Below are 57,671 nucleotides of genomic sequence, written 5' to 3'. Positions count from 1 at the left end.
CCATAAAAAATAGCCAATATAAAAGTACCAATCATTAACCAAACAGATGGATAATGAACGACAGAGAACAAAATTGCTGTAATAAAAATAATCGTAGCTTTTTTAATTCTTAACTTCTTTAAGCTATTTAGATTACCTGCAACAATTCCTATAGTTAAAAATTGTTGTACACTTCCCCATATTGGATATGTAAATAGAAGTGGTAAAATATGCCATGTTAAATTTATAGTACCTTGAATATATCCTATGATAAAAAAAGTTAAAACAGATACTACAGCAAAAGGTAACATAAGTTTAATTGCAGGTTTAAAATTATCAGTTCTAAATCCCCAATCTTTAAGAACCATCTTATCTTTTCTGTAGCGATAAATCACGTATATAGACCATGATATAATGGTTACAATAACATAAGTCAACCTGAAATTAAGGAAGTCTACACATATAAATTTGCAAATGGCTGTAATGAAAACTGCAATAATTTCACAAATCCTAATTCTGTCTGTTGTTGGTCTCGTGAGTTTTATATTATAAAACTCTACTAAAAAATTTGTAAGTCTTTGTTTCATGATAATATAAATTTAAAACCTCGCAATATGAATTATTACGAGGTTTTGGGTTACTAACTAACCTATCATCAAAACTAATCTTCGTTTTCTTTAGTTTCTAATTCAGTATTTATATAAGCTACATCACGTGTGTTTTTTTGAACAGCAATTGCCGCAAACAAACTTAATGTAAATGACATTGCATAAAACCCTTTTTCACTTAGCTCTAAAGTGGCATTCCAAAGCCCAATGGCTAATAATACAATTGACGCTATAGATGTAAACCAACTGATTCCAAAATACATCTCTGTGACCTGTATGCCTTCTAATTTATCTCGTACTGCTTTTTGAACTGAAATAACTGAAAATAAGCCAAATAATAAAATGGTAAAATAATAGCCCTTTTCATTGAGTTCCATGTTTGCATTCCAAAGACCAACGCAATATGCAACCATACCAATAAGTACCGCAGACCAAGATGCACCAATAAATGCAGGTGTTGGCTTGTGATTATATACCTTTTTTAAGTTTTTCTTTGCTTTTACTTTTTCTTCGTCTTTTAATGAGACTGTTGTTTGATAATTCATAATGTTTTGTTTTAATGATTATATCGCAAATCTCGAACTAATTAAAAGATACAGAAAACCAAAATAAAACATAACCTGACGATATATTTTAATATATTTATTAAAAATTACATATTTTAAAAGAATTTTAGTATATATTAATGACGATTAAATGATAGAATTAAAATCTATAATTGATACCTTTTCTTATGAAGATCAACAAAAATTTGTTAATTATCTTCAACAAAAGAACAAACGAAAAGACACCAAAAACATTCAATTATTTAAACTCTTATCAAATATTGATTCCGACTCAAAAACAATTTGCCAACAGATATATAAGGTAGATCACAGCAATGCATACCATGCTTTGCGTAAACGTTTATTTCAATCGTTGATAGATTTTACTGCGAATAAAAACCTAGAAGATGAGAACTCTATAGATATGCAGATTGTAAAATATATCTTAGCCGCCAGAACGTTTCTCCTTCAAAACAACTTCAATATTGCTTATAAAATTTTAAACAAAGCAGAACGATTGGCAGATGAGCATTTACTATTCCCAATGCTTAACGAAATCTATCATACACAAATACAGTACGCACCAAGTTTCACTAAAATAGATTTAGACGCTATAATTCTTAAACAAAAAGAAAATCAAAAAAAGCATCAATTAGAAGACCAGCTTAACATTGTTTACGCTAAACTAAAATCAGTTTTAAACAACATAGCACATCAAGGAAATGTTATAAACTTTGAATTAGAACTCGAAACCATCCTTAAAGAACACAGCATTAAAATTGATACTTCACTTTCATTTAAATCCTTATATCAAATTTTAGCTATAGCTCATATATCTGCATTAGTCACAACAAAATATTATTCTATTGAAAATTTTGTTCTAAAAAGTTACAGCTTGTTAAAGCAAAAAAAAGAAACCGATAAACAACTTTTCTATCAAATACATACAGTTTACATCATCGCGAACACCTTGTTTAGAAATAAAAGGTTTGAATCTTCATTATTATATATAAAGGAGATGGAACAGCTTATGCTACTAAAAAAGCGCACGTATTTCAAATCTTTTATTTTAAAGAAAACATTGGTAGAAGCCCTTAACCTCAATTACAACAATAATCAAGACAAAGCCATTTCTTTAGTAGAAAGCATAATGTATAAAAAACATGACGATTTAGAATCTCTTTTAGACTTGCGATTATCCTGTTTTATGTTTCACTTTCAGAAGGCCAATTTTACAAAAGCTAAATCAATTTCTTCTAAGTTTTACCATACTGATAAATGGTATATTGAAAAAGCTAATATGGATTGGGTAATAAAAAAAAATGTGGCTGAAGTATTACTTTATATAGAATTAAGCGAGGATGAGTTGTTTTTTTCAAGATTAAAAAGCTTTAAAAGACGCTATTCTAACTACTTAAAAAAGATAGGTCAAATTAGAATTCTAACTTTTTTAAAATTTGCCGAACAATACTATGTAAATCCTAAAAGCGTAACATCTATTGAATTTAAAACAACTCTTGAAAACTCCTTTAAATGGGTTGCTATCGCTAAAGAAGATATTTTTGTTATTAGTTTTTACGCATGGTTAAAAAGCAAAGTTGAAGAAGAAAATCTATACAGAACCACATTGCAATTACTTAAGGCAAAATGTTAAATTTCTTGTTAAATCTCAATTATTAATTAAACGAATTAAAAATAGTTAGGTCTAAACAGATATAACATAAAAATAAAACAACATGAAAAAATTAGTAATTATTGCCATAGCATTAGTAACCTTAAATGGATTTGCTCAAGAAAAGGGCGACAAAAAAATGAGAAAAGGAAATAGATCTGAAATGCGAAAAGACATGACGCCTAAAGACATTGCAGATTTAAAATCTAAACGATTAACATTAAAATTAGATTTAACAGACGTTCAACAAAAAAAAGTACAAAAGCTTTTCTTAGAAGAAGCAGAAACTAGACAAAAATTTAAAGATAGTCGTAAACTAAAAGAAGGAGAGAAAAGAGAAAGGCCTTCTCAAGAAGAATTTGTAAAAATGCAAAATCTAAGATTAGATCAGCAAATACAAATGAAACGTAACATGAAATCAATCTTATCTGAAGAACAATATGCTAAGTTTGAAAAAATGAAGCCTAGAAAACATAAAAAAAGAGGTGAAAAAGGAAAAAGAGGCGAAAATAAGCGCAGAGAAAAGAGATAAACCCATATTATTACATTAAAAAGTATCGCTTAGTCGATACTTTTTTATTTTATTGAATAAAATTGTTACTTTAGTGACCAATTTAATTAAATAGTCCATAATGAAAAAAGTAATTACTCTATGTTTATTCGCATTTGCACTGTTATTAGGTAGCCAAACTATGGTTGCGCAAAACAGCAAATTAGAATTAATGAAAGAAATAAACGCTGCAGCTAATAAAAAAACTGAAGCGTTAAGAAAATACGTAAAACTAAATAACGAGCAACGCGACGAAATTTACGAAGCATTAAAAGTCTACGGACAAAATAGAGCTAATGTTGCAGACAAGCCAATCAATGAAGAAGATGATGCTAAAATTGAACAGCAATTAAATGATAAAGTTCAAGCAATTTTATCTGAAGAACAATTTGAACGATACAAAACGTTTGTAGCAGAAAATGAATAAATCAAAAAAAGCCTCGCAATTGCGAGGCTTTTTTTTTATAATGTTTTTGCAACCTGCTCAACAGCAGCAATAGTTTCATTTAAATCTTCGTAAGTTAAAGCGTCAGTTATAAACCAAGTTTCAAAAGCACTTGGAGCAATATATATTCCTAGACTTAACATACCGTGAAAAAACTTTTTAAAGGTATCATTATTACCTTTTGCAGCAGAATCAAAATCAACTACTGCCTCATCAGAAAAATGAACCGATATCATAGAACCAATTCTATTTATCGTAAAGATCACATTATTTTTATTTAATGCTTCCTCAATACCATTATGCAGATATTTAGTCTTTTCTTCTAACCTATTCATTAAACCTTTATCAGCATCTATTTCCTTTAACATTGCCAAACCAGCAGCCATTGCCAACGGATTTCCGCTTAAAGTCCCTGCTTGATAAACAGGTCCAATAGGAGCTAAATAATTCATTATTTCATTTCTAGATGCGAACGCACCAACTGGTAATCCTCCACCAACAACTTTACCAAAACAAACAATATCGGCCTTAACACCTTTTAGCTCTTGCACACCTCCTTTTGCAAGCCTAAACCCTGTCATTACCTCATCAAAAATCAACAAAATGTTATTGTCATCACACAGCTTTCTTAAACCTTCTAAAAAGCCATCAACTGGAGGAATACAACCCATATTACCAGCTACAGGTTCAATTATAATCGCTGCAATTGAGTCTTTATTTGCATTTATTAATTCCTTTACATTTTCTATGTCATTATAAGTTGCTAGTAAAGTGTCTTTAGCTGTGCCTTCAGTTACACCTGGACTATTGGGAGTACCAAAAGTAATAGCGCCACTACCAGCTGCAATTAAAAAGGAATCACTATGTCCATGATAGCAGCCAGCAAACTTTATAATTTTGTCTTTTTTAGTATAACCTCTTGCCAATCGAATAGCACTCATACAGGCCTCAGTACCTGAGTTTACAAATCGAATTTTATCTATATTTGGAACCATCGAAACTGCCAATTCTGCAATTTTTGTCTCTATTTCCGTTGGCATACCGAATGAAGTCCCTTGCTTTGCCTTGTCTATAACGGCATCCACAACAGGCGGAAACGCATGACCTAACAGCATTGGTCCCCAAGAATTTATATAATCTATAAAGCGATTGCCATCCTCGTCAAATACATATGCACCTTTAGCTGATTTAGCAAAGATCGGAGTTCCTCCAACCGCATTAAACGCTCTTACCGGTGAATTTACACCTCCTGGAATTACAGATTGAGCTTCTTTAAATAAAGCACTGCTTCTTTGATATAACATAAATTAATTTGGAATAATTAGTTGCTGACCAACTTTAAGGTCATTTGATTTTAGATTGTTCTGAGATTTAATTGCATCAACAGTCGTATTATATTTTCTAGAAAGCGAATACAAGGTATCACCTTGAGAAACTATATGCTTTTTAAAAACCTCTTTCTTCTTTCTACCTTCAATTATTGTTGTTGACTTTCTTTTTTTCTTAGATTTTGAAGCCCCTAATACTTCTGCGTCATATTTATATAATTGATAACGCTCAATTAAACTAATTAACTTTTGAGGATATTTCCTATCCGTGGCATAACCTGCAGCCCTCAAACCTTTTGCCCAACCTTTATAATCATCCGGTTTTAATTTAAAAAGACTTGCATAACGTTTCCTGCCTGTTAAAAATTTAGAATGATCATCATAAGACATTTCTACTTTTTTGTATTTTCTGAAACATTCTTGGGATCGATCATCGTCATGATAGATTTTTGCGCCTTTCCACCCATGACATTTTATTCCGAAGTGATTATTAGCCTTAACTGCCAAACGACCTTTACCTACACCAGATTCTAAAACACCTTGAGCTAGGGTTATGCTCGCCGGTATTTTATGATTTCTCATATTATCTTTTGCTATCTCAGAATAACGATCTAAATAAACCTCAACAGAATTACGTGCGCCCTTATCTTTTACAATAGGTTCCTCCTTAACATCTTCATTTTGTTTTTTTGCTGACTTATCTTTAACTACAACTGTTTTTTGCGGCTTAGTCGTTTTCTTTTTTGTTACAATACCTTTTTTAGGACCACAACTCATAGCGGTCAAAACAATTAATAATATTAAAGTTTTAAATTTCATTACTTATACTTCTATTAAAGGCTGATTTTTAAGTTTCAATTTCTCGTTTACACCAATTATGCCTTGCAATCCACCGGTGTGGACCACTAAAATTTTTGATCCATCAGGAAAATATCCTTTTTCAATTAAATCAAATATACCAAACATCATTTTACCCGTGTAAATTGGGTCTAACGGAATATTATAATCCCTCTTAAATGTATTTATAAACGAAATTAATTCTGGCTTTATTTTACCATAACCACCAAAATGATAATCAGTTATTAACCCCCAATTATCTTGATTTGCAAAATTACGAATATCTTGATTTAAAAAACCACCTTTTAACGCAGGAAAACCTAATATTTTCTGATTCGCATTTGACGAATTAATAATCCCTGAAATTGTACCTCCTGTTCCAACAGCGCAACAAACATAATTAGCCCTAAAATCTTCATTCTTTAAAATTTCCTCACAACCTTTTATTGCTAAATTGTTGGTACCTCCTTCCGGAATTAAATAAAATTCGCCAAACTCATTAATGAGCGTATTAACAAATGAGTCTTTTGTTTTCCGCCTATATTCCTCCCTAGTTACAAATTTAAGCTTCATACCTAAAGATTTAGCCAAAGTTAATGTTGGGTTTAAATTTTCTTTATAAACTAGTTCTTCTCCTCGAATAACACCAATGGTATTTAAGTTATTAAGTTTTCCAGCATAAGCTAAGGCCGCAATATGATTAGAAAACGCACCACCAAAAGTCAATAAAGTATTTTTCTCAAGCGCTTTGGCTTGAGAAACATTGTACTTCAGTTTTCTATATTTATTACCCGAAATAATAGGATGAATTAAATCTTCTCGTTTGACAATAATTTCAATTGAATAATTATCTATAAAAATTTTTTGATTTTGAATACTAACTTTCTCCATTGTAAACAAAGATAAGTAACACATTTTAATTATAAACACACAATATAAGTAAGAAAAAATGTACAAAATACCGTTTATCGGTGTTTTTAATCGTTTTAACGGTAAAAAATTATTTTTTCTGTGATTTTTTTACTACACTTGACGAATTATTTGAACAATTAATCCAAATTAATATTAAGATTAAGCTAATTAGTGATGATTATCGTTGACTAATATTAGTCTAAAACCCTACTTATTATGAAGAATACTTTACATTCTCTTTCCATTAAACAAATCAAAAAAACTAATGGACTTAATAAAAGATCAAGTATCATTTTAATGATAGGTCTACTCCTATTAACCAGTAATTTTGCACACGCCCAATTACCAATAACGTATGACTCAAACGCTGACTTCCAGACTTGGACAAACAATGGAAATAGATCAGGTCGTTTTAATAATAGTAGTTGGTCTTGTTCAGATAGTTACTCCCTATACACTAGAGGTAACAACACCAGTAGAAATATAAATACCTCTCCCGAAATTAACTTAGAAAGTTACAGTGAGGTCACAATAACTTTTTGTCATAAAGCAGTTAATATGGAAAATGGAGAAGGCTTTAGACTTCAGTTCTACAATGGATTTAGCTGGTCTACCGTAGACACGTTTACTCTTGGCACAGATTTCAATGTTCAAGGCTCTAATAGTGAACACACCCTTTCTGCAACACTAACAGATGCCGTATACTCTTTTTCAAATAACTCAAGATTTCGACTATATGGTACAGCTAATAATGACAGTGAATATAATTTTTTTGATGACATAACTATTACTGGAATAGCTGGTACACCTCCTAATGACCTATGTTCTAATGCAATTATGCTAACTTCAGACACCAGTTGCAACCCTATTACGGGCACAACTATTAATGGAACTCAGTCATTACCTGGATGTACTGGCACGGCTAATGATGACGTCTGGTATTCTTTCGTAGCCACAGGACCTGAACATACTATAACTGTAGAAAGGTTATCAATTTTAGACATCGTATTTGAGGTCTTTACTGGTGGATGCAATGGAACTTCTTTAGCCTGCGAAAACAGCACTAGTACGACAGGTGATGAAACTACAACATTGTTAGGTTTAACTACCGGTAGCACATACCACATTAGAGTATATAGTAGATCAAGTAGTACAGGTCATGATGGTACTTTTAACATATGTATTACAGAACCAACAATTCCACCGCCACCAAATGACGATTGCTCAAATGCCATTTCTTTGAACCCAGAAATAACATGTAATCCTGTTACAGGTACCACTATTGGTGGTACGGAGTCACTATCAGGATGTTCAGGTACAGCAAATGATGATGTTTGGTATTCTTTTGTTGCCGAAAGACCAGAACACACCATTATTGTAGATAGATTATCTATACTCGATATTGTTTTTGAAGTTTTTGTTGGAGGATGTAATGGATCTTCATTGATTTGCGAAAACAGCACTGGAATAACCGAATCAGAAACTACAACATTAGTTGGTTTAAATGTGGGTACCACATATCTCATTAGAGTCTACAGTAGATCTAGTAGTACAGGACATAATGGAACTTTTTCAATATGTGTATTACTGCCTTGCGAAGCAACTAATGTCTTAGGAACTTCGAGTTTAGCTTGCCCATCTGTAGATGCTGGAGGGTTAGGTTCTTCCGGTTCAGATGTTAACATCAATTGCTCTATTGGTAGCACAACTTTAGAAGCCAACTACCTTCAGTTAGGAGAAACTTCAAACTATAACGTAAATACCATTGATTACAATCCTCCATATCAGTTCGGGTGTTTAGAAAACCCTGTGAGTGTTAATGTCGATGATGTTTGGTCTCCAGTTGTAAATTTACCATTCGACTTTTGTTTTTATGATAACACCTACAATTCATGCGTTATTGGTTCTAATGGCGTGATATCTTTTAACGATGGATTAGCTGGCACATCATCGGGATGGAGTTTTACAGAAAACATACCAACATTCAATAATACATCAGGTCGCTACTATGGAGCATCAATCTTCGGAGTACATCATGATGTAGATCCAAGTGCTGGTGGCGAGATTGGTTATCAACTCATAACATTAGATACTGGCTGTAGAGCACTAGTTGCTGCGTGGAACGATGTGCCAATGTATGCTGACAACTCTTTGAAATACACAGGAATGATTGTTCTTTATGAAGACACTAATATAATTGAGGTATACATTGAAGAAAAGGTAGCACTTAACAGTTGGAACAACGGTAACGCATCTGTTGCAATTCAAGCAAACTCTGTGACTGGATTAGCCGCTCCAAATAGAAATTCATCTGATACCAATTGGTCTGTAACAAATGAGGCATGGAGATTTACACCATCTGGAAATTCTATCACTACACTAAAATGGTATGAAAACTCAATATCTGCAGCCAATGAAATTATTGATCCAAATAATGATGGTATAATAGTTGTTGAACCAACGGAAACCACAACTTATTTCGCAGAAGTAACATATGATTTGTGTAGTGGTGCAACCTTAGTAGAGTTAGATCCAACAACTGTAACTGTTGAAGGGAAAAAGACCTGGAATGGCTCACAAAGTACAGCCTGGGAAAACCCAAACAATTGGACACCCGTTGGCGTACCTATAATTACAAATTGTATTACAATCCCAGATACAGCCAACGACCCAATTATGTTAAGCTCTACCGACGGCTTTGGATACAATTTGGCCATAGAAGATAATGCATTATTAACCCAGCAAACCAATGCGTCACTAACAATTGAAGATGTCATTCAAATTGACCCAAATGGAGATTTAGAACTCACTGACGGCTCAAGTATTATACAAATAACAGATGTAAATGTTAATAAAAATACTGGAACAGCAAGAGTACAACGTAAGGTTGATGGACTAAATAATTATGATTATGTTTATTGGTCTTCTCCCGTAGACGTTTTTGATATTGAAGATATTTCTCCTGGCACGTCAAATAGTCTTATTTTCGAATGGATTCCGACTGTAGCTAATGGGACAGCTGGAAATCACGGAAACTGGACAAACACAAGTGAAGATATGGAGTTGGGAAAAGGCTATATTGTACGTGGACTTTCAGGCACATCAATTACCAACACAGCAGAATTTAATGGCACACTAAATAACGGTAAAATATCTTACCCAATATATAGAGGAACTTATACAGGTGCCAATTATGCAGGTACAGCTAACACAGCAACATCAGAAGATGATAACTGGAATTTACTAGGTAACCCATATCCATCTGCTATTTCTCTAAAAGATTTTGTAGACGCTAATCCTGCTATCGATGGCACACTTTATTTTTGGCAACATTCAACACCAGTTAGCAGCTCTATTGACACTCCTTTTTATGAAGGTTATGCATATAATTATTCAGATACGGATTATTTAGCAGCCAATAGCCTAGGATCTACACCTCCTGGTTTCAACGATTACATCGCATCTGGTCAAGGTTTCTTTGCACTAATGTTAGATTCAGCACCTACAAACAGTAATGTTACTTTTAGCAATACTATGAGAGGTAATTATGCCAACGATGGTTTTTATAGAAGTGCAGACACCCAAGAAAAGCATAGAATTTGGTTAGATTTAGTTAGAGAAGACAATACAGCACTATCGACTTTAGTTGGCTATATCACTGATGCAACAGATGGCATTGACAGATTATACGATGGCTACTCCATCAACAAAGGTGGTGATCAATTCTACTCACTAGTAGCAGATGAAAAACTAGCGATACAAGCTAAAGGCATACCGTTTGTTGACACAGATACCATTCCATTAGGATTTAAAACTTCTAATGCTGGCTCGTTAACAATTTCAATAAACCAATTAGACGGAATGTTCGTAAACTCTGATGAGAATATTTACTTAGAAGATACACAATTAAATGTTATTCATGATTTAAGAGCAAACCCATATAGCTTTACAACAACAGAAGGGGAAATAAATGATAGATTTATCCTGAGATTTACAAATCAAGCCTTGAGCATAAAGGATGAAGAAATCATTTCTGATTTAGATATTAGATCAATAAATGATTATATCAAAGTCACATCAAACTTAAACTCTATTATATCATTTGAATTATTTGACCTTACCGGAAGATTGATTCATCAGAATCTTAAAATTGACAACACAAATTATAGCCTACCAACTAACAACTTAAGCACTGGGCCTTACTTTGTGAAAATTTCATTACAAAATGGAGCCGCTGTTTCTAAAAAGATAGTTATTCAATAAAATAGTTTACAAAACTGTAAAAAGACTTTGATTTTAAATAATCAAGGTCTTTTTCATTTGCATATGCTTCTCGTTCAAACGAAATATTTTTATAGGCCAAATCCCAATTTCGGTATGTAACCAATTTAATCAAAAATTCAATGACATAAATAATAAAAAAAGGAACAATCAATAATTCAATTTGTTGCTTCAGATGTATTTTCTCATGGTTTAAAAGTGTCTTGCTCCCTCTTAACCCTTCAAATTTTAACAACACAAAAGGAAAAATAGTTATCCCAACATAACCTCTCGGTACCAGATATTTTGATATAATAATCACACCTATTATCCTTTCAAAAATCACACCAAATTACATTATCTTTGTTTAATATGAAGAATTATGTCCCAATTGAAGATGGAGACTACTATCTCACACCAGAAGGCTATCGTTGCTTTACAGAACAATATCACTTAAAACGTGGTTATTGTTGTGCAAGTGGCTGCAGACATTGTCCTTATGGATTCAATAAAAATACTTTAAAAAAAAAGTAATGCAAACATCTACATTATCATTTAAAGATCAGATTTTAGAAGGTATCCCAGAAACATTACCTATCGAAAAACCTTACGACACAAGCATAAACCACGCTCCAAAGCGTAAGTCCGTTTTATCCGAAGAGGAAGAAGAATTAGCACTAAGAAATGCATTGCGCTATTTCGATAAAAAACATCATAAGGTCTTAATTAAAGAGTTTCAAAATGAATTAAAAACATACGGAAGGATATACATGTACAGATTTAGACCTGATTACAAAATGTATGCACGACCAATTGACGAGTATCCTGCCAAATCTAAACAAGCTGCCGCTATCATACTTATGATTCAGAATAATTTAGATTACGCTGTAGCCCAACATCCTCATGAGCTTATTACCTATGGCGGAAATGGAGCTGTTTTCTCAAACTGGGCGCAATACAGGTTAACTGTAAAGTACCTTGCAGAAATGAATGACAATCAAACTCTTGTCATGTACTCAGGTCATCCAATGGGACTATTTCCTTCACACAAAGAAGCTCCTCGTGTAGTTGTTACTAATGGTATGATGATCCCTAATTACTCTAAGCCCGATGATTGGGAAAAATTCAATGCACTCGGCGTTACTCAATATGGCCAAATGACTGCTGGCAGCTATATGTACATTGGACCACAGGGAATTGTTCACGGAACAACTATAACTGTTTTAAACGGGTTTAGAAAAATAAAAAAAGAACCTAAAGGGAGTCTATTTGTAACTTCAGGATTAGGCGGCATGTCTGGTGCACAACCTAAAGCTGGAAATATTGCTGGTTGTATTACGGTGTGCGCAGAAGTAAATCCAAAAATAGCACAAGTAAGGTTAGACCAAGGATGGATCGATGAAAAAATCACAGACTTAAATGAACTCGTTAACAGAGTTATTAAAGCAAAAACAGAAAAAGAGACGATCTCGTTAGCTTATCTAGGAAATATTGTAGATGTATGGGAAAAATTTGATGAAGCTAATGTTCTAATAGACTTAGGTAGTGACCAAACATCACTGCACAATCCATGGGCTGGTGGTTACTACCCTGTAGGTATTTCTTTTGAAGATGCCAATCAAATGATGGCATCCAATCCAGAACTATTTAAGCAAAAAGTTCAAGAAACACTTCGTCGTCACGCAAAAGCAATTAACAAGCATACGGCTAAAGGAACATATTTCTTCGATTATGGTAATGCATTTTTGCTAGAGGCCTCTAGAGCTGGCGCAGATATCATGTCTGATAGTCCTACTATTGGTCGCGAATTTAAATACCCAAGCTACGTGCAAGATATAATGGGACCAATGTGTTTTGATTATGGTTTTGGTCCTTTTAGATGGGTTTGCACATCTGGTAACCCTCTAGATCTAGCTAAAACGGATAAGATTGCATGTGAAGTTTTAGAAAGCATAATGAAAAATTCTCCAAAAGAGATTCAACAGCAAATGGCCGATAATATTCAATGGATTAAGGGCGCACAAGACAACAATTTAGTCGTTGGCTCTCAAGCTCGAATTCTATATGCAGATGCAGAAGGTCGCGCTAAAATTGCAGAAGCTTTTAATAAAGCCATACAAAAAGGAGATATAGGATATATTATTCTTGGTAGAGATCATCACGATGTTTCTGGTACAGATTCTCCGTATAGAGAAACTAGCAATATATATGATGGTTCACGTTTTACCGCAGATATGGCAATTCAAAACGTCATTGGAGATAGTTTTAGAGGTGCAACCTGGGTAAGCATCCATAATGGTGGTGGAGTTGGTTGGGGTGAAGTTGTAAACGGAGGTTTTGGTATGGTTCTTGATGGAAGTAAAGAAGCATCTAAAAGACTAAAACAAATGTTATTTTGGGACGTTAATAATGGAATCGCTAGACGTAGTTGGGCCAGAAATGACGGTGCTATTTTCGCTATAAAACGGGCAATGGCAAAAGAACCAAATCTAAAAATTACATTGCCAAATAGTGTTGATGATGCTATATTCAATGAAGTATAACACTTAAATAAAATGACCATGAAAAAACTACTCAAATTCACTCCTATTTTACTTTTATTAGTAATTCTATCTTCTTGTAGCTCAGTAAAAGTTGCCGCTGACTATGATAGAGAATCTAATTTTGACGATTACAAAACGTTTGCTTTCTTTAAACCTGGTATTGACAAAGCAGAAATAAATGACATTGATAAGCGCAGGATTTTAAGAGCTATTGAAGCTGAATTATTAGCAAAAGGCTATACAAAATCTGAAAATCCAGATATGCTAGTCAGTATATTTACTAAATCTAATCAACGTGTTGACGTTTACAACAATGCTTGGGGCAATGGTGCTTGGGGTTGGGGCGGTTATGGTGGTTGGGGCTGGCGCTCTGGCTGGAATAACAATCAAGTTTCAGTTTCAACTCAAGGTGTATTATTTATTGACATTTTAAATTCTAAAAAGAAGGAGTTAATATGGCAAGGCTCAGGAACAGGAAATCTTGAAGTGAAAAACACAGATAAAAAAGACGCTCGAATTAAAGAATTTGTATCTGAGATGTTCATGCTATTTCCACCCGAAGTAAAATAATGAAATTTAATTTTAGCATTAAAGCACTAGTATAAAGCTAGTGCTTTTTTTGTTTCAAATCATATTTGATTAGGCATTAAAACTAAAACGTATATCTTTGCCGCCTTTTAGAAGAATAAATTATGAAACTCGGGTCGAAAACAATGAAAAACTTTACTCAAAACCCTAAGAATGATATTCTTTCAGGTATCACAGTGTCATTAGCAATGATCCCAGAAGTTGTTGCTTTTGCATTCGTAGCTCAAATTAGTCCTATTGTTGCACTTTTTGGAGCATTTATCATTGGTATAATTTCTGCTTTATTTGGAGGTAGACCAGGTTTAATTTCTGGAGCAGCAGGCGCTGTGGCTGTTATTTTTGTTCACATGATACAAGAAGGCCACGCCAAAGGCCTCCTATTTGATACTCCCGTAGAAAATATGGGTTATTTTTATTTATTAGCTGCTGTTGTTTTAATGGGAATTATTCAAGTATTGGCAGGCTTATTTAAGCTTGGGAAATTTGTTCGTTTAATTCCTCATCCAGTAATGATGGGCTTTGTTAACGGATTAGCCATAGTAATCTTCATGGCTCAACTAGGTATGTTTAAAGAGAATACAAAAGACATTTTTGGGCAAAACATGCGCAAAACGGAATCTAAAGAGCTAGTCTATAATGTACAAAACAATACTGTTAACGATTTAATTTCTGGCACAGCTATTTTCTCAATAGATAATGAATCGGTAAAAAGCATTAATACTGGTAAAGAAGTATTTGTGATTGCAGATAACCAAGTATACGATATTACTACGAAGAAGGTTGTTTTCAACTTTCAAAATAATGGTTTTTATTCTGTAAAGGATAATGGTGTCGTTAAATCCATTATGCAAGGCAATAAACTTTACATCATGATTGGTCTTGTTTTATTAACCATGTTTATAATTTGGGGCTTACCTAAATTGACAAAAAAGCTACCAGCAGCGCTTACTGCAATCTTAATTGTCACACTAATTTCTATTTTTGGAGGACTGCAATCCATTAATGTTGGTGATTTTATTAGAGATGGTGGAGGTGCTGGACTCAACGGTTTTGATGAATTATCTAGTAAACTAAACCTCGTAGAACTTTGGAGCCATCTACCATTTAATTTAGATACACTAAAATTCATTGCACCTTATGCATTTTTAGCAGCATCTGTTGGCTTAATTGAAACATTGATGACAATGAATCTGGTGGATGAATTAACGGATTCAAGAGGTAATGGAAATAAAGAATGTGTTGCTCAAGGCGCAGGTAACATGTTAAGCGGATTGTTTGGAGGAACTGGTGGTTGCGGAATGATTGGCCAGACCGTAATTAATATTAATGCAGGAGGACGAGGCAGGTTGTCTGGTGTAATGATGGCCATTACATTATTAACCTTTATACTCTTCGCTGATAAATATATTGAACAAGTGCCTATTGCTGCTTTAGTAGGTGTAATGTTTATGATGGTAATAGAAACATTTGCCTGGTCTAGTTTTCGTATCATGAAAAAAATACCAATGTCTGATGCCGTTGTACTAATAATAGTTTCTGTTGTAACTGTAGTCTTTGATTTAGCTATCGCAGTATTTGTAGGTGTTATAATATCTGCATTATCATTTGCATGGGAGAACGCTAAGAAAATTAGAGCCAGAAAACGATTTAAAGAAGATGGTACAAAAACTTATGAAATTTGGGGACCACTTTTCTTTGGAAGTATTACTTCTTTTAATGAAAAATTTGATATAAAAAATGATCCAGATATAGTTGAAATTGATTTTGTTGAAGCTCGAATATCAGACCACTCTGCTATCGAAGCTATTTTTATTTTAGTTGAAAAATATCAAGCTGCTGGCAAGACCATTAAATTAAAACATTTAAGTCAAGACTGTAAAGTTTTGCTTTACAAAGCGAGTCCAAAATTTAAAGACGTAATAGTTGAAGCCATTGATGATCCAAGATATCATTTAGCTGAAAACCCAGAAAAATTTACAAAATCACTTTTTGAATACGATATATAAACATTAAATATGCCTTATTTAATATTCTATAGACTAAGGCTTAGGCACTTACCTTATTTTATAAATTTTAAGACTCAAAATAATTGAATATCAATTAATTAGACTACATTTACCACTTAATTTAATATATTATAATATGAGTACTGGTACAGTAAAATTTTTTAATGACTCTAAAGGTTTTGGATTCATAACAGAAGAAGGAAGCGGCAAAGAGCATTTTGTACACATTTCTGGTTTAGTTGATGAAGTAAGAGAAGGAGATAATGTAGAATTCGATTTAACCGAAGGAAAAAAGGGATTAAATGCAGTTAATGTAAAAGTTATATAATTATATACCTTACAATCTTTTTAAGAATAAAGCCTATCTTTTGGATAGGCTTTTTTAGTTTAATAATTGAATAACTTTTCAATCTTAGCTTTTACTTTTTCAGTTGAAGGAATCATAGTATGCTCTAAGGTAGAATTTAAAGGAATTGCAGGCATATTTTCACTACCAATCGTCATAACTGGAGCATCCAAAAACTTAAAACACTCTTCTTGAATCTTCCCAGATAATGCGCGTGCAAAACTATTATTTGAAGGTTCTTCAGTTACCACTAAACACTTACCTGTTTTCCTAACCGATTTCATAATTGTGTCTTCATCTAAAGGAAATAAAGTTCGTAAATCAATCACTTCAATTTGGTCTTGCATACCTAGTTCTTCACTAGCATTCATAGCCCAATGCACTCCCATTCCATACGTAACAATGGTTATTGTTTCTACATTTTCTTGTTTCCAGATTTCTTGTAAAACCCAAGCTTTACCAAAAGGTAATACATAATCTTCGCTTGGCTCCACAGATGTTGCGCCTTGTGTTCCTGGAACTTTAGACCAATACAAACCTTTATGCTCTAAAATAACTACAGGATTTGGATCATAATACGCAGCTTTCATCAAACCTTTTAAATCGGCTCCATTACTTGGATAGGCTATTTTAATGCCTCTGATATTGGTAACCACACTTTCAACTGAAGATGAATGATAAGGACCACCACTTCCATATGCTCCAATTGGTACACGAAGTATCATACTAACTGGCCATTTTCCGTTAGATAAATAACAACTTCTACTAACTTCTGTAAATAATTGATTTAATCCAGGCCAAATATAATCGGCAAACTGAACCTCAACAATGGGTTTTAATCCAGCAGCACTCATACCAACAGTTGAACCTACAATAAAGGCTTCTTGAATTGGTGTGTTAAAGACTCTGTCGTCCCCAAATTTTTGAGCTAAAGTAGCTGCTTCTCTAAAAACACCACCTAATCTACCTCCAACATCTTGTCCGTAAAGCAAACATTCTTTATGCTTTTTCATCAGTTCTTCAACTGCGAATAGTGCGCAATCTACCATTACAACTTTATCTGCGCCTTCTGGTGAGCGCGTTCCTTTTTCTTCGGTTATTGGTGTTGGTACAAAATCGTTAGTATATAAATCTTCAGGCTTTGGATCTTCAGCTTGTAATGCTTTTTCAAAGTCTAATTGCACTTTCGCTTTTGCAGAATTTTCTATGTCTCCAATTTCTTTTTCTGAAAAACCAACATCTAATAATTGTTGTTTGATAACTGGATACGGATCGCGAGAATGCGCTTCGTCTAAATCGTCGCGATACCACTCCATTCTTACACCAGACGTATGATGATTTAATAATGGTACTTTGGCATGCACTAAAAATGGTCTACGCTCAGTTCGGATAGTTTCTATTACTTTCTCTAAGGCTTCGTAACTTTCTGTAAAGTTGGCTCCATCAATTGAAATAGCCTCCAAACCGTGAAAACCTGATGCATATTCTGCTGCGTTCTGTGCTCTAGTTTCAGCCGCATTTGCCGAAATATCCCAACCATTATCTTGCACTAAATATAGGATTGGCATTTGCTTTAATGCTGCCATTTGGAAGGCTTCGGCTATTTCTCCTTCGGTTACTGAAGCATCCCCTAAACTACAAACTGTGATTGGTTTTAAAGCCGTATCTACTGTGTTTGAATTAACAGGGGCTGACTGTAAACCATAATCTGCTAAATCTTGTAATTCTTTATACTGCATTCCCATTGCAACTCCAGTTGCAGGAATAGCTTGCATTCCTGTAGCCGAAGATTGATGTGGAATTTTTGGTTTATCGTCGTCCTTTAAACTTGGATGCGAGTAATAGGTTCTTCCAGCCGAAAACGGATCGTCTTTTTTTGCTAATAATTGCAACATTAAATCATAAGGTTCTAAACCAAATGATAACAACATCGCATCGTCTCTGTAATATGGAAATGCATAATCTTGCGGCAATAACTGCATACCTAAAGCAATCTGGATAGCTTCATGACCTCTAGACGTTGCGTGTACATATTTTGAAACCTGTTTAAAATTAGCCTCATATAATTCTGCCATAGCTTGCGCTGTGCAGAGTTTGGAAAATCCTTTTTTTAGTGTTTCTTTTTTCATTTTATGCTGAATTTATTTCAGTATCTATGACCACAAAAGCGGTTGCATTTTGTCATTCCTGCACAGGCAGGAATCTATTTTGTTCTTTTTATTTTGGATTCCTGCCTTCGCAGGAATGACAATCTCTCGTCAGTTCAAGTGATATTGCTTTTTCTGCAATTTTGTATCGAGAACGTTTTGATGAGCTTCTTGATACAATTCCGATGAAAAAATCGGAATCACTCGAAGTGACGTTATGTACTATTGGACCGTTACTTCCGTGTTAGCGATTGATGTGGCATCCTTTTTTGCCATTAAAAGCAAAAAAGATATAACGGAAAGCGCGCCCCTTGTGGTAACGCACAAATCATATTACGCTAACTGCTTTTCAATTTTAACCATCCAATCAAATTTATCTTCTATTTTACCAGTTTTTATGGCATTTAAAGTGTCATTAACTTCTAAACCAACTGGACTTTCGTCGGACACATGAATGGTTGTTTCTCCCATAGCAATTTCTTGAATGTAAGCAATACCTACTGCTGTCCCAGTTCCAAAGGCTTCTTCCAAACTACCATCAATCGCAGCATCACGAATTTCTTGAATAGTAATTGCTCTTTCTATTACTTCGTAACCTTTATCTCGTAAAATATCAATAACACTCATTCTTGTAATACCATCTAGGATTGAACCATCGCGTTTTGGTGTGATGAATTTTCCATCGACTTTGAAGAAGATATTCATAGTTCCAACTTCCTGAATATAGTTATGTTCTACAGCATCTAACCACAGTACTTGATCATAACCTTTGGCTTTTGCATATTCGGTTGGACGAATGGCTGCTGCGTAATTTCCTGCAGCTTTAGCTTCTCCAGTTCCACCTGATGCTGCGCGTATATACTTGTTTTCTGCCCACAATTTTATGCGTTTTGTAAAAAATGGTCCTGCCGGTGATGCCATAATGATAAATTTAAAATGTGTTGCTGCACGCATTCCAATAAAAGCTTCGTCTGCATACATAAATGGTCTTAAATAGAGTGCACTTCCGTCCATTGGTGGAATCCAATTTCGCTCTATATCAACTAATTTTTTTAAACCTTCCTCGAATAATTCTTCTGGAAATGAAGGCATTCCCATTCTATCTGCACTAAAGTTTAATCTTTGAGCATTTTTGGATGGTCTGAAGAGCATTGGATTTCCATCTGCATATACTGTTGCTTTCATGCCTTCGAATATGGCTTGTCCATAGTGTAATGCCATGGCTGCTGGATGCGTAGGAATCATTCCCATCGGTTCTATTCTTGGGTTTTCCCAAACGCCATTATTATAATCACATATAAACATGTGGTCTGTGAATGTTGTACCTAGTGGAATGTTATTAAAGTCTATATTTTTGACTTTTGATTTTTCTACTTTAGTGATTGATATTTTGTGTTTCATAATCTTTGTCATTCCTGCGAAGGCAGGAATCTATTTTAATTATTTGGTTTTTGCGGATTCCTGCCTACGCAGGAATGACAAAACGGGTTATATTATTCTATTGACATCAAATTGCTCAAAATAGTCGGCTACTCTGCGAACAAAACTCCCTCCTAAAAAGCCATCTACAACGCGATGATCGAATGATAAAGATAAATACATCATGCTACGAATAGCGATTTCATCTCCATTTTCGGTTTCGATAACTTCTGGTCTTTTCTTTATAATCCCTAATGCTAAAATGGCAACTTCTGGTTGGTTAATAATTGGTGTTCCCATAACACTACCAAAGGTTCCTACATTAGAAATCGTGAATGTGCTGCCTTTAATATCGTCTCCAGCTAATTTGTTTTCTCTTGCTTTTCCTGCTAATTCATTTACATTGCTAGCGATAGTTTTTAAATTTTTAGTATCTGCATTTTTTACCACAGGAACTATTAAGTTTCCGCTTGGTAATGCAGTTGCCATACCAATATTTATATCTTCTTTTACAATAATATTATTACCATCTACCGAAGCATTAATATTTGGAAAATCTTTTACTGCTTTTGCTACTGCTTCTACAAATAATGGCGTAAAGGTTAAGCGTTCGCCATGTTTTTCTTGAAAAGCGACTTTGTTTGCATTTCGCCAGTTTACCATATTAGTTAAATCTGCTTCAACATAAGCGGTAACATGAGGCGAGGTGTGTTTAGAATACACCATATGGTCGGCAATCATTTGACGCATACGGTCCATCTCGATGACTTTACCTTTGCCTTTATCGAATTGTAATTGTGGAATACGATATGCAGTTGGATCTTTTTCCGATACTGGTTGCGCGAATTTATACGGTCTGCCGTCTTCTATATAGTTGAACACATCGCTTTTGCGTAGTCTGCCTTCGTGACCTGTTGCAGGTATTCTGGCTAATTCTTCAAAACTGATATGCTGTTCTTTTGCTATTTCTAATACTAATGGCGAAAAGAAGGCATTTGTATTTGATGTTGAAAAAGACGTTGAAGTTTGCGGAACAGGTTTTGGTCGTTTTACCGCTGTCTTCGGCTTATGAGATTTCTCACTTTCGTTCGAAATGACAGGCTTCTTATTTGAAGACTTAATTTCCTCTGAAATTACAAGAATTGCCATAACCTCTCCAACAGGAACCACATCTTTAGCTTGAAATAAGGTTTTAACTAATGTTCCAGATGCTGGTGCAGGTACTTCATTATCTACTTTATCTGTGGCAACTTCTAGGATGATGTCTCCTTCTTGGAAAGTATCTCCTTCGGAAATTAACCAATTTATGATGGTGCCTTCAGTTATACTTTCGCCCATTTTAGGCATTTTTAATTCAAACTCTGTCAAAACTTTCAATTTTAAAGAAATAAAGATAATTAATATGAATATTTTCAGTTGTTAAAATCTTAAGATATAAATTTAATCAGCAAAATTTTCTTTATAATTTTTAATAAAAAGAATATTCATCTATTAATTGATATATTTGACACACTAAAAAAATAATTTTTCTTATGCCACATACGCTCGATAAAATTGACACGCAACTGCTCTCTATTCTTCAGAAAAATAGTAACAGAACAACAAAAAGTATTGCTGAAGAACTTGGAATGACGACTTCTCCTATTTTTGAACGAATTAAGAAGCTTGAAAAAGAAGGTTATATTGAGAAATATGTTGCGGTTTTAAATAACAAAAAAATTGGTTTGAAATTGACCGTATTTATTGGTATTACTTTACAAGGTCACACCAGAAGTTATTTGGAAAAATTTGTAAAGGAAATTAACAACTTTCCTGAAGTAATAGAATGCCATAGAGTCAGTGGAAATTTTGACTACTTGCTAAAATTGGTGGTGGAAGACATTGAAGCTTATGAATCTTTTATTATTTCTAAATTGACATTGTTGCCTTATTTGGGTAATGTTCAGAGTTTAATCGCACTTTCTACTAGTAAAGAAACTAATGAGATAGATTTGAGTCGGGTGTTGTGATTCTCAGAAGACCTGACAGGTTTTAAACTATTTACTTCTTAAACGTTTCCCGAAGCGTTTTATATACCTCATCTTGAACTTTCATGTTTTCAGGAATTCCTCGAAGCGGTTCTACTGCTTTTAATGATTCATGGCAATCTGCTGGTAATTGCTGATATAATTGTGTGCCTTTTGTTTTCCATGCTATCATTTCATCGGTAACTCCACGGATGATTTTAGCTGGATTACCAACAACCAAACTTCTGTATGGAATTTTAGTTTCAGCTTTGACGAATGACATGGCTCCAATGATACATTCATCTCCAATTTCGGCATCATCCATTATTACCGTGTTCATACCAATAAGGCAATTACGTCCTAAATTTGCGCCATGGATTATGGCTCCATGTCCAACATGCGCACTTTCTTTTAAAGTGATTGATTTGCCTGGAAACATATGCACTGTACAGTTTTCTTGCACGTTAACTCCATCTTCTAAAATAATTTGTCCCCAATCTCCACGAATAGCTCCTCCTGGACCTATATAACAGTTTTTACCGATAATTACGTTTCCTGTTACAGCAGCTAAAGGATGCACGAAACTTGATTCGTGAACGACTGGTGTGTATCCTTTAAAAGAATAAATTGCCATATTTTTCTAATTACAACTACAAGGTTTTTGAAACCTTGCAAGATTTGGTTATTTATAAGTCTTCAATTTTTCTTTTGTAAAATCGCTCAACACCAATCTTCCACTAGTCGCTGCGCGTTCTGCCAATAAAGCATCCCAATGATCTGTACCTTGCCAAAAGACTTTTTTCATTTCAAGCATAGCATCAGTATTATAAGTACATAAATGTTCTGCTGTATTTTTCACAGCTTCATCTAGTTCTTCTGTTTTATCGAAAACATGTGTAAAAAGTCCTTTTTCTTTCGCAAATTCTGGTGCATAGAATGTATTCGCATCTATTGCAATTTGCGACATGGCGCTTAATCCCATTTTACGTTCAATGGCTGGTCCAACTACAAATGGCCCAATACCAATATTAAGCTCACTTAACTTAATAGCTGCAAATTTAGTCGCCATACAATAATCGGTTGCAGCTGCTAAACCGACACCTCCTCCAACGGTTTTTCCTTGTACGCGACCAATGATGAATTTTGGACATTTACGCATCGCATTAATTACGTTTGCAAATCCAGAAAAGAATACTTTTCCTGTGGCTTCGTCATTAATATTGATAAGTTCATTAAAACTTGCTCCTGCGCAAAAGGTTCTATCGCCTCCACTTTTAAGAACGACAACTTTAATTACGTCGTTAGTTCCTGCATCAGTAATGGTTTGCGCTAGTTTTGCTAATACATTTCCTGGTAACGAGTTGTGTGCAGGATGGAAAAACTCTATGTATCCTACTTCGTTTATTATTTCTAACTTAACATAAGGTTCACTCATATTTTTGTTTTTTTATTGTCATTCCTGCGTAGGCAGGAATCTATTTTTTAAATTATTCTTCTATTGTGGATTCCTGCATTCGCAGGAATGACAAATTATATTAATTCAAATTGTTCAAAATGATGGTTAAGGTGTTTTCTTTCTAATAAATACGCTTCATATTTATTCAATTCTCCGAAAACCAAATTTTTCAATTTAGCCTCTGGATTTTCTTTATAAAATTCTAGATACTTCTTGCGTTGCTCTTTAAATTTTTCAATTGCTGTTTCTAAATCGGTATGCTTTAAAGGCTCGAATGTATCTTTCTCTAACCGCGGAAATTGAGAATTCTTCGGAAATTTATCGTAGTTATATAAACTGTGATGTACTTTTTCTAAGACTTTTTCCGGTGTTGCAATCTCAAAATCTTGAATCTCTCCGGAAGCAATTTTATAGGTATATTCTAGATGCTCAATCATATGCTGAGGCGTCATGATTCCCCATTTTGGTTTTGCATTTTCTTGTAACGTAGAAAGACATGCATCAATTTTTTCTTCTGTCATTTCCACAAAAGTTTCTTGCTTTTTCTCTACCATCGTTAAAATGGTTGCAACAGCAACTAACGGACTATCTTTTTCTGCTTTCTGACTTTCTGGTCGGTTTTCAAAATTAGCATCAAAAACCTCCACATGCCATTTTACAATGCCGCTAGGATGTTCTGCAGAAGCAACATCACGATCTACTTTTTCTTTACACGTTAAACGCACATAAATAGTATCGTTATGATATAATGGTCTTAAAAATCGGATACTATCTAAGCCATAATTGGCTGCTACAGGCCCTTTATTTGGATACACAAATAATCCTGCTGCTGCAGAAATAATGAAATAACCATGTGCTGTTCTTTTTTCAAAAATACTTCCGTCTAAAGATGTAATATCGGTATGTGCATAGAAGTGGTCCCAAGTTAAATTGGCAAAATTCTGAATATCAGTATCTGTTAAGGTACGCTTGTGGGTTTTTAAGGACATTCCTGGTTGAATATCTTCCCAATGGTATTGAAACGGATGCTGTTCAGCTTCCTTATATTTTGCATTTTGTTGGTAAACTCTTGTAATTTCGGTAATGGTTGTTGGCGAACCTTGAATGGCTGTACGTTGTAAATAATGCTTAATACCACGCATGCCTCCCATTTCCTCACCTCCACCAGCACGTCCTGGACCACCATGGACTAAATATGGTAATGGCGAACCATGTCCTGTACTTTGCTTCGCACTTTCTCTATTTAGAACTAAAATCCTACCATGATGCGATGCTGCATTTATAACATAGTCTTTCGCAATTTTATCATCGTTGGTTGCGATGGAAGACACTAGTGACCCTTTTCCCATTTGCGCCAAAGTAATGGCTTCGTCTAAATTTTTATAAGGCATTATGGTACTTACTGGTCCAAATGCTTCACGTTCGTGAATGACTGTATTTTGAAATGGGTTATCTGCTCGTAATAGTATCGGACTAATAAATGCGCCTTTTTTGGCATCTGCTCCAATGGTATTAATTTCGTCTAAATTACCATACACAATTTGTGCTTCTTTTGACAAATCGTTTATCGAATCTCGAACTGCTTGTACTTGTTGATGACTCACTAAAGAACCCATTCTAACCTCTTTTAATCTTGGGTCTCCAATAGTTACTTTATCTAGCTGTTTTGCTAATGCAAATTGTACATCGTCTACTAATTTCTCAGGAACAATGATGCGTCTAATGGCTGTACATTTTTGTCCTGCTTTAACCGTCATTTCCTTTCTAACTTCTTTTACAAACAGGTCGAATTCTGGTGTTCCAGGAACCGCATCTTCTCCTAAAATAGAAGCATTTAAAGAATCGGCTTCCATAGTAAAAGGTACCGATTCTTGAATTAATCTTGGATGCGCTTTTAATAATCGTCCGGTTTGTGCAGAACCTGTAAAGGTTACAACATCTTGAGATTCTACGGTCTCTAGAATATTTTTAACCGTTCCGTTTATGATTTGTAATGCGCCTTCAGGTAAAATTCCAGAATCTATAATGGTTCTTGCAACGGCTTCTGCTAAATACGATGATGAAGGTGCAGGCAACACCACAGCAGGAACTCCTGCCATCCAGTTTACCGCACATTTTTCTAACATTCCCCAAACTGGGAAGTTAAATGCGTTAATATGCACTGCTACTCCTTTTTTAGGTACCATAATATGATGCGCCATAAAGCGTCCACCACGAGACAAATCGATAGCATCGCCTTCTACATGATACGGCTGATTAGGGAATAATTTTCGTAATGATGCGTTGGCAAACAGGTTGCCAAAACCTCCTTCAATATCAATCCAACTGTCTACTTTGGTTGCTCCTGTTCTGTAGCTTAAATCGTAAAAAGCATCTTTTCTTTTGGTAAGATACAATGCTAATTTTTTAAGCATATTTCCACGCTCTTGGAAGGTCATTTTACGAAGAACTTCTCCTCCTTTGGTTCTTCCATAATTTAGAATTTCTGGAACATCTAATCCTTCTATTGCAATACTAGTAAATGCTTCCCCTGTTACTGCATCTAAGATTGGTGTTCCTTCTTCTTTTCCTGTGGTCCAAGAACCTTGGACGTAGTGTTGTATTTTTTTCATATCAAATGCCTGCGAAGGCAGGTATCTTTTATTTATTAATTCTATTTAGGCGTTACCTAAAGGTAGGGCTTTCGGCAGTCGCTTTTTTTGTGAAAAACAAAAAAGAGCTTCAACAAATGCCTCAATCCCTAACGCACTTACTTGCTATGTTTTTTCTTAGCCAAAATTTATTTCCTTTTTACTAAGAGATTCCTGCCTGCGCAGGAATTAGACTCTTTCAATAACGCAAGCATACCCTTGACCTACGCCAATACACATGGTAATTAAAGCGTATTTTTTATTTTGCTCCTGCAACTCTAAAGCTGCAGAATAGGCAACTCTTGCTCCTGTTACACCTAGCGGATGACCAATAGCTATTGCGCCTCCGTTTGGATTAATTCTTGGGTCGTTATCTGCCAATCCCCAAGCACGAATGCACGCCAAAGCTTGTGCTGCAAAAGCTTCATTAAGCTCGATGATATCTATATCGTCCATGGTTAAACCTGCTTTCTCTAACGCTTTATTAGAGGCTTGTACAGGTCCAATCCCCATAATTCTTGGCTCGACACCAACCACTGCAGAACTTACAATTCTTGCTAATGGTTTTAAATTGTACTTTTTTACTGCATCTTCACTTGCAATAATGGTTGCTGCTGCTCCATCGTTTAATCCAGAAGAATTTCCTGCGGTTACGCTTCCACCTACTTTTTTAAAGGCTGCTCTTAGTTTTCCCAAAACTTCAAGAGATGATGTTGGTTTTATAAACTCGTCTTTTGAAAATGGAATAGGGTCTTTTTTACGTTGCGGAATTTCGACTGTTACTATTTCTTTTGCTAATCGACCATTTTCTTGTGCTTTGGTTGCCTTTTGCTGACTCCAAAGTGCGAATTTATCTTGGTCTTCGCGAGAAATATTATATTTTTCGACTAGATTTTCGGCAGTAATTCCCATACCATCTGTACCATACATTTCGTGCATTTTCGGATTTATAAATCGCCATCCGAAAGTAGAATCGTATAGTTTAGAATCGCCTCCAAATGCGGATGAAGGTTTTGCCATAACGTAGGGTCCGCGTGTCATGTTTTCCACACCACCAGAAATAAATACGTCGCCATCGCCTGCTTTTATTGCTCTATTTGCGTGAATAATTGCTGATAAACCTGAACTACACAATCGGTTTACGGTTTCTCCAGGAACGGTAAATGGTAATCCTGCTAAAAGTGAAGACATACGAGCTACATTACGGTTGTCTTCTCCTGCTTGATTTGCACAACCCATAATAACATCGTCGTATGCTTCTTTTGGGATGTTTGGATTACGTTTTACAACTTCTGAGATTACTAATGCCCCTAAATCGTCTGTACGAACCGCAGACAAGGTTCCTTTGTAGTTTCCTATTGGTGTTCTAATTCCGTCTATTATGTATGCGTTTTTCATAATTATTATTTTATGGATTCCGCATCAAGTGCGGAATGACAAACCGTTTCTATTTTATTCTTCCCAAGATTTACTTGTCCTATAAACTACACCTTTAAAAAGCGCTACTAATTCATCTCCTCTTTTTACTTCAATAATATTGAAGCCTAATTTATTTTTTACGTTTTCTATAACAGATTCTGCGGTTAAATAATCACCTTCTTCTAAAGCCTCAATATGGTTAATACTTGTTTCTATTGATACTGCATATTTACCATGTGTATTTGCTGCAAACCCAAAAGCTGTATCTGCTAAAGAATAGCTAATACCACCATGTGCTTTACCCATACTGTTTAGCATCTCTTTTCTTACTGTCATTGCTACTTTACAGCGACCTATTTCGCATTCTAGAATTTCTATTCCTAGCCAAGTGCTGTAGGCATCTTGAGATAGCATTTTATGAGGAATTTGTTCTGGTTTCATATTTAATTGTTCTCGATACAAAATTGCAAAAAAGCAATTTCACTCGAACTGACGTTATATTAAAAAAACGATTTATTTTCTTTATTCATTTTACGTAATAGAGGACTACAACGATATCTATCTTCGTGGTACTCGCTATATAATTCGTCTAATTTAGAAACGCACCAATCGATTCCTTTTTCGTCTGCCCAAGCCAGTAATCCTTTTGGATAATTAACTCCTTTGGTCATGGCATTATCTATGTCTTCTGCGGATGCGATGTTTAAAAATAGTGCATCTGCAGCTTCGTTTATTAGCATAACTAATACTCTGTCGAAAATGGTTTCTGCGAGCTCTTTTTTATGCGATTTCTCACTATCGTTCGAAATGACAGGTTTACCGTTTTCATCATAATCGTAAAAACCTTTTCCCGATTTTCTCCCTAAATATCCTGCTTCACTTAATCGTTTCTGTGTAAAGCTTGGTTTGTATCTTGGGTCGAAATAAAAAGCGGTAAAAACGGTTTCGGTTACGGTGTAATTAACATCGTTTCCTATGAAATCCATAAGTTCGAATGGTCCCATTCTGAAACCACCTAAACTTTTTAAACTATAGTCTATGGTTGCAAAATCTGCAATACCTTCTTCATAAATTCTTAGTGCTTCGCCATAAAAAGGTCTTGCGACTCTGTTTACAATAAACCCTGGTGTGTCTTTGGCAACAGCCACTACTTTTTTCCAGTCTTTAATGGTTTGTATTGATTTCTCAAGAACTTCTTTTGAGGTTTGAATGGCTGGAATAACTTCCACCAATTTCATTAAAGGTGCAGGATTGAAAAAATGAATTCCGACGCAACGCTCTGGTTTTTGTAATGAAGCTGCGATAGAAGCAATAGATAAACTAGACGTGTTTGATGCAATTATACAATCTTCTTCAACATAGCTTTCCAATTCTGAAAACACTTTTTTCTTAATGTCTAGGTTTTCAATAATGGCTTCAATTGTAAGATTTGAATCTGCTAAATCTTTTAAACTTTTGACATAAGAAATGTTAGATTGTATTCTATTTTTTTCTTCAAAATCTATTCTTTCTTTTTCGATTAAACGATTTAGTATTTTCTCCAAACTCGCTTTAGCTTTATCTAAAGCTACTTGATTGGTGTCGTATAACTTTACTTTACAACCAGAAGTTGCAGCTACTTGCGCAATACCACTTCCCATGGTTCCAGAACCTATTATTCCTATGTTCATATTTTTTACTTTTATTGTGGATTCCTGCCTACGCAGGAATGACAAAACTGTTTATTTTTTATGAGATCCTGAAACGAGTTCAGGATGACAAACCTAAAATGGTAGATTTGTTACATCTACATTTCCACCAGACAAGATAATGCCGACGTTTTTAGTTGCAAATTCTTCTTTATTTTTTAAAACTGCTGCAAAAGGCACCGCACACGATGGTTCTATAATAATCTTCATGCGCTCCCAAATCAACTTCATCGCGTTTACAATTTCATCTTCTTCAACGCGGATTATCTTATCAACGTGTTTTTGAATAATCGGGAAATTTCGGTCTCCCAAATGTGTTCTTAAGCCATCTGCCACTGTATTGAAACTATCGTTTGTTTCTATTTTACCTGAAATTAATGAACGATATGCATCATCAGCTTCCATGGGTTCTCCACCAATTACTTTGCAATTGTTTGAAAAATGATGCGCAGCCAAAGCCGTCCCTGCAATGAGTCCGCCTCCACCAACTGGTGTTAAAATTACATCTAAATCTGGATATTCCTCGAGTAATTCCATAGCTGCTGTGCTATTACCATAAATGACCTCATCTTGATTAGATGGATGCAAAAATGAAGCTCCTTTTTCTTCCTTTATTTTATTCGCAGTAGCCTCTCTAGCTTGTGGTGTGGATTCGCATTCTATGATTTCTCCACCATAGGTTTTAACTGCATTTTTTTTGACTTGTGGCGCGTTTTCAGGCATTACGATATAAGCTTTCACGCCTAATTTTAACGCTGCTAAAGATACCGCTTGTGCAAAGTTTCCTGAAGAATGTGTTACTACGCCTCGTGCTCTTTCTTCTTCAGTTAATGATAAAATTGCATTTGCTGCGCCTCGCATTTTAAACGCTCCCATTTTTTGAAAGTTTTCACATTTAAACACAATAGTAGCACCTACCATTTCATTTATTAAGCTTGAACTTAAGACAGGTGTCTTGTGAATAAAGGGTTTTATTCTGTTGTGGGATTGTATGAGAGTTTGTTTATTCATTTTAAAATAGATTCCTGCTGACGCAGGAATGACAAAACTTTAGTTGCCTTTGAAATTTGGTTTTCTTTTCTCTATAAATGCTGCAACGCCTTCGGCATAATCATTAGTACTTGCTGCTTCTATCTGTAATTTAGATTCTAAAGCCAGTTGTTGTTCTAAAGTATTGGTTAATGACGCATTGAATGCTTCTTTAATTTTACCTAATGCTAAAGTTGGCATGTTTGCTAATTTTAAAGCGAGCTTGTTTACCGCTTCTTCAAAGTCTTCTAAAGGAATCATTTTATAAATCATTCCCATTTTCTCTGCTTCTTCAGCTCCAATTTTATCCCCTAACATGGCTAATGCTTGTGCTTTTTGAAATCCAATTAATCTTGGTAAAAAATACGTTCCTGCACTATCTGGAATTAAGCCTATTAAACTAAATGCTTGAATAAAATTCACTTTTTCATGTGCTACAACTATATCACAAGCCAAAGCTATATTGGCTGCTGCACCTGCTGCAACACCATTGACTGCTGCGATAATTGGTTTTTTAATCGCTCGGATTTTTGTAATTATTGGGTTGTAATGCTCGTCTAATATTTTTTTGAAGCCAGGATTTAAATTTGGATCTGTAACTTCTTTTAAATCTTGACCAGCACCAAATGCTTTTCCTGCTCCTGTAATTACAATGGCCCTAACATCTGTATTTGTTTCGCAAGCATCTAAAGTATCTTGAAACAGAAATGCCATTTCCCTGTTAATGCTATTGAATACTTCTGGTCTATTTAGCGTGATGTACGCTATTTTATTTTCTATTTTTAAAAGAATGCTTTTACTCATACTTATTTTCTTGTTTGTCTACTTAAGACATTTAAAATAATCAAATGGTTCTTGGCAATCGTCACACTGAAATTGTGCTTTGCATGCTGTAGAACCAAACTGACTTACTAATCTTGTATTTGTGGAACCACAATTGGTACATTTTACCAATCGTTTTCCATTTAATAGCACCTCTTTATCTGCTTCTGCATTTAAAGGTGCTGCTATACCGTAATCTTCTAAGGCTTTTCTTCCTCTTGGTGTAATCCAATCGGTTGTCCAAGCTGGTGCTAAAATTAATTCGATTTCGGAATCATATCCTGCTATTTTTAAAGCAGCTTTTATATCGTCTCCAATGACATCCATTGCTGGACAACCACTATAGGTTGGTGTAATTTGGACTTTAACGATGTTATTTTCGATAACAGCAGAACGTACCACTCCCATATCCATGATGGATAATACTGGAATTTCAGGATCTGAGACAGACTCCAAAATGGCAACAAAAGCCCCATCCACCTTCCCCAAAGGGGAAGAGTTTTCACTCGGACCGGTTATATGTACTGTTTTATTCATAATCTAACTTCTTCCCTCTGGGAAGATTGAGATGGGCTTTTTTTTTTTTACCATTCCATATTTGGATAGGTACGTTGCATGTATTGTAAATCGCTTAACAAGTATCCTAAATGTTCTGTATGAATACCATGTTTTCCTCCTTTTTGAAACCATTTAGATTCCGGAATTTCTAAAGTAGCTTCTTTTAAAACCTCTTCTACTTTTGAGTAATATGCCTCTTTTAGTTTTGTAACATCTACTCCAACACCTTCTGCAACCATTGCTTTATCTGCTTCGGTTTGATGAAATAATTCATCTGTATATGTCCATAAAGCCTCTATTGCTTCCTGCATCTTTTTTTTACTTTCTGCTGTTCCATCTCCTAAACGCTTTAACCAATCGGTAGAAAATCGTTGATGATAACTGACTTCTTTGATTGATTTTGTTGCAATTGCGGAAAGCGTTAAATCCTTACTTTTTTCTAATTCCGTTAAAAATAGAAAGTGATACACATCAAATAAAAACTGACGTGCAATAGTATATGCAAAATTGGTATTTGGTTGCTCTACTAATAAAACATTGACGTATTCTCTTTCTTTACGAAGCATTGCTATATCATCTTCCGTTCGTTTATCTCCTGCAATTTTTGCTGCATATTGATAATAGCTACGTACTTGACCAAAGAAATCTAAAGAAATATTAGTACAGGCAATATCTGTTTCTAGGCTTGGTCCATGACCTGTAAGTTCTCCTAATCTTTGACCTAGGATTAGACTGTTATCGGCAATACCTAATATATAATTATATAAATTCTGATTCATAGTTTCCTAAATGAGATTCCTGCATTACTCATCAATTCATATTTTCTTTTATTGAATTCGTGAATCTTCGATTTCGCAGGAATTTGTTACATATGTTTTACTTCGTCTGGTAAATCGTAAAATGTTGGATGACGATATACTTTATCGTGAGCAGGCTCGAACATTTCTCCATTATTTTCTGGATTGGACGCTGTAATGTGTTTAGATTCTACAACCCAAATACTAACACCTTCGCTTCTTCTTGTGTAAACATCACGTGCGTTTTCTAATGCCATATCTTCATCTGCTGCGTGTAAACTTCCGCAGTGTCTGTGTTCTAATCCGTTTTTACTTCTTACGAAGACTTCCCATAAGGGCCAATTTTTTGTTGACATAACTATATTTCTTTAAGTAGTTCTCGACTGCGCTCGAACAGACATTATATTATACTGCTTGTTTTTCTTTTCTTTGTTGCTTTTTAGAGGCATGTGCCATTGCTGCATCACGAACCCATTCTCCATTTTCCCAAGCATTTACTCTTGCCTTCATTCGTTCTTTATTCATTGGTCCATGACCTTTTACAACTTGCCAGAATTCGTCCCAATTGATTTCTCCAAAGTCATAACTTCCGCGTTCTTCATTCCATTTTAAATCGGCATCTGGAATGGTTAAACCAATTAACTCTGCTTGCGGAACGGTTTGGTCTATAAACTGCTGACGTAAATCGTCGTTAGACTTACGTTTTAGTTTCCATTTCATGGATTGTTCTGTGTGAATAGACTCTGCATCTGTAGGACCTAACATCATTAAACTTGGCCACCACCAACGGTTTAAAGCATCTTGCGCCATTTCTTTTTGTTCTGGTGTGCCATTAGCCAACTTAATCATGATTTCATAACCTTGACGTTGGTGGAAACTCTCTTCTTTGCACACACGAATCATTGCTCTTGCGTATGGCCCGTAAGAAGTGTTACATAATGGTACTTGATTGATTATTGCTGCACCATCTACTAACCAACCTATGGCTCCCATATCTGCCCAAGTAATTGTTGGGTAATTAAATATGGAAGAATATTTTGCTTTTCCTGTGTGTAATTGCTCGTACATTTGCTCTCTGGAAATGCCTAAAGTTTCGGTTGCAGAATAAAGGTATAAACCATGTCCTGCTTCGTCTTGTACTTTTGCTAATAGTGCCACTTTACGACGTAAGGAAGGTGCTCTTGTAATCCAGTTTCCTTCAGGTAACATACCTACAATTTCGGAATGTGCGTGTTGCGACATTTGCCTGATATGCGTTTTGCGATACTTTTCTGGCATCCAATCTTTAGGTTCGATTTTCTCGTCTCTTGCGATACGTGCTTCGAATTGTTCTTCTAAACTTTTTATTTGTTCTTCACTCATGATATATAGTTGTTAGTGAATCGTATTTAGTGATTAGTGGATTCCTGCCTATGCAGGAATGACAAATTGTTATTATACATCAAAATCAACAACGACTTTATCTGATGTTGGTACTGCTTGACAGCTTAGCACCAAGTTTTGTGATACTTCTTTATCGCTTAACGCATAATTTATTTTCATCTCTACGCTTCCTTCTTTGACTTCGCATTTGCAGGTACTACAAACGCCACCTTTACAGGCGAATGGCAAATCTGCTCCTGCGCCTAAGGCTGCATCGAGAATATTATCATATTCTTTAGTCATGGTGAATGCGAATTCTTTTCCACCATCGACAATGGTTACTTCTGTTCCTTCTACTTTTTGTTCTGCTAAACGTTCTGCTCTTTTAATATCTTCGTCTGATAATCCTGTTACGAACAGCTCGAAATGCACGAGTTCTTCAGGTAAACCTGCGTTTATTAAATACTCGCTTACGTAGTTTACCATTTTTTCTGGACCACAAAGAAAAACTTCATTAGTATCTGGAATGTCGATAAATGTTTTGGTTAAGACTTGCATTTTCTCATCATTAAATCTGCCATTGAACAATTCGATATCGCGACGCTCTTTGGTTAAAAAATAATAGATTTCTAGTCTGCCAAAGTATGTATTTCTAAGCTGCTCTAGTTCTTCTTTAAAGATAATGGATTTTGCTGTTTTATTCACATAAAACAACTTACATGTTGCATTTGGTTCTGCAGACAAATGTGCTTTTAACATGGAAAGCACTGGTGTAATACCACTTCCTGCGGCAAAAAATAGATAGTTTTTTAAGGCTTGAGGTTGCACCTCGACACCAAATGTACCGCTTGGTACCATAACTTCTAACTCGTCTCCTGCTTTTAATTTTTCATTGATGTAAGTTGAAAATTTTCCGCCAGGAATTAATTTAACTGCTACTTGCCACTTATTATCTAATGGACTTGAACATAATGAATAGGAACGACGGACGTCTTCTCCATTAATATCTGCTTTAAGGGTTAAATGTTGACCTTGTCTGAATGAAAAAACTTTCTGCAAATCTGAAGGCACATCAAAAGTAATTACTGATGTGTCCTCTGTCTCTTTATATATATCTGCAACTTTTAAGTTGTGAAATTCTGCCATATTGATTAATTAAAAACAAAACTAACAGTTGTTAGTTAACATGACAAAGTTATAAAATATAATCTAAATTATTTGTTAATGCCATTAATCAAGATATGGCTTAAGGTATTTGTTAAGTCATTAAGGTCAATATCATCCTTTTTAGGAATCCAAATGTAAAGTGATCGTAAGGTTGTTAGTATAGAAAACATCATTACATCTGGTTTTACATTTACGATCTCTCCCGAAGCAATGCCAGCATTAAGTATACTTCTAAAATCATTCTCATAATCCGAGCGCAATTTTTGATAATAACCTAACTTTTCTTCTAAATGCATCCAATCATTATTAAGTGATGCCATTCCATAAATATTTTGGCTAGAAATTTTTACGTGTAGTTCAATAATTTTATTTAGTTTGTCTATACAATTATCATTAGAAGACTGAATTAACTGCATTCCTTCAGTAAATTCTTCAGCAAGAGAAATTATTATGGTCTTTAAAATATCTTGCTTAGATTTTATATGATTATATAAACTTGCCGCTTTGATACCCATCACTTTTGCCAAATCTCTCATGGTTACGGCACTGTAACCTTTTTCCTTAAATAATTTGGCAGCCACTCTTATGATTTCTTCTTGTCTTGTTTCTGATTTCATCTGTTATCTAAACCACTAAAATAAGAAGATTTTTATGTAACTATTATATAATGTAACTTTGGTTACGCATTGGTCTAATTTCTTTTTAGACTTTTGACAAAAATTATATACTATGGGAATATTTAATGCTTTATTTGGAAAATCGACTAACAATGTTGCAGAATATATTGAAAAAGGCGCTGTAATATTAGATGTGAGAACAAAAAGTGAATATAATGGTGGACATATAGAAAATGCTATTCATATTCCGGTTCAAGAATTAGCAAATAGAATTAATGAAATTAAAAAATTAAATAAACCTGTTATTGCGCATTGTGCAAGTGGCATGCGCTCTGCTAATGCAGCTAATATTTTAAAATCTAACGGAATTGATGCTATAAATGGTGGTGGACTAAGTAGCTTACAGCGCAAGCTAGGTTAATTTAATATGTCTTCTAAATTTTCGAGCTGAATTAAATCGTTAACGGGATTTTCATTGTACTGCAATGTCCAACCTAAAGAGTTCGTTAACATAAAAAATTTAGAAAGCTCACTGATTAATCGATTTTGAGCGTTAGCTTTTAAATCTGAAGCTTCAATCTTTTTCATTAAAGATTTACTAACCGTTTCCTTAATCTTATTATAGTCTTTGGCTTCAAATGGATTGAGATAATCGGCTTGGATATCGTAATACTCAAAATCTGGACTAATTTTTATTTCTTCTTTTGGGATATTTAAGATTTGAAGCGTTTTAGTTGTTTCATCAATATTGTATTCAATTTTACTCAAATCATAAGTCACAGTAACATCTGCGTTTACCACGACTAATGCTTTTTTATCTGCAGAAAGATAGTCTCCAAAAATAGCTTTAGAATTTTTGTAGCTAAACACTTCAGAAAAATGCCCTTCGGTTACAACTAATTTACCTACGTTTTTTATTTGTTCTTGGATTAAAGCACTGTGCTCTTCAATTACAATTTTATCTTCATTTTTATCATCACAATATTTAAAAGTAAAAATGACAATTATTGCGATAATGATACCAAATACTATTTTTTTCATAGGTTATTTTATACATTTTACATATTTAATACTGTAAAATTAATTATTATTAAATCTTGTTTTTTTGCCTTATGTCGTAAACGTGTGTGGGTTAACTAAAAAAAATGCAACATATCACTAAAATTTAAAAGTTTCTTTCTTCTGGTTTTAACTTAGACACAGAATAAGATAGTATTTCTATTAAAACAGAATACTTAAAGAAAGCCCTCTAATCTAAAAAGTGACTATTATGTTTAAAAATATAAGCACACTACTTATCCTATTTACGACTTTAACTAGCTACGGCCAAGACTTCAAGTTAATAAAAAACACACATCCTAAAGCAAAAGAGTTAAAGCATAGTTTAAATCATACCAAAGACAGTTTAATTTTAGAATGTAATAACAAGATTCTAAATGTAGAGTTTTTTAATGAAGATTTTGAAAAAAAAGTAATCGTTGATGACCTTAAGACCAAAATATCACTGAAAGAATTTCCACAGGGAAAATTTGTTATAGAAGCTAAGTTAGCAGATAAAATTATTCTTATGGATTTGATTAGACATGAGAACTATAATGACAACCCTCAAACGGATGTAAATGAACCAGCAGAAGGTAAAGGTATGATGTTAGATGAGAGTTTAAATATTATAAAATCATCACCAAAAAATAGTATTTCATATATTCTTACTCGTGGCAAAATAAAACAAAACAGAACTAATAGTTCTAAATTTTATTGGATAATATCTCATGTAAATAATAAGATAGGATCGAGTAAAACTATGAAATTAGCAGACCAAGAATCAGTGGATAGAATGATATTAAAACATAAGGTAGAACTAAAAAGTGATTGTGGCAAACTTAACGAGTTAACCATTTGGGAAGTATATGATACTAGTGAATTTATGGAAAACCAAGCCTCTAATCCAAACTTTGTATATACTTCAACTACGGATGTTTTTAATTCTACACCGTATTATACGACAAATCTAAAATCTCAAGATTTATAGTTTATAAGATAATTTTTGGAATAATTTAAGGTTTTTAAGTTTTTGACTTTTCAAATATCACAATTTTTAAACCTCTAGTAATCAAGACAGTTAATATTAAAACATTTACTTTTCATGCCGTTTTTTGTGTTGTTTATCGAAGATCTTTACACATTAACTAAGATTAAAGTAGGCTAACTGATTTATAGAAATTACCAAAATAAAAGCAAATATCTTTGTTTATACCGATGAATTGTACATATTTGTAGTTACATTGGTAATATTGTTTCCCCAAAGCAAAAACCTACTTAGACATGAAAACACTTTACACAACAGTGTTCTTACTTTTGGCATCATTAGTTTATGCCCAAAAATCTACATTATATCAAAATGTAAATGTAAGAGCGCAAGAACTTAAACACAACCTTAACAAAACTGGAGATAGTCTCATATTAAAATGTGAGCGAACAGTATACGAAATTGTTATATTCAACGATGATTTTGAACGTGTTATTAAAGTTAGAGATAATGAAGCCGTTATACCTATCGCTGATGTCCCTGTTGGAAGATATATTGTAGAAGCCTTGCTAAGTGACAAGTTAATAGTAATGACTCTATTAAGAAATGAATCTTTTGGAACACCTCCTCCTAAAGCTCTTATAACGGATAGCTCTGATTTATTTGGAACCAAACAAAAAAAGGAAGCTGTAGCGAGTGTTGAAGTCCCAATTAAGACTCCAGAAAAAGAAGAAATTAAAGTTGCTGCAATTGAAGAGACTCAACCGATGGAAGAACTAACCAGCAGTGAGAATCATATAAAAAAGACAGATTTAGCGGTTGCAGGTAAAAAGTCTGAGCCAGAAAAAGTAAAAAAACCAAGGCTAAAAAGAAAGGTAACTTATACCAAACCTAAAGATCCAACGGAAAGTAGTTTATCATTATTTAAATCTGAAAAACAAACCGCTAGTACTTCATCTAAAAGATCTACCAGAGAAGTCGATGCTGCGAGAGCTAATAGAATTGAGAGTACATATTGGGTAGAATATAGAATTAACAATGGACAGAGCTCTCAAAAAATACAAAAATTAGGAGATCAAGATACGGTTGATCGTATGATTAGAAAAATAGAGATTGATAAGAAAACTAAAGCCGGACGATTAAATGAACTTATTATCTGGACGGTTTATGATCCTCCACAATTTGTAAATCACAAAAAGAACAATAAATCGAACTTTACAACATTACCATCGGAAAGCTTCAATCTAGAACCTTATTACAAGCAAGTAAACGATCCGGATAATTTGTAATTTTCATAACTTAAATACATAAAACGTAATATATAAATCTCAGATTAGTAATTAATCTGAGATTTTTTTTACAATTAATCCAATCACTCTAACGGACTAGCTTAGTGAATCTCCATGAGATAATCACACCTCAACAAAACCCACTTAATCATCTGAAATTAAACAACTTAAACCAAACAAACGCATTAATAAAAAAATTAACTTTAATACCTTTTTTTTGCACTACGTCGATAGTGAATACAACTCAACAATAAAATAAGTAATGTGTCCATTTATCTAAAATTAGGTTAGTATAATACTTTAATTTTACACTAGCTAAGTGAGTAATCCCTAATTACTTTTTGCTATTAAATTGTTCCCAAAAACAAAAAACCTACTTTATTATGCGACTACAAATTACACTCGTGTATTTGCTTTTGACTTCTTTTGTTTATGGTCAAAAATCCACGTTATTCCAAAATAAAAATTCTAGAGCTTTAGAGCTAAAACACGAACTAAATAAAACTAACGATAGTCTTATTTTAAAATGTGATCGTACCATATTCGAAGTCGTTTTCTTTAACGATGATTTTGAAAGGGTCGTTAGAGTTAGAAAAAAAGAAGCCAAAATCGCTATAACAGATTTGCCAGTAGGTCAGTATATAATTGAAACACTTCTTAGAGATAAACTCATTGTACTTACTTTAGTAAGAAACGAAGAGTTTAAATTACCCAAACAGGATATTATAGCTAATGTTGTAAAGCAGGAAGAAAAAAAACCTACACCCTCTCAACTTTTAAACAGAGAAACGATAACTAAAAAATCTGATTTGGCAGTAGCAGGAAAAAAAGCTGTTAGAACAGTTGAAGTAAAAAGAAAGCAATCCACAGCACTTTATTGGATAGAATACAAAATCAATACGGGTCAAAACACACTTAAAACCGAAAAATTTGGAGATCAAGCAGCTATTGACCAAATGATTAGAAAAATTGAAATAGATAAAAAAACTAAAACAGGTCGCTTAAATGAGTTGATAGTTTGGAAAGTGTTTGATTCTTCCAAGTTTTTAAAACATAGAAGAGCAAACAAAAACAATTATTCTACAACAGCATCAGACAGCTACAATACAGAGCCTTATTACAAAGAAGTAAATGAGCTAGACAGCAAATAGTCTACTATTTTTTTAACTCTAATTTCTCAGCAAAATAATCACAAAAATCTTTCATTGTTGCAGTCATTTTTTCATCTTGAGTGGCTCTTAAAAACGTATCACTCATTGTGACTAATGTTTGATGAAAAAACAATTTCATTTCATCTACAGGCATATCCTTTGTCCATAAGTCTATTTTTAGAGTTTCTTGCGCATTACTATCCCAAACAGATAACATTAATGCTTTAGCTTCTTCATTATTAACACCACCATCTTGTGCAGACCAGTTTAATTTTTCTGGCACACGGTTTTCATCAAGTTCTACGTTTAATACTATCTTAGATTTTATAACTTTAGACATTACTTTTTTGGTTTAAAATTTGCGTTTCTAAATATTTCTTCAGGTTCAGTTTGCATTATTTTTAACACATCATCCTCTACTTTTTCAGCATAAGCTTTAACAATTTGCCAACCTAAATACTGACCTAATCGTCCAGGCGAATCATTATCTAATTCTAGCCCAAATTTTGTAAATGGTGCATCACCAACAAAGCGACTTGGCAATTTACTGTTTGTACTATAAAGGAATTCTTTTTCTACAAAATAACTCCATATCTGGCTTTCATTTGCTTCTGCCCATTTTAACTGCGCTTCAGAATATCCTATTTTTTCAGCGTCAGTTTTAAACGGAATCATTACGTCTTTAAAGTATAACAACTTACCAAAGTAAATCATCTCATCTAACAGCGTACTTCGCCTAGTTTGAAAATTATATTTTGATGCATACCCATTTGCTACATCAGAGATAATCTGATCTTCTTTCATATTGGCAGCGATATACATTGGTATATTTTGATAAAATGGATGACTAGCTCCTAAATAATTATCTAATGCGATAAGAACAATAGAATCGTTAACAAAGGTTTTATCTCTGTAAGCTACATCGTTAGTTAAAGTTATAACTCTAGGAGCCTTAAAGGTTTTATCATAATATTTTAGATGCTGAAATAAGCCTTCTAACTCTTTTGTAGCCGTATTGACATCTGGAAATTTCTCTTGTACTTCGCCTAGTAATTCATTTTGTAAACTATCATTCATTTTTTCAATCCAGAAAGAATCCGGATCACTTATAAAAAAAAATGGGTAAGCCTCTTTTAATTTTTGAAGATCTTTAGGCTCAGCCTCAAAAAACGCTTTATCAAAACGTTCAACGTAAAAATCTATATCAATCTCAGCAATTTGTTTTTCTAGTTTAGACTCCTCTTCACAAGACCATATAACTAATCCTATCACTAATATTATAAAAAATCTTATCTGCATTTTATAAAACATTTTTAATCCTAACACGTTTGCGTTATTTTTGTTGTGCAAAGGTACACTTCTTTGTTATAAAAACTCAAAAATTATGCAGACAGAAAAGATTGTAAATCATATTGTAGATTGGTTAAAAGACTATGCCACTAAAGCTGGTGTTAATGGTTTTGTAATAGGAATTTCGGGCGGAATTGATTCTGCCGTAACCTCAACTCTTTGTGCAAAAACAGGTTTAGATCTTCTCTGTATTGAAATGCCAATTCACCAAGCCGCTAGCCACGTTACAAGAGCACAAGAGCATATTGCTCAATTAAAAGCGCGTTTTCCTAACGTTAAAGATGCACGAGTAGACTTAACACCTGTGTTTGAAGAATTCAAAACAGAAGTAAATTTAGATGGTAAGGAAGCAATTGTAAATATGGCTTTAGCAAATACGCGAGCGCGTTTAAGAATGACTACGTTGTATTATCACGCTGGTCTTTTAGGTCTTTTAGTTGCAGGCACAGGGAACAAAGTTGAAGATTTTGGTGTTGGGTTTTATACTAAATATGGAGATGGTGGAGTTGACTTAAGTCCGATTGCAGATTTATTAAAGTCTGAAGTATATGAAATTGGATCCTATCTAAAAGTGCCAGAATCTATAATGAATGCAGCGCCTAGTGATGGATTATTTGGTGATGCACGAAGTGATGAAGATCAAATTGGAGCTTCTTACCCAGAATTAGAATGGGCAATGCAAATGAAAGACGAAGGAAAATCAGCAAATGATTTTGAAGGAAGACAACGAGAAGTTTATGAAATCTTTTCTAGATATAATAACTCTAACAAACATAAAATGGTCGCCATACCAGTTTGCGAAATCCCTAATAATTTAAAATAAATTTTGCGTTTTAATATACTAAATAGTGAAATTAATCAATTTTTCACTATTTTTACCTAATTGAATCTACACATTGTATTGATTATAGCCTATTAAATTATTAATAATCCTAACCAACCAAATAAAATACAATAGTAATGATACATATTTTACTAGTTGATAATCATCCCATTATACGCAAGGGATTAGAGCTATATCTTAACAGCAAGCCAGACCTTAAAGTAATAGGAAGTTTAGAAAGCGGAATTGAAATATTTGAATTTGTTAGACGTAATAAAGTAGATGTTATTATATCTGAAGTAGATCTTCCAGAACTTAATGGAATAACTGCACTTAGAGCTATAAAAAAAGAATACAAGTCTGTAAATGTATTAATGTTTAGCCACCAACCCGAAGAAATTTACGCCATAAGCACACTAAAAGCAGGTGCATCTGGTTATTTAAATAAAACTGCTGAAGTCGAAGCTATAGAAACTGCTGTCCGAAAAATTCATGCTGGTGAGACTTCACTTAGTGAAAAAATGGATAAGCACCTTCGTTATGAAGACACCAGAAAAAGCAGAAGTAGAATGTTTAAAAAACTATCAACACGAGAGGTAGAAGTTTTAAAACTATTATCCATTGGTCGTAAGAATAAGGAAATTGCGCAAGAATTAGATATCAATGAAAAAACAGTAAGTACTTATAAAGCACGCTTGTTTAAAAAACTTAATGTAACCAACATTGTAGACTTAATTCACCAAGCTAAACACCATAATTTAGCTTAGATAATAATAATAATAGAAATAACAGATGTCATGTAACTTTACGTGGCATTTTTTTTATGTTTTTAGCCAACAACTTTACCCAACTTACGAGACAATAACATCTTAAGACCTACGTAATCTTTAACATCTTCTATAATGGATCTCGTATCCGCGTTTTCGTTTAATGTTTCATTTTTATATTCTGCCACTTTTTGATCTATAAGATGACATCTTAAACTTAAGATCGTTTGACTTACCAGTTGAGAAACTGCATCCTTCTTTTCTTTAGGCACAATTTGATTACGCTCCCAATCGTGTAGATTATATCTTTCATCTTCCATTAAAATGCTTGTAACTAAACTTGCAGCTTCTTGATCGAGTTGGTTTACAAAGTTTTTAGTTGAAAAATTTTCATCAACATTCAACTTATCAATAATAGAATAATATAAAGCCTTAAACTGAGGGTTAGAAAATTGCATTTCATCTTCTTGAAGGTCTAGATATATTTTTTCGAACACTCTTGTTTCGTGTTGAGTAGGCTCTAAAACTAAATCTCCTGAAGCCTCATCTTCCTTTAATATTAAGTCCTCAAATTGTTCGGTTCTTTCACCATACAACATCAGAATTTCAATAATTTTACGTTCTAACTCAAACTGAACATCTACCTTTTGCTTAGGCTTTTGTTCATTTTTCACAACCTGAAATGCTTGTTGTTCTTGCTTATGACTCTTACTAGCGTCTTGAGTCTCTTTTTTATTTATCTGTGCTAACGTACTAAAAAGTACAGTTTCACTTATATCCATAATTCGAGCACACTCTTGTATATAGATTTCACGCTTTATCTGGTCTGGTATAAGTGCAATACTATTTACAATTTCTCTAATAGTCTCTGCTTTCTTAATAGGATCATTGTTCGCTTCTTTTACCAATAATGACGCTTTAAACTGAATAAAATCCTTTGCATTTGCATTGAGGTATTCCGTAAGTTCTTCTAATGTATTTGATTTTGAAAAACTGTCAGGATCTTCACCGTCTGGAAATGTGCATACTTTTACATTAACACCTTGTTCTAGAATTAAATCTATACCACGAATGGAAGCTCTTATACCTGCTGCATCTCCATCAAATAGTACTGTAATATTATTAGTAAGTCTATTAATTAGCCTTATTTGATCTGAAGACAAAGCAGTTCCAGAAGAGGAAACCACATTGGTAATTCCGGTTTGATGAAATTGAATAACATCGGTATAACCTTCTACCAAATAACAATTATCTTCTTTAGCAATACTCTGTTTGGCGTGATACAAACCATACAAAACTTTACTTTTGTGATATATTTCACTTTCAGGAGAGTTAAGATATTTAGCTGCTTTTTTATCGGCCACTAAAATACGTCCTCCAAAGCCTAGAATTCTTCCACTCATACTATGAATAGGAAACATAACTCTACCTTTAAATCTATCGAAACGCTTTTCGCCCTTTACAATAGTTAAACCTGTTTGCTCTAAAAAATTGATATTATAACCTTTTCCTAAAGCATCATCAGTAAAGGCTTGCCACTCATCTAACGAATATCCTAATTGAAACTTTTTAATCGTTTCTTCTGTAAAGCCACGCTCTTTAAAATAACTCAAGCCAATTGCCTTACCTTGATTACTATTATGTAATACTTTTTGAAAATAAGTGTTGGCATATTCACTTACCAAATACAAACTTTCTCTGGTATCAGCCTGCGCTTTTTCCTCGTCAGTTTGTTCTGTTTCTTCAATTTCAATATTATACTTTTTTGCTAAATACTTTATAGCTTCAGGATATGTAAAATGCTCATGTTCCATTAAAAAAGTCACAGCATTCCCTCCTTTTCCACTCGAAAAATCTTTCCATATTTGTTTTACAGGTGAAACCATAAAACTTGGTGAACGCTCTTCACTAAAAGGACTTAGCCCTTTAAAATTACTACCAGATTTTTTTAATTGTACAAAATCGCCAATAACCTCTTCTACGCGAGCGGTTTCAAAAACTTGTGCTATGGAACTTTGTGAAATCAAATATCTTGGGTATTAAATAGTCTGCAAATTTAAGAAGATAAATTGATAATTAATCAAACTGTAACCGCTCATATGTTAAACAATAGATAATTGAAACTAGGAACATACATCTATTTACTATATTTAAAATATGAATAATGCCGCGGAAAACACTAAAACGAAGTCTTCAGACTCTCATAACAAACGTAAAATATATAAGAAAAAGAAATATACAATTCCTATAATTATAATTACTACTCTAATAGCCTTAAGAATTTATTTGCCCTATTTTGTTAAAGATGAAGTTAATAAAGTCTTGGCTGATCTTCCTGGATATTTTGGTAAAGTTAAAGATATAGACATTTCACTATTACGAGGTGCTTATGTTATTGAGGACTTATATCTTAATAAGGTTAATGCTAAAACAGAAGTGCCTTTTCTTAATTTCCCCAAAACAGACATATCTATACAGTGGAAATCAATATTTAAAGGTAAAATTGTGAGTGAGATAATCATGACCAATCCTGAAATTATATATGTTATGGAAGATCAACAAACAGAAGGAAAAACTGCAGATTCTGATGATTGGACAGAAGCCTTAACCGACTTAGTACCTATTGATATTAATAATTTTGAAATTCATAACGGAAAGATGGCGTTTGTAGAATTGCAGGCAGATCCTAATATTGATTTACATTTCAACAAATTAAATTTAACTGCAAAAAATTTGAGAAACGTATCTTCTAAAGAGCACACTTTACCTTCTCCCATTTATGCAACCGCGACTTCTATTGGAAATGGAATGGTCACTTTAGATGGCAATATTAATCTTATTAAAGAAATACCAGATATGAATATTGAATTTGGCCTAAAAGGAGCTGATGTTACTGCTTTAAATCCGTTTACAAAACATTACGCAGGCATTGATTTTAAATCTGGAACATTTGAGCTTTTTAGTGAAATGGCTATTGCAGATGGTTATCTAAAAGGCTATATGAAACCATTAGTAACCGATTCTAACCTAATAAGTAAAGAGGACAGTTTTCTTAGCATTTTGTGGGAAGGTTTTGTTGGTTTTTTTAAATTCATTTTAAAGAATCAAAAGACTGATACCTTAGCCACAAAAATACCTATTGAAGGCGATCTTACTCAAATTAAAACAGGAGTTCTACCTAGTGTCCTTAACATTTTAGAAAATGCCTGGATAAAAGCCTTTAAAGGTGTTGTTGATGATGATATTGAATATAAAGATGCTTTAGACGCCAAGAATTAACGTAAGATGGTTTAATTTATAAAAACCAATATAAATTAATGTATTATCACATTCATATTATATAACTTTAACTTCATATTTTGAACTTAAATAGAATGAAATTTAAATACAACGCAACTTCTCTTAGGCTTTATTTTGCCGCTGTAAGCCTATCATTAATCTACATTTCTTGCACAACAAAAAGGGCTGAACCCTTTTCTTTCATTCAATTATGCGATACACAGTTAGGAATGGGTGGTTATGAACATGATATTGCCACTTTTAAACAAGCTGTATCTCAAATAAATGAATTAAACCATGATTTTGTAGTCATTTGTGGTGATCTTGTTAACGACGCTGCTGACAGTAGCTATGTTGAATTTAAAGACATAATGAAAGAATTAAAAACACCTTGTTATGTAGCTGCTGGCAATCATGATGTTGGTAATATCCCTAATGACTCAACACTTCGTTTTTACAGAAATACTATTGGCAAAGATTACTATGATTTTAAACACAAAAACAATGCTTTTGTTGTTATAAATACCCAACTACTTAAAGTAGATGTTGAAAATGAATCTGAAAAGCATTACAACTGGTTTAAAAATAAACTTGAAAGTCATAAAAAAGAACAACATTCTGTATTTGTAATTGGTCATTATCCTTTGTTTACAGAGACACCTAACGAAGAAGAACATTATTTTAATTTACCTGTGGATAAAAGGAAAGAAATATTAGAATTGTTTAAGAACAATAATGTTGCAGCATATTTATCTGGTCATACACATAAGTTAACCATCAATAATTATGAGAACATTCAACTAGTAAGTGGTGAAGCTACAAGTAAAAATCTAGATGATAGACCACTAGGATTTAGGCAATGGGAAGTTTCGGGAGATACAATTGAACATAAGTTTGTTCATCTTAAACCTATTAATCAAATTCAGCAGTAAAAATAAAAAGCCCAAATCTAATAATAGATTTAGGCTTTTTATCTCAACTAAATTGATTGGTTAATCTAAATCAAAACGCAACCCAACAGAAATATTATTCTGGTCTATTGCTTGGTCTTTAAATAATGGATTTAGATCATATTTTACGTAAAGTGATATATCATCATAACCTACATATGCACTTAAACCATATACAAAATTAGAAGTGTTATAATTTTTTCTGATTTTATCCTTAACACGATCTCCATTCTCTTTATACTTCAGTTTTTGCAATGTACCAAGCCTTAAACCTCCATAACCACCAATCCCGAATTTAAATTGGTTTTCCGTCGTATACCTTATTTTATTCTCATATTCTCTTTTTTTAGATGGTCCAAATTCTAAGTGAAGCGGAAACACTAAATTAGTTACTCTAAATTGTGCTTTATCGAGATCTACTGGAAATTCTTGTAATGACGTTACATCTTCTGATTGTACAAAATATTGATTATCCTTCATATTCAATTTGTTCCATTGAAATGAAAACCCATAATTCACTCTCATAAAGTTAGAGTCTTTAAAAAGACGTGTTTGCCATAGCCAACCCAACTCTACAAAACCAGAACCTCCAATCTTATATGGAGAATCGTCTAAATTTTCGCCATCAATTAATGTGTTATTGAAGCCTATAGCAAAAAGTAATTTATTAGTGGTTCTAAGATCGTACTTAGGAGCTTTATCCTCAGACCCTATATTGATATGCAAACCATTAGATCCAATGTTTAATTCTACCTTCTCGTCATCGTCGCTTCTATATTGATAAGCATCATAGCCATTACGCTTTAGTAAAGCAATTTGCTTATCTATAATAACCGTTCTGTTTTCAATATTTAGCACAGCTACCTTTGCAGCTTCTTTCTTTAGGTTTTCAGCTTCTGCAGCTGTGATTTCATCGGCATCTAACCTATCATTGATTTTTTGAATTTTTAACTTTAAAGCTCCTTTTTCTTGTGCTTCAATTTGAGACCTTTCTTCTTCTAATTTAACAATTTTGTAATCTATTTTTTCCTTTCTAATAGAATCTAAATCCTTTGTTTGTGCTTGTAAATGTGATATTGTAATGCTTAAAATTAGGCATACTAATAGCTTTGTAATTGTGTTCATGACTGTTCGTTTTTTGATTAATGATGATTTATTTTGATTTGATGATTTTAGTTGTTTCGATCTGCAACTGCTGTTTTTACTGTATTATAACTATCCTTTAAAGCTTCAAAGACTTTTGTTCTAAAAGATTGCCCCATTTCATCCTCTACACTTATTAATAAGGCTTCCGCATCTGTAACCTTAATGGATTCACTTTTAATATTTTCTTTAAATAGTTCTTTACTTGCTACTTTTAATAAGGAATCTATTTCTCTATCACTTACTTCAGGCTGTTCACTTTTTAATTCTTGCATTGCCACAGCTAGAGCCTCTTTCAACATAGCATTATCTATAATATTCTGTTCTTCTTTTTTAATCACCTTATTTTTTACAGTGACACTTTCAGTTTCTTCGCTATTGTCATGAGACGCGAGTTTAGAATCAATTGTAGCTTGGCCTTTTGTTACCTTCTTAAAATCATTATGATTTGAGTTGTTTAGCTCTGGTAATATTTCTGATTTTTCTAGTTTTACCTCTACAACTTTTTCGTGCTCAACTAATTCAATAGCGTTTTTATTTGGCTGAATTTCACTTTTATTTATTTCAACTTCATTATTGTCTTCATTTACAAATTGTGGAAGATTTTTATCTGAATCTACTGTATTAAAAAACTGAACCGCAATTGCCGTCATAAGCAATAAGCTTGCAGCAATACTTAACCACCAATACAATGGTTTTTTTGATTTTTTTTGGTCTTCATCCAATCGATCAGATAATTTAGACCAACCATCTTGTGATGGCGATAAGATTCTTTTTTCTAACTTATCTTTTATGTTTTCTTCAAATTTAATTGGAGCCATAACTGTTGTTATTTAATTCTTTAATTTTTTTCTGTAGCATTTGACGTGCTTTAAACAATTGCGATTTTGACGTTCCTTCAGAAATCTTTAGTAATTCTGCTATTTCTTGATGCTTGTACCCTTCTATCGCATACATTACAAATACCATTCTGTAACCTTCTGGCAAACTATCTATTACTTGTTGTATTTCTGCAACTTCTATATTTGAATTGATGTTATTTGAAGAATCATGTTCTAAGTAATCATCTTCTACCGCAAACTCTATTTTCTTTTTCTGTCTTAAATACGAAATAGATTCGCGAACCATTATTCGCCTTATCCAACCTTCAAAGCTTCCTTCATTTTTAAATGATTTTAAGTATTTAAATACTTTAAAAAAACCATTTAGCATTACTTCTTCTGCCTGATGTACATCTTTTATATAATACCTACATACACTTAACATTTTTGGCGCATGCAACTCATATAAGACATGCTGTGCTTCACGATTTTGTTTCGCTGCACGTTCTATAAGTTTCTTTTCGTTTTTATGAAGCTGAATAACTTTCATTGATTGTAATAAGTACTGATTGTTTACAGATGCCTTTCTATTTATAAAGACGCAATTCTTTATCCAAGGGTTGCCTGGAGAGTAAAAAAAAATTAAATTAATTTTTAATATGCTGTTTTACAGTATTCTATATTATTTTTTTCTATCAATAACATAATCCACCATGAGCTTTAGAGATGCTCTGTATGGAGATTCTGGGTAAGTTGCTAATAAGGATAACGCTTCCACTTGAAACATTTTCATTTTAGAAACCGCATAATCAAGTCCACCATTTTCTTTTACAAAAGTGACAACTTGCTTAACTCGTTGTTTATCTTTGTTATGATTTTTTACCGAATTAATCAACCACGATTTCTCTTTTTTAGTGCAGTTGTTTAAGACATATATTAAAGGTAGTGTCATTTTCTGCTCCTTAATATCAATACCAGTTGGTTTACCAATCGCTTCTTGGCCATAATCAAATAAATCATCTTTAATTTGAAAAGCCATACCTATTAACTCACCAAACTTTCTCATAGTTTCCACTTCTGGAGTGTTAGGCTTAACAGAGGCAGCACCAAGACTACAACAAGCTGCAATTAAAGTTGCTGTTTTTTGCCTTATTATTTCATAATATATATCCTCTGTAATATCTAACTGTCTGGCTTTTTCTATCTGCAATAATTCACCTTCACTCATCTCACGTACTGCGACAGAAATAATCTTAAGTAAATCAAAATCATTATTGTCAATTGACAACAACAATCCTTTAGACAGCAGAAAATCTCCAATTAAAACCGCTATCTTATTTTTCCAAAGTGCATTAATAGAGAAAAAACCACGTCTTCTATTACTATCATCTACAACATCATCGTGGACTAACGTCGCTGTATGAATTAACTCAATAACCGAAGCGCCTCTATAAGTACGTTCACTTACCTCACCATTATTCATCATTTTAGCAACTAAAAAAACAAACATAGGTCGCATTTGTTTTCCTTTTCTGTTAACTATATAATGTGTAATCCGATTAAGAAGTGCAACTTTACTTGCCATGGAGAGTTGAAACTTTTGTTCAAAAAGATCCATCTCGTAGGCAATAGGTTGTTTTATTTGTTCGGTTATTTTCATTTATCTATAAATGATGACTTAATTCACAAAACTACAAATAATGACTATTCTTTATTGCGAAAAATTCAATAATGTAACTTTAACATTTATGGCTCACAAATATTTGTAACTTTATAGCATTAATCCAAAATTTTTAACACATGAAAAAAATTACCTTATTATTTATTTTTTGTTTAGCATTCGCCACAATATCATATGGTCAATGTACTACAAGTACTGGTGGTCAATGGCCAGCATCAGCTGTTACTTTAGCTAATACAGGAGGTGAAGAAGCTATCGCATCTAATAATTGGCCTAACGCCGAATTTTCAGTAATTGAAGGAGTTCAAGTTGGTTCAGACTATACAGTTACCGCTACACCTTCAATGTATATTACTGTTACAAATACTTCTGATGGTACAGTCATAGGCCACGGAGCTGGTAGTGTTTCATTTACCGCTGGATTTGGTGTAACTGGAATTACAATTTTTTGGCATTTAGACGCTGCCTGTGGCACTCAAAACTCAGGGAATACAGTTACTACAATACAATGTACTTCATGTGTTTGTAGTTACACTGTTGCACCAAATTGTGTTACTGAAATTTCACCTGTAGATGCAGATCCATCTGCAACTGTAGGTACTGGAGGTGCTGTAACTTTTGAGTGGAATACAGATCCAGACGCGGAATCTTATGAATTATTTATAAATAACTTTTCTCAAGGATCACGAGAATCTGGAGTTACCTTTACTGGTTTTGACTATGGAACAGCATATACATGGCAAGTGGTACCAACAAATTGTTTTGCAGCAGCTACCGGTTGCGCAACTTGGTCATTTACAACGGAAGCCTGTACTGAAACAGCTGCACCAAGTGTACCAGCAACAGCACCTTCTCCTGCAGATGGAGCTACTGCTGTTGCGATTGAAGCACCAGACGGAACTTATGATTTTAGCTGGACTGACTCAGGAAGCGATAGCGAAAGTTATACTTTAAATATTGGTACATCTAACCCTCCAACAACTCCACTAGAAAATTTCCCTAATGGCGGAACAATTACAGGTTTAGCTGTTAACACTACTTATTTTTGGAGTATTGATGTAACTAATTGTATTGGAACTACCACTGGAACCTCAGTTTGGAGTTTCACAACTGACACAGTTCTTGGCGTTGAAGATAACTTCAATACAAACGAAACTTTTGGTGTTTACCCTAATCCTACTTCTGGTTTATTAAACATTAAATCGTCACAAGATGTTGATAGCGTTACTGTTTTTAACCTATTAGGTCAAAGTGTTGCAAGTTATACTAAAAATGAAATCACTAATTCTTCAATTGATATGTCTGACTTATCACAAGGATTATATTTAGTGAAAATTACTTCAGGAGAGAATACTCAAACAGTAAGAGTAACTAAAGACTAATTATTTTTAGTTTTAAAACATAAAAAGCGGCATTAGCCGCTTTTTTTATTCTCTAGAATTACTTATTAATTAAAAAGTATTACTAAATATTAGTAACCAGCAAACTTAAAATTCAGCATTTGCCTCATGTATCTATATAACTCTGGAAACTGAGATCTAAATTCATTTGGTGTCTCAATAAAATTTTCGAGGAGAACTGCAAAAAATTCAAAATGATTGGTAAATGCGTAAGTTCTAAAGTATTTAGATGCTAGAAGGTTTTTTCTTACATTCTCATTACTTTGCAGATAGGTTATAAGCTCATTAAATCCTTTATTAAATATATGACTACTTATATCCTTGCTTGTTTTAGCATTTAAGTGTATCGCGTGACCAAATTCATGAATACCAAGATTTAGGTTGTCATTTCCTATCTTATAACCATGATTAAAATCTTCCCAAGAAAAAACAATAGCTTTCATTTTTGGATTAGTCTCCCCTTTGTGATAAGCTTCATTAATACTAGAATAATAAACCTTTGGGTAAATAATAACTGTATCAATTAAATCTAATCTATGCTTTTTAAAACCAAAAGTTAACATGGTAGCTGTAGCAGCAACGATAACTTTCATATGATCTGTTACTACAAGTTCTTGTTTTCCTATAAATTTATTTTCATTTATAAAAACAGCTACTCTATGTTCAAAATGTAGTTGCTGACTATCTTTTAACTTATTGTAAAACTCATACTCCTTTTTTAATATAGCTTGCTGTGTTTCGTTTAATATATTCCGCTTCACATAAAGGTGCGTAAACAAGGGCTTACTAAAACGAGAGGCATATAATACTTGAAGAATTTTAAACAATCTATAAAGTATAAAAAGGACAATTATCACAATCCCTATTGGAATCAAATATTTGGATATTAATTGTCTTTCTAAAATTTCTTGCTCTGTTTGTAGCAACATTCAATATCGAATTTTTAATTAAATAAGGTAAAGTTGAAAATAAGGAAACTATTCTAACTTTCATTTTTAATTTAGACAATAATTTTTCAGAATTAAACGCATCAAAACAAATTAGCAATAAACCAACTATTATAGCTTTAATAAGATTAGAGCGTGTTACTAATGTGGTATAATTATTATATTTACGTCAGAATTCTTAAGACAGCATAATTTCCTAATTTTTTCTAATATTATTTTCTATGAAGGTACGTGAACAATTTTTAATCATTTCTGTAATTATTGTTTTAGCAATTGTTGGCTTTGCTTTTATTTGGCAACCGATTTTATGGGCATTCTTATTAGTAGGACCATTGATTATTATGGGTCTTTTTGATATCATGCAAACCTCACACACCATTAGACGTAATTTTCCTTTATTAGGAAGATTTAGATATCTATTAGAGTCTATTCGACCAGAAATTATGCAATATTTTGTGGAAACAGATACTCAAGGAAGACCACTAAATAGAATACTTAGATCTTTAATTTACCGAAGAGCAAAAGGCGAAAATGACACTGAGCCTTTTGGTACGCAAATGGATTTATATCATTCTGGTTACGAATGGCTAGAACATTCTATGTATGCAAAGCAAAACCCGAAGAATATTGGTGAGTTTCCTAGATTAATTATTGGAGGTAAAGATTGTAAACAACCTTACTCATCTAGCTTATTAAACATATCAGCAATGAGTTTTGGCTCACTTAGTAAAAATGCCGTTTTGGCTTTAAACAAAGGTGCAAAAATGGGAAATTTTGCACATAATACTGGCGAAGGTGGAATTAGTAATTATCATTTAGAAAATGGTGGTGATTTGATTTGGCAAGTAGGAACAGGATATTTTGGTTGTAGGAAAGAAGACGGTACGTTTAACGAAGTTACCTTTAGAGAAAACGCGTTAAGACCTGAGGTTAAAATGATAGAAATAAAATTATCTCAAGGTGCAAAACCCGGTCATGGTGGTATTTTACCAGCTTCTAAAAACACTGAAGAGATTGCTAAAATAAGACATGTAAAACCTGGCGTTGCAGTGCATTCTCCACCATCTCATTCTGCTTTTTCCGACCCTATACAGTTTATGTATTTTATAAAGAAACTAAGAGAATTATCTGATGGAAAACCAATAGGTTTTAAGTTATGCTTAGGGAGAAAACAAGAGTTTATGGATTTTTGTGAGGCTATGATACACACTGGCATTCAACCAGATTTTATCAGCGTAGATGGCGGAGAAGGTGGCACAGGTGCCGCGCCAGTAGAATTCTCCAACTCTATGGGAATGCCATTAAGAGAGGGTTTAATTTTTGTTCATGATACTTTGATTGGCTTCGACTTAAGAAAAGATATAAAAGTCATTGTTGCCGGAAAAATAATTACTGGTTTCCATATGGCTCGAGCGATAGCTTTAGGAGCAGACGGTTGTAACAGCGCACGTGCTATGATGTTATCTATTGGATGTATTCAAGCTTTACAATGTAACACTAATACATGTCCCGTTGGTGTGGCAACGCAAAACGCATCCTTAGTAAAAGGCTTAGTAGTAGAAGATAAAGCACCTCGAGCAAAACGTTATCATGAAGCTACAATTCAAAGTTTCCTAGAACTTGTTGCTGCTGCTGGATTGAACAATCCAGGAGAGCTTACAAGAGATCATATTAGCAAAAGAGTTGGCCTATATAATGTACAAACCTATCATGATATTTATCCTCCTATGGAAAAAGGTTCATTACTAAATATTGATACCATACCAGACGATTACAAAAAATTCTTTCAGCTTACAAGAATGATGAAATAGTTAAACTTATAGCATTTTATAGTTAATAAGCATGGTGTCCTTTTTCAAATCGTATCTTTACATAGAACCAGAAAATTATACATCTAATTATAAATTTTATATCAAAACACATCAAAGAATTACTTGAATTCTTTAAAAGCACTAACTTCTCAAAAGCTGTATTAATTAGTGTTGCCGTAACAACGCCAATTGTTTTAGGTATCGTTGTAGATCAACTAGAAATTGGACTTGCCATATGCTTCGGTGCATTTTGGTGCTCTCCAAGCGACATTAGTGGCAACTTAAGACATACACAAATTGGTATTTTATATTCTTCATTAATTGTTGTTTTGATAAGTTTTATTGGTGGATATCTTAATATTTCTAATTACCTACTCTTTCCGGTTTTAGGCACATTAACATTTTGCATAGCCTTTATATCAATTTATGGTTTTAGGGCATCTTTAATTAGTTTCTCTGGTTTACTCGCTCTTGTTTTAAGTTTTGCACACACCTTGGAGACATTAGAAGTCTACCAATACGCATTATTAATTGGTGCTGGAGGTTTATGGTATTTAATATTATCTACAATTTGGTTTTATATTAATCCCAAAGCTCAAACCGAAGAAATCCTAACAGAAATCTTTACTCTCACTGCAGATTTTTTAGATATTAGAAAACAGTTAATTGGCGAACAGCCTAACAGAAGCGACTTACAAGTTCAACTTTTAAATTTACAAAGTGAACTTATAGAGCATCACGAAACATTACGTGAAATTCTAATACTATCAAGAAAAAGCTCAGGGAAATCTAATTACCAAAGTAGGCGTTTGCTTGTTTTTGGGCAGCTTATAGACATTTTAGAAACGGCCATTGCAAATCCTGTTAATTACGATAAAATGGATGATTTCTTTGAAGAGCATCCTATGTTTAAGAATGATTTTCAGAATATCATTTCTAGACTTTCTGAACAACTTAGAAATATTTCTAAAAACCTTAATAAGTCAAAACAATTTTCATCAAATAAAATACTATCTGATTATTTAAAAAGTTTAGACCTTAATATTTCAAAGTTTAAAAATGAAAATGATGTTGAGGCCTACGAGCGTTATTTGATGCTACAGAATTATTTAGATTATCAGAAAAAGCAATTCGAAAAAATTAAAAAGATAAAATGGCTTTTAGGTAATCCTGTTTTAACTTCTGATGATTTTATAAAAAATGATAAGCTTAAACGTTTTATTGTATCTAGAGATTACAATCCAAAAATAATCTTAAGAAACTTAAGTTTTAAATCTACAATTTTTAAACACTCCCTAAGATTAGCTGTAGCCGTTATGCTAGGCTATGCTATTGGCTTGTTCTTCGATTTTCAAAATCCATACTGGATCATTCTTACCATTATTGTTATAATGCGACCAAGTTATGGACTAACCAAGGAGCGATCTAAAGACCGAATTATTGGAACACTTATTGGTGCAGTAATAGCTACAGGTTTAGTTTTTGTAATTAGCGGTCCATATGTATTTGGTGGTCTTGGCGTATTATCTATTGTTGTAGCTTTTTCAATGATTCAAAAGAATTATAAAGCAGCCGCTACATTCATAACATTAAGTGTTATATTAATTTATGGCATCTTAGAACCTAACATTATCAGCGTTATTAAATTTAGAGTTATTGATACTTTAATAGGCGCAGTTATTTCCTATACTGCAATGCGTTGGCTTTGGCCTGCATGGTCTTTCATGGAGATAGGAGACCATATAAAAGACAGTGTAAAAGGAAACACAGAGTTCTTTAAATCAATCAGTAAATTTTATATTAATAAAGGCCCAATTCCTACAAGCTTAAAAATTAATAGAAAGGAAGCTTTTTTGCAAATGTCTAATTTGAGTTCTGCTTTCCAACGTATGGCTCAAGAGCCAGAGTCTAAACAAAACCATATTGATGATATTTACCAACTTGTAGTAATAAACCATAGCTTTTTAGCATCACTAGCATCGTTAAGTACATTTTTCCAAAATAATAGTACTGCTAAAGCCTCTGAGGATTTTAAAATTATTTCAGAAAAAATAAACCATAACCTAGATAAAGCTTGCTCGCATCTAAAGGAAATTAATTTTGAAGATTTTAAACAAAATTTAGTAACTTTTAAACCAGAGCCTTTTATATTTCCCGTTAATCAAATTACTAATGAAGGCGCCATTCAATTAGGTAACGAAAGTACTCATAAAGAAGCCCACTTGGTTTGGGAACAACTTTACTGGCTACATTCCTTAAGTAAAAAAATGCTAAAGCTAACTTTTAAATTTTCACATTAAAAACTATGAAAACCATGAAATCAGCACTTATACTATCTGCTATAGTAATTGTATTGTCTTACTTTGCTTCTATTACATATAAAGATAAAATATCTGAGAAGTCTAAAAACAACCTCACAAAGGTTGAGAACAAATCATCTTCAAATTACACAATTAAAAACACATATAAACTCCCTAAATCGCTTAACGAAATTAGT

At 33.5% G+C, this 57,671-nt stretch carries 53 protein-coding genes (2 of these 53 cut by a window edge); 22 read left to right on the top strand and 31 right to left on the bottom strand.

Annotated elements, in window-relative coordinates:
* Together ACJBCC_RS12845 and yiaA are read right to left on the bottom strand one after the other, a co-directional pair.
* Positions 1–566, bottom strand: partial view of a CPBP family intramembrane glutamic endopeptidase gene (locus tag ACJBCC_RS12845; RefSeq protein WP_299101814.1) — the 5' portion only. It extends 130 nt beyond the left edge of the window; only the first 566 of its 696 coding nucleotides appear in the window; the start codon lies at positions 564–566; its stop codon lies beyond the left edge, outside the window.
* A 74-nt stretch (positions 567–640) separates the two neighbouring features.
* On the bottom strand, positions 641–1,132 hold the full coding sequence (gene yiaA, locus ACJBCC_RS12840) for an inner membrane protein YiaA (RefSeq protein WP_299101815.1): 492 nt from the start codon (positions 1,130–1,132) through the stop codon (positions 641–643).
* A 151-nt stretch (positions 1,133–1,283) separates the two neighbouring features.
* Between yiaA and ACJBCC_RS12835 the strand changes: the two genes are divergently transcribed.
* The 3 genes from ACJBCC_RS12835 to ACJBCC_RS12825 all read left to right on the top strand — a co-directional run bounded on the left by ACJBCC_RS12835 (position 1,284) and on the right by ACJBCC_RS12825 (position 3,781).
* On the top strand, positions 1,284–2,786 hold the full coding sequence (locus ACJBCC_RS12835) for a hypothetical protein (RefSeq protein WP_299101816.1): 1,503 nt from the start codon (positions 1,284–1,286) through the stop codon (positions 2,784–2,786).
* A gap of 82 nt (positions 2,787–2,868) precedes the next feature.
* Positions 2,869–3,336 carry a hypothetical protein gene (locus ACJBCC_RS12830; RefSeq protein WP_299101817.1) on the top strand — a complete coding sequence of 156 codons (468 nt, stop codon included), beginning with the start codon at positions 2,869–2,871 and terminating at the stop codon, positions 3,334–3,336.
* A 100-nt stretch (positions 3,337–3,436) separates the two neighbouring features.
* The gene (locus ACJBCC_RS12825) at positions 3,437–3,781 is read left to right on the top strand and encodes a hypothetical protein (protein WP_299101818.1); all 345 of its coding nucleotides are present in this window, start codon (positions 3,437–3,439) and stop codon (positions 3,779–3,781) included.
* A 35-nt stretch (positions 3,782–3,816) separates the two neighbouring features.
* On the opposite strand, the gene hemL is transcribed toward ACJBCC_RS12825, so the two are convergent.
* Genes hemL through ACJBCC_RS12810 form a run of 3 tightly spaced genes read right to left on the bottom strand, consistent with a single transcriptional unit; the run spans position 3,817 to position 6,855 of the window.
* The gene (gene hemL / locus ACJBCC_RS12820; RefSeq protein ID WP_299101819.1) at positions 3,817–5,103 is read right to left on the bottom strand and encodes a glutamate-1-semialdehyde 2,1-aminomutase; all 1,287 of its coding nucleotides are present in this window, start codon (positions 5,101–5,103) and stop codon (positions 3,817–3,819) included.
* Between the two features lie 3 nt (positions 5,104–5,106).
* Positions 5,107–5,946, bottom strand: a complete 840-nt coding sequence (locus ACJBCC_RS12815; RefSeq protein ID WP_299101820.1) for a glucosaminidase domain-containing protein — start codon at positions 5,944–5,946, stop codon at positions 5,107–5,109.
* 3 nt (positions 5,947–5,949) lie between these two features.
* Positions 5,950–6,855, bottom strand: coding sequence for a 1-aminocyclopropane-1-carboxylate deaminase/D-cysteine desulfhydrase (locus tag ACJBCC_RS12810; protein ID WP_407557388.1), 906 nt, complete (start codon positions 6,853–6,855; stop codon positions 5,950–5,952).
* Between the two features lie 237 nt (positions 6,856–7,092).
* Between ACJBCC_RS12810 and ACJBCC_RS12805 the strand changes: the two genes are divergently transcribed.
* From ACJBCC_RS12805 to ACJBCC_RS12780, 6 genes are all read left to right on the top strand, one after another.
* Positions 7,093–11,139: a T9SS type A sorting domain-containing protein gene (locus ACJBCC_RS12805; RefSeq protein WP_407557387.1), complete on the top strand. Its 4,047-nt coding sequence runs from the start codon at positions 7,093–7,095 to the stop codon at positions 11,137–11,139.
* Positions 11,140–11,508: 369 nt separating this feature from the next.
* Positions 11,509–11,670 (top strand): DUF5522 domain-containing protein, encoded by a 162-nt coding sequence (locus ACJBCC_RS12800; RefSeq protein ID WP_407557386.1) that lies wholly within the window; start codon positions 11,509–11,511, stop codon positions 11,668–11,670.
* Positions 11,670–13,679: a urocanate hydratase gene (locus tag ACJBCC_RS12795; RefSeq protein ID WP_407557385.1), complete on the top strand. Its 2,010-nt coding sequence runs from the start codon at positions 11,670–11,672 to the stop codon at positions 13,677–13,679. Before ACJBCC_RS12800 ends, ACJBCC_RS12795 begins: the two co-directional genes overlap by 1 nt.
* An 18-nt stretch (positions 13,680–13,697) precedes the next feature.
* Entirely contained in the window at positions 13,698–14,249 is a 552-nt protein-coding gene (locus tag ACJBCC_RS12790) for a DUF4136 domain-containing protein (protein WP_407557384.1), read from the top strand.
* A 143-nt stretch (positions 14,250–14,392) separates the two neighbouring features.
* Positions 14,393–16,273 (top strand): SulP family inorganic anion transporter, encoded by a 1,881-nt coding sequence (locus tag ACJBCC_RS12785; RefSeq protein ID WP_299101827.1) that lies wholly within the window; start codon positions 14,393–14,395, stop codon positions 16,271–16,273.
* A gap of 136 nt (positions 16,274–16,409) precedes the next feature.
* Entirely contained in the window at positions 16,410–16,601 is a 192-nt protein-coding gene (locus tag ACJBCC_RS12780; RefSeq protein ID WP_299101828.1) for a cold-shock protein, read from the top strand.
* Positions 16,602–16,660: 59 nt separating this feature from the next.
* On the opposite strand, the gene ACJBCC_RS12775 is transcribed toward ACJBCC_RS12780, so the two are convergent.
* The 3 genes from ACJBCC_RS12775 to ACJBCC_RS12765 all read right to left on the bottom strand — a co-directional run bounded on the left by ACJBCC_RS12775 (position 16,661) and on the right by ACJBCC_RS12765 (position 21,532).
* Positions 16,661–18,748, bottom strand: a complete 2,088-nt coding sequence (locus ACJBCC_RS12775) for a thiamine pyrophosphate-dependent enzyme (RefSeq protein ID WP_407557383.1) — start codon at positions 18,746–18,748, stop codon at positions 16,661–16,663.
* 351 nt (positions 18,749–19,099) lie between these two features.
* Positions 19,100–20,167: a branched-chain amino acid aminotransferase gene (locus tag ACJBCC_RS12770; protein ID WP_407557382.1), complete on the bottom strand. Its 1,068-nt coding sequence runs from the start codon at positions 20,165–20,167 to the stop codon at positions 19,100–19,102.
* Positions 20,168–20,254: 87 nt separating this feature from the next.
* A complete protein-coding gene (locus ACJBCC_RS12765) occupies positions 20,255–21,532 on the bottom strand; it encodes a dihydrolipoamide acetyltransferase family protein (RefSeq protein WP_407557401.1) in 1,278 nt (425 codons plus the stop codon).
* 185 nt (positions 21,533–21,717) lie between these two features.
* Between ACJBCC_RS12765 and ACJBCC_RS12760 the strand changes: the two genes are divergently transcribed.
* Positions 21,718–22,194, top strand: a complete 477-nt coding sequence (locus tag ACJBCC_RS12760) for an Lrp/AsnC family transcriptional regulator (protein WP_299101831.1) — start codon at positions 21,718–21,720, stop codon at positions 22,192–22,194.
* Positions 22,195–22,225: 31 nt separating this feature from the next.
* Here the strand turns inward: ACJBCC_RS12760 and ACJBCC_RS12755 are convergent, their stop codons facing one another.
* The 14 genes from ACJBCC_RS12755 to ACJBCC_RS12690 form a co-directional block, all read right to left on the bottom strand.
* Positions 22,226–22,825 carry a transferase hexapeptide repeat family protein gene (locus ACJBCC_RS12755; protein ID WP_407557381.1) on the bottom strand — a complete coding sequence of 200 codons (600 nt, stop codon included), beginning with the start codon at positions 22,823–22,825 and terminating at the stop codon, positions 22,226–22,228.
* Between the two features lie 48 nt (positions 22,826–22,873).
* Positions 22,874–23,626, bottom strand: a complete 753-nt coding sequence (locus tag ACJBCC_RS12750) for an enoyl-CoA hydratase/isomerase family protein (protein ID WP_407557380.1) — start codon at positions 23,624–23,626, stop codon at positions 22,874–22,876.
* Positions 23,627–23,721: 95 nt separating this feature from the next.
* On the bottom strand, positions 23,722–26,259 hold the full coding sequence (paaZ, locus tag ACJBCC_RS12745; RefSeq protein WP_407557379.1) for a phenylacetic acid degradation bifunctional protein PaaZ: 2,538 nt from the start codon (positions 26,257–26,259) through the stop codon (positions 23,722–23,724).
* Positions 26,260–26,466: 207 nt separating this feature from the next.
* Positions 26,467–27,675, bottom strand: a complete 1,209-nt coding sequence (gene pcaF, locus ACJBCC_RS12740; protein WP_407557378.1) for a 3-oxoadipyl-CoA thiolase — start codon at positions 27,673–27,675, stop codon at positions 26,467–26,469.
* A 54-nt stretch (positions 27,676–27,729) separates the two neighbouring features.
* A complete protein-coding gene (locus tag ACJBCC_RS12735; RefSeq protein ID WP_299101837.1) occupies positions 27,730–28,137 on the bottom strand; it encodes a hotdog fold thioesterase in 408 nt (135 codons plus the stop codon).
* A 59-nt stretch (positions 28,138–28,196) separates the two neighbouring features.
* Positions 28,197–29,366, bottom strand: coding sequence for a 3-hydroxyacyl-CoA dehydrogenase NAD-binding domain-containing protein (locus ACJBCC_RS12730; protein ID WP_407557377.1), 1,170 nt, complete (start codon positions 29,364–29,366; stop codon positions 28,197–28,199).
* A 93-nt stretch (positions 29,367–29,459) separates the two neighbouring features.
* Positions 29,460–30,395: a pyridoxal-phosphate dependent enzyme gene (locus tag ACJBCC_RS12725; protein WP_407557376.1), complete on the bottom strand. Its 936-nt coding sequence runs from the start codon at positions 30,393–30,395 to the stop codon at positions 29,460–29,462.
* A gap of 39 nt (positions 30,396–30,434) precedes the next feature.
* The gene (locus ACJBCC_RS12720) at positions 30,435–31,217 is read right to left on the bottom strand and encodes an enoyl-CoA hydratase-related protein (RefSeq protein ID WP_299101841.1); all 783 of its coding nucleotides are present in this window, start codon (positions 31,215–31,217) and stop codon (positions 30,435–30,437) included.
* A gap of 18 nt (positions 31,218–31,235) precedes the next feature.
* On the bottom strand, positions 31,236–31,772 hold the full coding sequence (paaD, locus tag ACJBCC_RS12715) for a 1,2-phenylacetyl-CoA epoxidase subunit PaaD (RefSeq protein WP_407557375.1): 537 nt from the start codon (positions 31,770–31,772) through the stop codon (positions 31,236–31,238).
* 47 nt (positions 31,773–31,819) lie between these two features.
* The gene (paaC, locus tag ACJBCC_RS12710) at positions 31,820–32,572 is read right to left on the bottom strand and encodes a 1,2-phenylacetyl-CoA epoxidase subunit PaaC (protein WP_407557374.1); all 753 of its coding nucleotides are present in this window, start codon (positions 32,570–32,572) and stop codon (positions 31,820–31,822) included.
* 86 nt (positions 32,573–32,658) lie between these two features.
* Complete coding sequence (gene paaB, locus ACJBCC_RS12705) at positions 32,659–32,946, bottom strand: 1,2-phenylacetyl-CoA epoxidase subunit PaaB (protein WP_299101845.1); 288 nt, start codon at positions 32,944–32,946, stop codon at positions 32,659–32,661.
* A 49-nt stretch (positions 32,947–32,995) separates the two neighbouring features.
* A complete protein-coding gene (gene paaA, locus ACJBCC_RS12700; protein ID WP_407557373.1) occupies positions 32,996–33,952 on the bottom strand; it encodes a 1,2-phenylacetyl-CoA epoxidase subunit PaaA in 957 nt (318 codons plus the stop codon).
* Positions 33,953–34,024: 72 nt separating this feature from the next.
* Positions 34,025–35,098 carry an FAD-binding oxidoreductase gene (locus ACJBCC_RS12695; protein WP_407557372.1) on the bottom strand — a complete coding sequence of 358 codons (1,074 nt, stop codon included), beginning with the start codon at positions 35,096–35,098 and terminating at the stop codon, positions 34,025–34,027.
* Between the two features lie 68 nt (positions 35,099–35,166).
* Positions 35,167–35,736 (bottom strand): TetR/AcrR family transcriptional regulator, encoded by a 570-nt coding sequence (locus tag ACJBCC_RS12690; protein WP_299101848.1) that lies wholly within the window; start codon positions 35,734–35,736, stop codon positions 35,167–35,169.
* Between the two features lie 112 nt (positions 35,737–35,848).
* Here ACJBCC_RS12690 and ACJBCC_RS12685 point away from each other — a divergent pair, with 112 nt between their 5' ends.
* Positions 35,849–36,157: a rhodanese-like domain-containing protein gene (locus ACJBCC_RS12685; protein WP_407557371.1), complete on the top strand. Its 309-nt coding sequence runs from the start codon at positions 35,849–35,851 to the stop codon at positions 36,155–36,157.
* Here the strand turns inward: ACJBCC_RS12685 and ACJBCC_RS12680 are convergent.
* Entirely contained in the window at positions 36,154–36,777 is a 624-nt protein-coding gene (locus ACJBCC_RS12680; protein ID WP_299101851.1) for a DUF4230 domain-containing protein, read from the bottom strand. The two genes, ACJBCC_RS12685 and ACJBCC_RS12680, sit on opposite strands and share 4 nt — an antisense overlap.
* A gap of 229 nt (positions 36,778–37,006) precedes the next feature.
* Between ACJBCC_RS12680 and ACJBCC_RS12675 the strand changes: the two genes are divergently transcribed.
* The 3 genes from ACJBCC_RS12675 (at position 37,007) to ACJBCC_RS12665 (ending at position 40,202) form a co-directional block, all read left to right on the top strand.
* Complete coding sequence (locus ACJBCC_RS12675; protein WP_299101852.1) at positions 37,007–37,765, top strand: hypothetical protein; 759 nt, start codon at positions 37,007–37,009, stop codon at positions 37,763–37,765.
* Positions 37,766–38,058: 293 nt separating this feature from the next.
* Positions 38,059–39,051, top strand: coding sequence for a hypothetical protein (locus ACJBCC_RS12670; RefSeq protein WP_407557370.1), 993 nt, complete (start codon positions 38,059–38,061; stop codon positions 39,049–39,051).
* Positions 39,052–39,434: 383 nt separating this feature from the next.
* Positions 39,435–40,202 carry a hypothetical protein gene (locus tag ACJBCC_RS12665; protein WP_407557369.1) on the top strand — a complete coding sequence of 256 codons (768 nt, stop codon included), beginning with the start codon at positions 39,435–39,437 and terminating at the stop codon, positions 40,200–40,202.
* Between the two features lie 4 nt (positions 40,203–40,206).
* Here ACJBCC_RS12665 and gldC read toward each other — a convergent pair whose 3' ends face one another.
* Both gldC and gldB read right to left on the bottom strand, forming a co-directional pair.
* Entirely contained in the window at positions 40,207–40,542 is a 336-nt protein-coding gene (gene gldC / locus ACJBCC_RS12660; RefSeq protein WP_173280069.1) for a gliding motility protein GldC, read from the bottom strand.
* Positions 40,542–41,501: a gliding motility lipoprotein GldB gene (gldB, locus tag ACJBCC_RS12655; protein ID WP_407557368.1), complete on the bottom strand. Its 960-nt coding sequence runs from the start codon at positions 41,499–41,501 to the stop codon at positions 40,542–40,544. The genes gldC and gldB overlap by 1 nt, the downstream gene beginning before the upstream one ends.
* 85 nt (positions 41,502–41,586) lie before the next feature.
* Here gldB and nadE point away from each other — a divergent pair, with 85 nt between their 5' ends.
* The gene (gene nadE, locus ACJBCC_RS12650; RefSeq protein WP_299101856.1) at positions 41,587–42,375 is read left to right on the top strand and encodes an NAD(+) synthase; all 789 of its coding nucleotides are present in this window, start codon (positions 41,587–41,589) and stop codon (positions 42,373–42,375) included.
* Positions 42,376–42,512: 137 nt separating this feature from the next.
* Positions 42,513–43,142, top strand: a complete 630-nt coding sequence (locus ACJBCC_RS12645) for a response regulator transcription factor (protein ID WP_299101857.1) — start codon at positions 42,513–42,515, stop codon at positions 43,140–43,142.
* A gap of 62 nt (positions 43,143–43,204) precedes the next feature.
* Here ACJBCC_RS12645 and dnaG read toward each other — a convergent pair whose 3' ends face one another.
* Complete coding sequence (gene dnaG / locus ACJBCC_RS12640; protein ID WP_299101860.1) at positions 43,205–45,169, bottom strand: DNA primase; 1,965 nt, start codon at positions 45,167–45,169, stop codon at positions 43,205–43,207.
* 130 nt (positions 45,170–45,299) lie between these two features.
* Here dnaG and ACJBCC_RS12635 point away from each other — a divergent pair, with 130 nt between their 5' ends.
* Together ACJBCC_RS12635 and ACJBCC_RS12630 are read left to right on the top strand one after the other, a co-directional pair.
* A complete protein-coding gene (locus ACJBCC_RS12635) occupies positions 45,300–46,421 on the top strand; it encodes a DUF748 domain-containing protein (RefSeq protein ID WP_407557367.1) in 1,122 nt (373 codons plus the stop codon).
* 95 nt (positions 46,422–46,516) lie between these two features.
* Entirely contained in the window at positions 46,517–47,353 is an 837-nt protein-coding gene (locus tag ACJBCC_RS12630) for a metallophosphoesterase (RefSeq protein ID WP_407557366.1), read from the top strand.
* Between the two features lie 60 nt (positions 47,354–47,413).
* Here ACJBCC_RS12630 and ACJBCC_RS12625 read toward each other — a convergent pair whose 3' ends face one another.
* The 4 genes from ACJBCC_RS12625 to ACJBCC_RS12610 form a co-directional block, all read right to left on the bottom strand.
* On the bottom strand, positions 47,414–48,496 hold the full coding sequence (locus ACJBCC_RS12625; RefSeq protein ID WP_407557365.1) for a hypothetical protein: 1,083 nt from the start codon (positions 48,494–48,496) through the stop codon (positions 47,414–47,416).
* A 47-nt stretch (positions 48,497–48,543) separates the two neighbouring features.
* Positions 48,544–49,335 (bottom strand): hypothetical protein, encoded by a 792-nt coding sequence (locus ACJBCC_RS12620; protein WP_407557364.1) that lies wholly within the window; start codon positions 49,333–49,335, stop codon positions 48,544–48,546.
* Entirely contained in the window at positions 49,322–49,885 is a 564-nt protein-coding gene (locus tag ACJBCC_RS12615) for an RNA polymerase sigma factor (protein ID WP_299101867.1), read from the bottom strand. The genes ACJBCC_RS12620 and ACJBCC_RS12615 overlap by 14 nt, the downstream gene beginning before the upstream one ends.
* Before the next feature lie 132 nt (positions 49,886–50,017).
* The gene (locus ACJBCC_RS12610; RefSeq protein ID WP_407557363.1) at positions 50,018–50,995 is read right to left on the bottom strand and encodes a polyprenyl synthetase family protein; all 978 of its coding nucleotides are present in this window, start codon (positions 50,993–50,995) and stop codon (positions 50,018–50,020) included.
* A gap of 140 nt (positions 50,996–51,135) precedes the next feature.
* On the opposite strand from ACJBCC_RS12610, the gene ACJBCC_RS12605 reads away from it, so the two are divergent.
* On the top strand, positions 51,136–52,398 hold the full coding sequence (locus ACJBCC_RS12605) for a T9SS type A sorting domain-containing protein (RefSeq protein WP_407557362.1): 1,263 nt from the start codon (positions 51,136–51,138) through the stop codon (positions 52,396–52,398).
* Positions 52,399–52,487: 89 nt separating this feature from the next.
* Here ACJBCC_RS12605 and ACJBCC_RS12600 read toward each other — a convergent pair whose 3' ends face one another.
* Entirely contained in the window at positions 52,488–53,177 is a 690-nt protein-coding gene (locus ACJBCC_RS12600) for a zinc-dependent peptidase (protein WP_299101871.1), read from the bottom strand.
* Between the two features lie 407 nt (positions 53,178–53,584).
* Here ACJBCC_RS12600 and ACJBCC_RS12595 point away from each other — a divergent pair, with 407 nt between their 5' ends.
* The 3 genes from ACJBCC_RS12595 to ACJBCC_RS12585 form a co-directional block, all read left to right on the top strand.
* Entirely contained in the window at positions 53,585–55,174 is a 1,590-nt protein-coding gene (locus tag ACJBCC_RS12595) for an FMN-binding glutamate synthase family protein (protein WP_299101873.1), read from the top strand.
* Positions 55,175–55,503: 329 nt separating this feature from the next.
* Positions 55,504–57,474, top strand: coding sequence for an FUSC family membrane protein (locus ACJBCC_RS12590; RefSeq protein WP_407557361.1), 1,971 nt, complete (start codon positions 55,504–55,506; stop codon positions 57,472–57,474).
* 14 nt (positions 57,475–57,488) lie between these two features.
* Positions 57,489–57,671: the start of an SdiA-regulated domain-containing protein gene (locus ACJBCC_RS12585; RefSeq protein ID WP_299101875.1), read on the top strand. Its footprint extends 693 nt past the window's final position; the window shows 183 of its 876 coding nt (coding positions 1–183); the start codon lies at positions 57,489–57,491; the stop codon falls past the right edge of the window.

Origin of the sequence: Winogradskyella sp. 4-2091 (genome assembly GCF_045765065.1) — a bacterium.
Taxonomy (GTDB): domain Bacteria; phylum Bacteroidota; class Bacteroidia; order Flavobacteriales; family Flavobacteriaceae; genus Winogradskyella.
Note: the sequence above shows the minus strand (reverse complement) of the source record. Positions and strands in the feature narration are given on the sequence as shown.

Coding starts and splice junctions, on each gene's coding strand:
- yiaA (WP_299101815.1), bottom strand. CDS start 1,132: ATGAATTATCAAACAACAGTCTCATTAAAAGACGAAGAAAAAGTAAAA.
- ACJBCC_RS12835 (WP_299101816.1), top strand. CDS start 1,284: ATGATAGAATTAAAATCTATAATTGATACCTTTTCTTATGAAGATCAA.
- ACJBCC_RS12830 (WP_299101817.1), top strand. CDS start 2,869: ATGAAAAAATTAGTAATTATTGCCATAGCATTAGTAACCTTAAATGGA.
- ACJBCC_RS12825 (WP_299101818.1), top strand. CDS start 3,437: ATGAAAAAAGTAATTACTCTATGTTTATTCGCATTTGCACTGTTATTA.
- hemL (WP_299101819.1), bottom strand. CDS start 5,103: ATGTTATATCAAAGAAGCAGTGCTTTATTTAAAGAAGCTCAATCTGTA.
- ACJBCC_RS12815 (WP_299101820.1), bottom strand. CDS start 5,946: ATGAAATTTAAAACTTTAATATTATTAATTGTTTTGACCGCTATGAGT.
- ACJBCC_RS12810 (WP_407557388.1), bottom strand. CDS start 6,855: ATGGAGAAAGTTAGTATTCAAAATCAAAAAATTTTTATAGATAATTAT.
- ACJBCC_RS12805 (WP_407557387.1), top strand. CDS start 7,093: ATGAAGAATACTTTACATTCTCTTTCCATTAAACAAATCAAAAAAACT.
- ACJBCC_RS12800 (WP_407557386.1), top strand. CDS start 11,509: ATGAAGAATTATGTCCCAATTGAAGATGGAGACTACTATCTCACACCA.
- ACJBCC_RS12795 (WP_407557385.1), top strand. CDS start 11,670: ATGCAAACATCTACATTATCATTTAAAGATCAGATTTTAGAAGGTATC.
- ACJBCC_RS12790 (WP_407557384.1), top strand. CDS start 13,698: ATGAAAAAACTACTCAAATTCACTCCTATTTTACTTTTATTAGTAATT.
- ACJBCC_RS12785 (WP_299101827.1), top strand. CDS start 14,393: ATGAAAAACTTTACTCAAAACCCTAAGAATGATATTCTTTCAGGTATC.
- ACJBCC_RS12780 (WP_299101828.1), top strand. CDS start 16,410: ATGAGTACTGGTACAGTAAAATTTTTTAATGACTCTAAAGGTTTTGGA.
- ACJBCC_RS12775 (WP_407557383.1), bottom strand. CDS start 18,748: ATGAAAAAAGAAACACTAAAAAAAGGATTTTCCAAACTCTGCACAGCG.
- ACJBCC_RS12770 (WP_407557382.1), bottom strand. CDS start 20,167: ATGAAACACAAAATATCAATCACTAAAGTAGAAAAATCAAAAGTCAAA.
- ACJBCC_RS12765 (WP_407557401.1), bottom strand. CDS start 21,532: ATGCCTAAAATGGGCGAAAGTATAACTGAAGGCACCATCATAAATTGG.
- ACJBCC_RS12760 (WP_299101831.1), top strand. CDS start 21,718: ATGCCACATACGCTCGATAAAATTGACACGCAACTGCTCTCTATTCTT.
- ACJBCC_RS12755 (WP_407557381.1), bottom strand. CDS start 22,825: ATGGCAATTTATTCTTTTAAAGGATACACACCAGTCGTTCACGAATCA.
- ACJBCC_RS12750 (WP_407557380.1), bottom strand. CDS start 23,626: ATGAGTGAACCTTATGTTAAGTTAGAAATAATAAACGAAGTAGGATAC.
- paaZ (WP_407557379.1), bottom strand. CDS start 26,259: ATGAAAAAAATACAACACTACGTCCAAGGTTCTTGGACCACAGGAAAA.
- pcaF (WP_407557378.1), bottom strand. CDS start 27,675: ATGAAAAACGCATACATAATAGACGGAATTAGAACACCAATAGGAAAC.
- ACJBCC_RS12735 (WP_299101837.1), bottom strand. CDS start 28,137: ATGAAACCAGAACAAATTCCTCATAAAATGCTATCTCAAGATGCCTAC.
- ACJBCC_RS12730 (WP_407557377.1), bottom strand. CDS start 29,366: ATGAACATAGGAATAATAGGTTCTGGAACCATGGGAAGTGGTATTGCG.
- ACJBCC_RS12725 (WP_407557376.1), bottom strand. CDS start 30,395: ATGAATAAACAAACTCTCATACAATCCCACAACAGAATAAAACCCTTT.
- ACJBCC_RS12720 (WP_299101841.1), bottom strand. CDS start 31,217: ATGAGTAAAAGCATTCTTTTAAAAATAGAAAATAAAATAGCGTACATC.
- paaD (WP_407557375.1), bottom strand. CDS start 31,772: ATGAATAAAACAGTACATATAACCGGTCCGAGTGAAAACTCTTCCCCT.
- paaC (WP_407557374.1), bottom strand. CDS start 32,572: ATGAATCAGAATTTATATAATTATATATTAGGTATTGCCGATAACAGT.
- paaB (WP_299101845.1), bottom strand. CDS start 32,946: ATGTCAACAAAAAATTGGCCCTTATGGGAAGTCTTCGTAAGAAGTAAA.
- paaA (WP_407557373.1), bottom strand. CDS start 33,952: ATGAGTGAAGAACAAATAAAAAGTTTAGAAGAACAATTCGAAGCACGT.
- ACJBCC_RS12695 (WP_407557372.1), bottom strand. CDS start 35,098: ATGGCAGAATTTCACAACTTAAAAGTTGCAGATATATATAAAGAGACA.
- ACJBCC_RS12690 (WP_299101848.1), bottom strand. CDS start 35,736: ATGAAATCAGAAACAAGACAAGAAGAAATCATAAGAGTGGCTGCCAAA.
- ACJBCC_RS12685 (WP_407557371.1), top strand. CDS start 35,849: ATGGGAATATTTAATGCTTTATTTGGAAAATCGACTAACAATGTTGCA.
- ACJBCC_RS12680 (WP_299101851.1), bottom strand. CDS start 36,777: ATGAAAAAAATAGTATTTGGTATCATTATCGCAATAATTGTCATTTTT.
- ACJBCC_RS12675 (WP_299101852.1), top strand. CDS start 37,007: ATGTTTAAAAATATAAGCACACTACTTATCCTATTTACGACTTTAACT.
- ACJBCC_RS12670 (WP_407557370.1), top strand. CDS start 38,059: ATGAAAACACTTTACACAACAGTGTTCTTACTTTTGGCATCATTAGTT.
- ACJBCC_RS12665 (WP_407557369.1), top strand. CDS start 39,435: ATGCGACTACAAATTACACTCGTGTATTTGCTTTTGACTTCTTTTGTT.
- gldC (WP_173280069.1), bottom strand. CDS start 40,542: ATGTCTAAAGTTATAAAATCTAAGATAGTATTAAACGTAGAACTTGAT.
- gldB (WP_407557368.1), bottom strand. CDS start 41,501: ATGCAGATAAGATTTTTTATAATATTAGTGATAGGATTAGTTATATGG.
- nadE (WP_299101856.1), top strand. CDS start 41,587: ATGCAGACAGAAAAGATTGTAAATCATATTGTAGATTGGTTAAAAGAC.
- ACJBCC_RS12645 (WP_299101857.1), top strand. CDS start 42,513: ATGATACATATTTTACTAGTTGATAATCATCCCATTATACGCAAGGGA.
- ACJBCC_RS12635 (WP_407557367.1), top strand. CDS start 45,300: ATGAATAATGCCGCGGAAAACACTAAAACGAAGTCTTCAGACTCTCAT.
- ACJBCC_RS12630 (WP_407557366.1), top strand. CDS start 46,517: ATGAAATTTAAATACAACGCAACTTCTCTTAGGCTTTATTTTGCCGCT.
- ACJBCC_RS12625 (WP_407557365.1), bottom strand. CDS start 48,496: ATGAACACAATTACAAAGCTATTAGTATGCCTAATTTTAAGCATTACA.
- ACJBCC_RS12620 (WP_407557364.1), bottom strand. CDS start 49,335: ATGGCTCCAATTAAATTTGAAGAAAACATAAAAGATAAGTTAGAAAAA.
- ACJBCC_RS12615 (WP_299101867.1), bottom strand. CDS start 49,885: ATGAAAGTTATTCAGCTTCATAAAAACGAAAAGAAACTTATAGAACGT.
- ACJBCC_RS12610 (WP_407557363.1), bottom strand. CDS start 50,995: ATGAAAATAACCGAACAAATAAAACAACCTATTGCCTACGAGATGGAT.
- ACJBCC_RS12605 (WP_407557362.1), top strand. CDS start 51,136: ATGAAAAAAATTACCTTATTATTTATTTTTTGTTTAGCATTCGCCACA.
- ACJBCC_RS12595 (WP_299101873.1), top strand. CDS start 53,585: ATGAAGGTACGTGAACAATTTTTAATCATTTCTGTAATTATTGTTTTA.